This window comes from Dyella sp. OK004 (assembly GCF_900114495.1).
In the GTDB taxonomy this organism is placed as follows: Bacteria; Pseudomonadota; Gammaproteobacteria; order Xanthomonadales; family Rhodanobacteraceae; genus Dyella_D.
The window spans coordinates 201,140-258,810 of the sequence record NZ_FOZI01000001.1 but is presented as its reverse complement, the minus strand read 5'-3'; the positions used below and the strand labels follow the sequence as shown (position 1 = coordinate 258,810).

General features: G+C 64.5%; 48 protein-coding genes (2 of these 48 running past the window's edge). 20 read left to right on the top strand and 28 right to left on the bottom strand.

Annotation, left to right across the window (positions count from 1 at the left end; genetic code table 11):
* Positions 1-2,275, bottom strand: partial view of a GH92 family glycosyl hydrolase gene (locus tag BM338_RS01245; protein ID WP_090448970.1) — the 5' portion only. Its footprint begins 1,088 nt before the window's first position; only the first 2,275 of its 3,363 coding nucleotides appear in the window; its start codon is at positions 2,273-2,275; its stop codon lies beyond the left edge, outside the window.
* 317 nt (positions 2,276-2,592) lie between these two features.
* Between BM338_RS01245 and BM338_RS01240 the strand changes: the two genes are divergently transcribed.
* A complete protein-coding gene (locus BM338_RS01240) occupies positions 2,593-4,065 on the top strand; it encodes an MFS transporter (protein WP_090448969.1) in 1,473 nt (490 codons plus the stop codon).
* A gap of 476 nt (positions 4,066-4,541) precedes the next feature.
* Here the strand turns inward: BM338_RS01240 and BM338_RS01235 are convergent, their stop codons facing one another.
* The 4 genes from BM338_RS01235 to BM338_RS01220 all read right to left on the bottom strand — a co-directional run bounded on the left by BM338_RS01235 (position 4,542) and on the right by BM338_RS01220 (position 13,772).
* Positions 4,542-8,288: a translocation/assembly module TamB domain-containing protein gene (locus BM338_RS01235; protein ID WP_090450042.1), complete on the bottom strand. Its 3,747-nt coding sequence runs from the start codon at positions 8,286-8,288 to the stop codon at positions 4,542-4,544.
* A 26-nt stretch (positions 8,289-8,314) separates the two neighbouring features.
* Complete coding sequence (locus tag BM338_RS01230) at positions 8,315-10,099, bottom strand: autotransporter assembly complex protein TamA (protein WP_090448968.1); 1,785 nt, start codon at positions 10,097-10,099, stop codon at positions 8,315-8,317.
* 435 nt (positions 10,100-10,534) lie between these two features.
* A complete protein-coding gene (locus BM338_RS01225) occupies positions 10,535-13,081 on the bottom strand; it encodes a glycosyltransferase family 2 protein (protein WP_255367208.1) in 2,547 nt (848 codons plus the stop codon).
* 223 nt (positions 13,082-13,304) lie between these two features.
* Positions 13,305-13,772 carry a Dps family protein gene (locus tag BM338_RS01220; RefSeq protein WP_090448966.1) on the bottom strand — a complete coding sequence of 156 codons (468 nt, stop codon included), beginning with the start codon at positions 13,770-13,772 and terminating at the stop codon, positions 13,305-13,307.
* Positions 13,773-13,913: 141 nt separating this feature from the next.
* Between BM338_RS01220 and hrpA the strand changes: the two genes are divergently transcribed.
* From hrpA to BM338_RS01190, 6 genes are all read left to right on the top strand, one after another.
* Positions 13,914-17,963 (top strand): ATP-dependent RNA helicase HrpA, encoded by a 4,050-nt coding sequence (gene hrpA / locus BM338_RS01215; RefSeq protein WP_090450041.1) that lies wholly within the window; start codon positions 13,914-13,916, stop codon positions 17,961-17,963.
* Positions 17,964-18,130: 167 nt separating this feature from the next.
* Positions 18,131-20,266 carry a RelA/SpoT family protein gene (locus tag BM338_RS01210; RefSeq protein ID WP_255367150.1) on the top strand — a complete coding sequence of 712 codons (2,136 nt, stop codon included), beginning with the start codon at positions 18,131-18,133 and terminating at the stop codon, positions 20,264-20,266.
* Positions 20,267-20,340: 74 nt separating this feature from the next.
* Entirely contained in the window at positions 20,341-22,053 is a 1,713-nt protein-coding gene (locus tag BM338_RS01205; RefSeq protein WP_090448964.1) for a tetratricopeptide repeat protein, read from the top strand.
* Between the two features lie 13 nt (positions 22,054-22,066).
* Positions 22,067-22,909 (top strand): NAD(P)H-binding protein, encoded by an 843-nt coding sequence (locus BM338_RS01200; RefSeq protein ID WP_090448963.1) that lies wholly within the window; start codon positions 22,067-22,069, stop codon positions 22,907-22,909.
* A gap of 128 nt (positions 22,910-23,037) precedes the next feature.
* The gene (mrcB, locus tag BM338_RS01195) at positions 23,038-25,365 is read left to right on the top strand and encodes a penicillin-binding protein 1B (RefSeq protein WP_090448962.1); all 2,328 of its coding nucleotides are present in this window, start codon (positions 23,038-23,040) and stop codon (positions 25,363-25,365) included.
* A 2-nt stretch (positions 25,366-25,367) separates the two neighbouring features.
* Positions 25,368-25,898, top strand: a complete 531-nt coding sequence (locus tag BM338_RS01190; RefSeq protein WP_090448961.1) for a tetratricopeptide repeat protein — start codon at positions 25,368-25,370, stop codon at positions 25,896-25,898.
* A gap of 79 nt (positions 25,899-25,977) precedes the next feature.
* Here the strand turns inward: BM338_RS01190 and BM338_RS01185 are convergent, their stop codons facing one another.
* Both BM338_RS01185 and BM338_RS01180 read right to left on the bottom strand, forming a co-directional pair.
* Positions 25,978-26,337: a PepSY domain-containing protein gene (locus tag BM338_RS01185; RefSeq protein ID WP_177229188.1), complete on the bottom strand. Its 360-nt coding sequence runs from the start codon at positions 26,335-26,337 to the stop codon at positions 25,978-25,980.
* Positions 26,338-26,415: 78 nt separating this feature from the next.
* Positions 26,416-26,985, bottom strand: coding sequence for a DUF4166 domain-containing protein (locus BM338_RS01180; RefSeq protein WP_090448959.1), 570 nt, complete (start codon positions 26,983-26,985; stop codon positions 26,416-26,418).
* A gap of 74 nt (positions 26,986-27,059) precedes the next feature.
* On the opposite strand from BM338_RS01180, the gene BM338_RS01175 reads away from it, so the two are divergent.
* Both BM338_RS01175 and BM338_RS01170 read left to right on the top strand, forming a co-directional pair.
* The gene (locus BM338_RS01175; RefSeq protein WP_090448958.1) at positions 27,060-28,982 is read left to right on the top strand and encodes a DNA repair helicase YoaA; all 1,923 of its coding nucleotides are present in this window, start codon (positions 27,060-27,062) and stop codon (positions 28,980-28,982) included.
* Between the two features lie 62 nt (positions 28,983-29,044).
* Positions 29,045-29,416, top strand: a complete 372-nt coding sequence (locus tag BM338_RS01170) for a VOC family protein (RefSeq protein ID WP_090448957.1) — start codon at positions 29,045-29,047, stop codon at positions 29,414-29,416.
* A gap of 9 nt (positions 29,417-29,425) precedes the next feature.
* Here the strand turns inward: BM338_RS01170 and BM338_RS01165 are convergent, their stop codons facing one another.
* The 3 genes from BM338_RS01165 to BM338_RS01155 form a co-directional block, all read right to left on the bottom strand.
* Positions 29,426-30,712: an RNA polymerase sigma factor gene (locus BM338_RS01165; protein ID WP_090448956.1), complete on the bottom strand. Its 1,287-nt coding sequence runs from the start codon at positions 30,710-30,712 to the stop codon at positions 29,426-29,428.
* Positions 30,713-31,089: 377 nt separating this feature from the next.
* Entirely contained in the window at positions 31,090-31,521 is a 432-nt protein-coding gene (locus BM338_RS01160; protein ID WP_090448955.1) for a VOC family protein, read from the bottom strand.
* Between the two features lie 28 nt (positions 31,522-31,549).
* Positions 31,550-31,981, bottom strand: a complete 432-nt coding sequence (locus tag BM338_RS01155; protein WP_090448954.1) for a YciI family protein — start codon at positions 31,979-31,981, stop codon at positions 31,550-31,552.
* 280 nt (positions 31,982-32,261) lie between these two features.
* On the opposite strand from BM338_RS01155, the gene creD reads away from it, so the two are divergent.
* Both creD and tsaB read left to right on the top strand, forming a co-directional pair.
* Complete coding sequence (gene creD / locus BM338_RS01150; RefSeq protein ID WP_090448953.1) at positions 32,262-33,617, top strand: cell envelope integrity protein CreD; 1,356 nt, start codon at positions 32,262-32,264, stop codon at positions 33,615-33,617.
* Positions 33,614-34,300, top strand: a complete 687-nt coding sequence (gene tsaB / locus BM338_RS01145; RefSeq protein WP_090448952.1) for a tRNA (adenosine(37)-N6)-threonylcarbamoyltransferase complex dimerization subunit type 1 TsaB — start codon at positions 33,614-33,616, stop codon at positions 34,298-34,300. Before creD ends, tsaB begins: the two co-directional genes overlap by 4 nt.
* A 66-nt stretch (positions 34,301-34,366) precedes the next feature.
* Here the strand turns inward: tsaB and BM338_RS01140 are convergent, their stop codons facing one another.
* Positions 34,367-35,392, bottom strand: a complete 1,026-nt coding sequence (locus tag BM338_RS01140) for a YeiH family protein (protein ID WP_090448951.1) — start codon at positions 35,390-35,392, stop codon at positions 34,367-34,369.
* An 89-nt stretch (positions 35,393-35,481) separates the two neighbouring features.
* On the opposite strand from BM338_RS01140, the gene BM338_RS01135 reads away from it, so the two are divergent.
* Entirely contained in the window at positions 35,482-36,366 is an 885-nt protein-coding gene (locus BM338_RS01135) for a LysR substrate-binding domain-containing protein (protein WP_090448950.1), read from the top strand.
* Positions 36,367-36,429: 63 nt separating this feature from the next.
* Entirely contained in the window at positions 36,430-37,035 is a 606-nt protein-coding gene (locus BM338_RS01130; protein WP_090448949.1) for a hypothetical protein, read from the top strand.
* 12 nt (positions 37,036-37,047) lie between these two features.
* Here the strand turns inward: BM338_RS01130 and ptsP are convergent, their stop codons facing one another.
* The 12 genes from ptsP to BM338_RS01070 all read right to left on the bottom strand — a co-directional run bounded on the left by ptsP (position 37,048) and on the right by BM338_RS01070 (position 47,644).
* The gene (ptsP, locus tag BM338_RS01125) at positions 37,048-38,778 is read right to left on the bottom strand and encodes a phosphoenolpyruvate--protein phosphotransferase (RefSeq protein WP_090448948.1); all 1,731 of its coding nucleotides are present in this window, start codon (positions 38,776-38,778) and stop codon (positions 37,048-37,050) included.
* 443 nt (positions 38,779-39,221) lie between these two features.
* Positions 39,222-39,491 carry an HPr family phosphocarrier protein gene (locus tag BM338_RS01120; protein WP_090448947.1) on the bottom strand — a complete coding sequence of 90 codons (270 nt, stop codon included), beginning with the start codon at positions 39,489-39,491 and terminating at the stop codon, positions 39,222-39,224.
* A complete protein-coding gene (locus BM338_RS01115; protein WP_090448946.1) occupies positions 39,484-39,876 on the bottom strand; it encodes a PTS sugar transporter subunit IIA in 393 nt (130 codons plus the stop codon). Before BM338_RS01115 ends, BM338_RS01120 begins: the two co-directional genes overlap by 8 nt.
* A gap of 43 nt (positions 39,877-39,919) precedes the next feature.
* Complete coding sequence (gene rapZ / locus BM338_RS01110) at positions 39,920-40,822, bottom strand: RNase adapter RapZ (RefSeq protein WP_090448945.1); 903 nt, start codon at positions 40,820-40,822, stop codon at positions 39,920-39,922.
* 4 nt (positions 40,823-40,826) lie between these two features.
* Entirely contained in the window at positions 40,827-41,777 is a 951-nt protein-coding gene (gene hprK, locus BM338_RS01105; protein WP_090448944.1) for an HPr(Ser) kinase/phosphatase, read from the bottom strand.
* Between the two features lie 159 nt (positions 41,778-41,936).
* Positions 41,937-42,260: a ribosome hibernation-promoting factor, HPF/YfiA family gene (gene raiA, locus BM338_RS01100; RefSeq protein WP_090448943.1), complete on the bottom strand. Its 324-nt coding sequence runs from the start codon at positions 42,258-42,260 to the stop codon at positions 41,937-41,939.
* A 173-nt stretch (positions 42,261-42,433) separates the two neighbouring features.
* Entirely contained in the window at positions 42,434-43,888 is a 1,455-nt protein-coding gene (locus BM338_RS01095) for an RNA polymerase factor sigma-54 (protein ID WP_090448942.1), read from the bottom strand.
* A gap of 202 nt (positions 43,889-44,090) precedes the next feature.
* The gene (gene lptB, locus BM338_RS01090) at positions 44,091-44,810 is read right to left on the bottom strand and encodes an LPS export ABC transporter ATP-binding protein (protein ID WP_090448941.1); all 720 of its coding nucleotides are present in this window, start codon (positions 44,808-44,810) and stop codon (positions 44,091-44,093) included.
* A 3-nt stretch (positions 44,811-44,813) separates the two neighbouring features.
* Entirely contained in the window at positions 44,814-45,317 is a 504-nt protein-coding gene (gene lptA / locus BM338_RS01085; RefSeq protein WP_343124149.1) for a lipopolysaccharide transport periplasmic protein LptA, read from the bottom strand.
* Positions 45,318-45,354: 37 nt separating this feature from the next.
* A complete protein-coding gene (gene lptC / locus BM338_RS01080; RefSeq protein WP_090448939.1) occupies positions 45,355-45,957 on the bottom strand; it encodes an LPS export ABC transporter periplasmic protein LptC in 603 nt (200 codons plus the stop codon).
* Positions 45,954-46,505, bottom strand: coding sequence for a KdsC family phosphatase (locus tag BM338_RS01075; protein ID WP_090448938.1), 552 nt, complete (start codon positions 46,503-46,505; stop codon positions 45,954-45,956). The genes lptC and BM338_RS01075 overlap by 4 nt, the downstream gene beginning before the upstream one ends.
* A 125-nt stretch (positions 46,506-46,630) precedes the next feature.
* Positions 46,631-47,644, bottom strand: a complete 1,014-nt coding sequence (locus tag BM338_RS01070; protein WP_090448937.1) for a KpsF/GutQ family sugar-phosphate isomerase — start codon at positions 47,642-47,644, stop codon at positions 46,631-46,633.
* 256 nt (positions 47,645-47,900) lie between these two features.
* Here BM338_RS01070 and BM338_RS01065 point away from each other — a divergent pair, with 256 nt between their 5' ends.
* A complete protein-coding gene (locus BM338_RS01065) occupies positions 47,901-48,140 on the top strand; it encodes a BolA family protein (protein WP_090448936.1) in 240 nt (79 codons plus the stop codon).
* Between the two features lie 43 nt (positions 48,141-48,183).
* A complete protein-coding gene (gene murA / locus BM338_RS01060; protein ID WP_090448935.1) occupies positions 48,184-49,443 on the top strand; it encodes a UDP-N-acetylglucosamine 1-carboxyvinyltransferase in 1,260 nt (419 codons plus the stop codon).
* 73 nt (positions 49,444-49,516) lie between these two features.
* On the opposite strand, the gene BM338_RS01055 is transcribed toward murA, so the two are convergent.
* The 3 genes from BM338_RS01055 to purM form a co-directional block, all read right to left on the bottom strand.
* Positions 49,517-50,224 carry a DUF3108 domain-containing protein gene (locus tag BM338_RS01055; protein WP_090448934.1) on the bottom strand — a complete coding sequence of 236 codons (708 nt, stop codon included), beginning with the start codon at positions 50,222-50,224 and terminating at the stop codon, positions 49,517-49,519.
* Between the two features lie 95 nt (positions 50,225-50,319).
* The gene (gene purN, locus BM338_RS01050) at positions 50,320-50,985 is read right to left on the bottom strand and encodes a phosphoribosylglycinamide formyltransferase (protein ID WP_090448933.1); all 666 of its coding nucleotides are present in this window, start codon (positions 50,983-50,985) and stop codon (positions 50,320-50,322) included.
* A 117-nt stretch (positions 50,986-51,102) separates the two neighbouring features.
* Positions 51,103-52,131, bottom strand: a complete 1,029-nt coding sequence (gene purM / locus BM338_RS01045; protein ID WP_090448932.1) for a phosphoribosylformylglycinamidine cyclo-ligase — start codon at positions 52,129-52,131, stop codon at positions 51,103-51,105.
* Positions 52,132-52,224: 93 nt separating this feature from the next.
* On the opposite strand from purM, the gene BM338_RS01040 reads away from it, so the two are divergent.
* From BM338_RS01040 to hda, 4 genes are all read left to right on the top strand, one after another.
* A complete protein-coding gene (locus BM338_RS01040) occupies positions 52,225-53,208 on the top strand; it encodes a DUF2066 domain-containing protein (RefSeq protein WP_090448931.1) in 984 nt (327 codons plus the stop codon).
* A 27-nt stretch (positions 53,209-53,235) separates the two neighbouring features.
* The gene (locus tag BM338_RS01035; RefSeq protein WP_090448930.1) at positions 53,236-53,820 is read left to right on the top strand and encodes a CDP-alcohol phosphatidyltransferase family protein; all 585 of its coding nucleotides are present in this window, start codon (positions 53,236-53,238) and stop codon (positions 53,818-53,820) included.
* Positions 53,821-53,908: 88 nt separating this feature from the next.
* A complete protein-coding gene (locus BM338_RS01030) occupies positions 53,909-55,078 on the top strand; it encodes an AI-2E family transporter (protein WP_090448929.1) in 1,170 nt (389 codons plus the stop codon).
* The gene (gene hda, locus BM338_RS01025) at positions 55,075-55,785 is read left to right on the top strand and encodes a DnaA regulatory inactivator Hda (RefSeq protein WP_090448928.1); all 711 of its coding nucleotides are present in this window, start codon (positions 55,075-55,077) and stop codon (positions 55,783-55,785) included. The genes BM338_RS01030 and hda overlap by 4 nt, the downstream gene beginning before the upstream one ends.
* A gap of 58 nt (positions 55,786-55,843) precedes the next feature.
* On the opposite strand, the gene BM338_RS01020 is transcribed toward hda, so the two are convergent.
* Complete coding sequence (locus tag BM338_RS01020) at positions 55,844-56,647, bottom strand: inositol monophosphatase family protein (protein ID WP_090448927.1); 804 nt, start codon at positions 56,645-56,647, stop codon at positions 55,844-55,846.
* 144 nt (positions 56,648-56,791) lie between these two features.
* On the opposite strand from BM338_RS01020, the gene BM338_RS01015 reads away from it, so the two are divergent.
* A complete protein-coding gene (locus BM338_RS01015; protein ID WP_090450040.1) occupies positions 56,792-57,550 on the top strand; it encodes an RNA methyltransferase in 759 nt (252 codons plus the stop codon).
* Here BM338_RS01015 and BM338_RS01010 read toward each other — a convergent pair whose 3' ends face one another.
* On the bottom strand, positions 57,551-57,671 hold the final stretch of the coding sequence (locus tag BM338_RS01010) for a hemolysin family protein (protein ID WP_090448926.1). 1,199 nt of this gene lie beyond the right edge of the window; only the last 121 of its 1,320 coding nucleotides appear in the window; its start codon lies beyond the right edge, outside the window; it ends in the stop codon at positions 57,551-57,553.

Below are 57,671 nucleotides of genomic sequence, written 5' to 3'. Positions count from 1 at the left end.
TCTCGGTGTAGTCGTCGCCCCAGCGCAGCGGATCGAAGTTTTCCTTGGTATAGCGCCAGTGTCCTTGCGCGTCGCGGCCGACGAAGAAACCGACGTCGCGGTCGAACAGGTTGGTGTAGCCCTGCGCGCGGCCGTGGTAGTAGGCCGCGTCATCGGCGTAGTGCGCACGATACGGATCGCTGGCGTCGCCTTGTTTGGCCAATGCGGCGGCGAGGTTGCCGATGGCGAAGTCGTTGATATAGCCGTCCATCGACCAGGACAGGCCTTCAGTCACGGCAGTATCCACATAGCCATTGAACACGGAGCGCTGCAGGCCTTTGCGTCCCGCGCCAGCGATCGGGCTTGCCACCGAGGCATCCTTCAATGCGGCCTGATAGAAGCTCTTCACGTCGAAGTTATGCACGCCTTTGAGCCAGGCATCGGCGAAAGCGACATCGGCGCTGGTGCCGACCATCAGATCGGCGTAGCCCGGCGATGACCAGCGCGCGATCCAGCCGCCGTCGCGGTATTCCTGCACAAAGCCGTCGATCATCTCACCGGCCTGCTTCGGCACCAGCAGGCTGTAGGCCGGCCACGCGGTGCGGTAGGTATCCCAGAAGCCGTTGTTGACGTAGACCTTGCCATCTACGACGCGCGCGCCGGTATGGGTGGCCGTGTCGGTGCCGGTAGGAGCGGAGAAGGGACTGGCGTAGCGGTAGGTGGGCTGTTCTTTAGTGCCGGTGTTCTCGTATGCCGAGTTCGGGTACAGGAACAGGCGATAGAGGTTGGAATAAAGCGTGGTCAGTTCGCTGCGGTTGGCACCCTGCACGCTGACGATACCGAGCTGTTCGTCCCAGCGTTTTTGCGCACGTTCGTGCACGTCATCGAAGCTGTCGCTGGGGGCGATTTCCATTGCCAGGTTGCGTTGCGCCTGCTCCACGCTGATCAGCGAGGTGGCAATGCGCAGCGTGACGGTCTTGTTCTTCGAGGTGTCGAAACCAAGCCAGGCGGCGACATGGTCGCGGCCTTCGCCGCTCAGGCGTCCGCTCTCGCTGACCGGTTGATCCAGCATGGCGTAGAAGAACAGGCGCGTGGCGCCGGTGGAAAGGCGGCTCTTGACGTCGGAGTAGCCGCTGAAACTGCGTCCCGCAGGATCGAGCGTGATGCCGCCCTGGTCGTTGCGGTTGTCGAACACCAGCTGCGAGCGCGCATTGGGAAAGGTGAAGCGGAACATCGCGGCGTGATCGGTCGGCGCTATCTCACTGACGATGCCGTTGTCGAAGCGCAGCTTGTAGTAGTCCGCGCGGGCGGTTTCGTTGGCGTGGGTGAAGCTCAGCGCGCGCTTTGCCCGGTTGGCGCTAGGCGCGCCGCTGGCGATGCTGGCTGGCATCAGCTGGAAGGTCTGGCGGTCGCCCATCCATGGACTGGGTTCGTGCGAGAGCGTGAAGGCTTCGATGCGCGGCCGGTTATCGGCACCGTTGCGTTGCTGGTACTGGTACATCCAGTCGGAGCCCGCATCCGTCACTGGTGTCCAGAAGTTGAAGCCGTGTGGCAGGGCAGTGGCGGGGATGTTGTTGCCACGCGAGAACCTGGCGTTGGAGTTGGTGCCGCGGCGGGTGTCGACGTAGTCGCTGGGGCGTGCGTGTTCCGGCTCGGTCGCGACGTCACCGATACGCAGATCGTCCAGATAGCCTTCCACCGAGGCCGCCGGGCCATCCTGTACCAGCAGGATGCGCTTGATGGTGCGGCCTGCCGCGACACGGCCGAGATCGATGGCGAGGTAGTTCCATTGATCGGGATACAGCGTGCGGCTTTCGCCCAGGGCGCGTGCGCTGGCGGCGATGTGATGCTGGTCGGCTGCCTGGCGTGTGGAGAGGCGGCTGCCATCGTCGAAGAGCAGATCGATAGCGGCGTAGGTGGATGGATTGCGTAGATCGCTGGCGTTGGAGCTGGGGAACAGCACGTAGGAGAGCTGGGTGTGTTCGGTCACCGGGATGGTTACGTCGAACACCCCGGCCTCCTGCGGCTTGCCGGCGTTGCCGCGGTAGTGCAGCGCATGCAGGCCAGTGAAGCCAACGCCGGGTTTGGCGGTGAGCGCGGCGGCTTCGCCCGGGCCGCCGGCCACTTGCAGGGTCAGCGAGCCGTGGCTTGAAGCCAGCGGCGCCGGTTCGCCGGGTTCGAAGGAGCGGAAGAACGCGCTGTCCTGTGCGGCATGGGCGCCTGGCAGGGCAAGCAGCAAGGCCCAGAGCAGATGGCGCTTGCCTTGCGCCGCGATGGATCGAAGCCGGTAATGCATTCGCCACTCCCCTTGAATGAGCGCGCCCGCCGGCCGGCGGCGGGTGCGTAAGGGTCCGATTTAAATCGTTCTAAATTTGCAGTGTCAACCCGCAACGCAGCATGGCTGGCATGGTCAACAGGGCTATCTTCACGAGTAATGTCGATTCCGGTCCGGCCGATTCGACGCACCGATGTAGGAGCCCACCCTGTGGGCAAGACGGCCCGAAAGGGCTGCGCTCCGTAACGTTTTGGACGAAATCAGCCCTGCTTTGCAGGGCGTTCGCCCACAGGGTGGGCTCCTACAAAAGAGGGACTTACATCACTAGAGAGCGATCCATGACGAGCGATTCCATTCAAATTCCCGCGACCGCCAGCGAACCCCACCGCGACCGCCGCTGGGTAGCGTTGCTGGTGTTATGCATGGGCGTACTGATGATCGTGCTGGACACGACCATCGTGAACGTCGCGCTGCCTTCGATCAAAACCGATCTGAAGTTCTCCGACACGGCGCTGGCGTGGGTGGTGAACGCTTACATGCTGACCTATGGCGGCTTCCTGTTGCTGGGTGGGCGGCTGGGCGATCTGTATGGGCATCGCCGTTTCTTTTTGCTCGGCATTGCGCTGTTTACGCTAGCGTCGCTGGCGTGCGGTTTGTCGCAGACACAGGGTTTTCTGATTGCCGCGCGTGCGGTGCAGGGGCTGGGCGGTGCGGTGACCACGGCGGTGGCGCTGTCGCTGATCATGGATTTGTTCACCGAGGCGGCGGATCGCGCCAAGGCGATGGGTATCTACGGCTTTGTCTGTGCCGGCGGCGGCAGTCTCGGCGCGATGCTGGGTGGCGTGCTCACCAGCAGCCTGACCTGGCATTGGGTGTTTCTGGTCAATCTGCCGATTGGTATTGCGGTGATCATCTTCGCGCCGCGCCTGTTGCCGGCGTCGTCGGAATCCACGGCGACGAGGCATCTGGATGTGGCTGGCGCGATCACGGTGACGGCGGCGCTGATGCTGGCGGTGTATGCGATCGTCAACGGCAATGAGTACGGCTGGACCTCGACACGCACGTTGGGCGAACTCGTCGTGGCTGTGGTGTTGCTGGGGTCGTTCCTGTTGATCGAGTCACGTGTGCACAAGCCGCTGATGCCGCTGCGCATGTTCCGGCTGCGCAATGTGGCGGTGTCGAACGTTGTCGGTGTGTTGTGGGCGGCGGCGATGTTCGCGTGGTTCTTTCTTTCCGCGCTGTATATGCAATTGGTGCTGGGCTATGGGCCGCTGGAAGTGGGGCTGGCCTTTTTGCCGGCCAACCTGATCATGGCGGTGTTCTCGCTGGGTATCTCGGCCAAGATGGTGATGCGTTTCGGCATCCGCCGTCCGATGGCGGTGGGGTTGCTGCTAGCGGCACTGGGCCTGTTGTTGTTTGCGCGCGCGCCGCTGGATGGCCATTTCGTGATCGACATCATGCCCGGCATGATCTTGCTTGGACTCGGTGCGGGCGCGGCGCTCAACCCGGTGTTGCTGGCGGCGATGAGCGATGTGGGGCCGTCGGAGTCGGGGCTTGCTTCGGGGTTGGTCAATACGGCTTTCATGATGGGTGGCGCGCTGGGGCTGGCGATTCTTGCGAGTCTGGCGGCGTTGCGTACGGAGGGGATGGTGTTGGCTGGGCATGAGTTGAACGCTGCATTGCTTGCTGGTTATCGGGCGGCGTTTTTGGTGGGGGCTTGCTTTGCGGCGCTGGGGGCGGTGCTTGGGGCGGTGTTGTTGCGGACGCGTAGTCCGGAAGCGGATGTAGAAGCGGCGGCGTCCACTTCTTGATGACATGACATCGGTGAGGTGGGTGTTTTGCTCCCTCTCCCTCCGGGAGCGGGTTAGGTTCTTGCGATACCCCTACCTACTCGTCATCCCTGCGTAGGCAGGGATCCAGTGGCGTTGTCGCTCGGTTGCCGCGTCTGCGTGCCCTGGCTCGCTTGCCGCGGGCTTCCGAACCGCTGCCGCGGTCCGGGTCACTTTCTCTTTGCTGGCCCAAAGAGAAAGTAACCAAAGAGAAATGGCCTGAAGAGCAGGCGGTGGGCTCTGTAGCTATGCATCTTCCAGTGTCGGGCGTCGGGATAATTTTCTTCCGGCCCGTTCGTCTATCTCTCAGCGACACGCAACCAGCCCCCTCTCCCCTCCGGGGAGAGGGTTGGGGTGAGGGTGGGTGCTCGGGATAGCGTTGCTACTTCAGCGCTCCGCGCTGAGTGAGTTCGAAGCGCGCTGTATCTCGTTGCACGCGGCGCCGAGAGCAATACCGCTTATTTCTCGATGCGGTAGTTGAGACTCGCGCGGCTGAAGTCGGTGGCGTTTTGGGCTTCGAAGTGCCAGCGGTTGCTGAGGCGGTAGCGCAGGGTGATGACTTGGCCGGGCTCGAACAGGCCGACGCCGTAGCTGAGGTAGAGGCGCGGTGAGAGGAATTTGCCGACGGTGAAGGCGGAGGTGCCGCCGAGGGCTTCGTTGCTGGAGACGCCGACGTCGTCGAGGCCGATCTTGGAGCCGATGCTCTTGGCGAGGAAGTCGCCGGCGGCGGAGCCCAATGCCTGTGCGGCGGCACTGACGGCGCTGCCTTCGCCGCCTTTCGCTTGCGACAGCGGTTTGCCGGTGATCAGGTAGGAGAGTGCGTCGGATTGCTCCATTACCGGGTTGGAGTAGACGGTGAGCACGGGGCGCTGCGCGGTGCCGGAGACGTAGAGGCCGACTTTCTGGCCTTCGTCGATGGTGGCGTTGGGGTTGAGTTTGCGCGCGGCGCGGATGTCGAGGCCGGGGTTGTCGATGGGCGTGCTGGCGAACAGTAGGCGGCCTTGCTCGATCTGCAGGCTCTGGCCGTAAGCCTTGTAGATGCCGTCGACGGTGATCTGGCCCTGGCCGGTGGTGGTGCGGCCGGGGCGTTCGGTGACGGTGAGGATGCCGCTCAGGCGGCCGTCGAGGCCAAGGCCGACCAGATGTGTCTTGCGGCCGAGATCCACTTTCACTTGTGCGGTGATGGGCAGGCTCTTGGCCTGTTCCTGCGCCTGTGCCTGATCGACGATGACGACATCTGACGACGCTTTGGTGGCGCCGCCGCCGGGGAGTTTGGAGACATCCACATCGGCTCTGTCCAGCGTCACGCTACCGCCGACGTTGATGCCTTTGTCGTCCTGGGTGAGTTGCAGGTCGGGGGAGATGATGACCTTGGCGGCGGGAATATCCGCGGCGGTGAACTGGCTGCCTTTGAAGGTGAGCTCGCTGCGCGCGTCTTGGCCGATGCCGGCGTAGCCGCCGATCTGCAGCGTGCCCTTGCCGGACTGCACACTGCCACTGATCAGGAACTGTTGTGCGTTGGTGGTGCTGACCACCAGCTTGCCCTGGCTCAGCTTGAGGCCGGCGACGGGCACTTCCGCTGCGAAGCCGTTGACGTTGGCCTGGCCGGCGACCGACGGTTGCTTGAGCGTGCCGCCGAAACGGAATTGGCCATCGATGCCGCCTTTCACGTTGGCGATTTCGTTGGTGAACAACTCGATGAAGGCGAGGTTGTTGAGGCGCAGTTCCAGCTGGCCGTCCAGCGCCTGCTGTGCGCCAGTGATACCGATCTGGCCGTCCAGACGGCCGTTGTCGTTGAGGTTGGCGCGCAGGGTCGCGCGCTGGCTGCTGGGGCTCAGTTCGGCTTGCAGGGCCAGATCGTTGTAGGCGAGCAGGGGGCGGTCGGGGTGCTCGACATAGGTCACGGTGCCGCGGGGGGAGGTGATCGACGCGGTGCCGCTGAGTGCACCGGCGGCGTTGCGGCGGATCTGGCCGCTGCCGCCGAGCGTGCCATCGGCGCGCATCGGCAGGCCGGAGGAACTGGCGAGCGTCATCAGCAGCGCCAGCGGCAGGTCGCGCAGGCGATAGTTGGCGTCGAGATTGCCGGCCTTGTCCTGCTTGGCGGCCAGGCATAGTTGCGGCTCGCCAGCGCTCAGGCACAGCTCGGAAAGATTCATCGCGCCGTCGTTGTAGCCGAGCTGCGCCGGTTGCTGCAGCCGCCAGCGCGGCAGGCCTTGCGGTTCCAGATCGAGCGTGGAGAGCGTGCCGTTCCAGGCGGAACCCTTCAAAGCGCCGTTGAGCGCGAGTTGAGTAGACAGCTCGGTGCCCTTGGCCTGCAGGCTCAGGCTGTGGCGCGCCGCGGTGCCATCGCCGCGCAGATCGATGCGCTGGAAGGTGAGGCCGCCCAGGTTGGCGTGGCCGGTTTCGAGATCGAGCTTGCCGCCGGGGTTGCTGAGATCGGGCACGTCCGCGATGAGGTGCAGGCTATCGATCTTCTGGTCGGCGTAGACGACGCCCTGGCCCTGCAGGTTGCCGTTGAGCGAAAGCTTGGGCTGCTTGCCGCGCAGGCGGAACTCGCCATTGAGGCGGCCTTGCGCATCCGGCAACCAGTCGCCGAGCGAGGCGATGGCGAGGGTGAGGTCGATGTCGTTGGTGCTGCCCGGCTTCGCCGCGATCTTCACGGTGCTGCCGCCGGACGCAAGATCGAGCTTGCCGTCGATCACCTGCTGCGGGGTGAGATGCAGCTTGCCTTCGCCGCGTACCTGGCGATCGCGTAGGCGGCCGGCGAGCTTGCGGATCTCGATGGTGGCGTCCGGCTGGTCCTTGGGCAGGGTGCCGGCGGTGGTGATGTCGAAATCCAGCGCGCCGTTCCAGCCAGCGAGGAGCTGGCCGGGGTCGAGCTTGTTGGCGGTGGCGTTGAGCTGCCAGGCCAGCGCGGGTTGCAGGGTCAGTGTGCCCTTGGCCTGCACGTTGCCCTGCGCTTGCTTGAGTTCCAGCGTGTGCAGGGTAATCAGCTTCTGCGTGCCATCGAGGTTCAACGCGAGCTTGGCGAGTTTGCCGGGCGGCCCGACATCGACATCGCCTTCGGCATGGAAGGCCTCAGCGCTTCCGCGCGCTTTCAGGCTGCCGCGGCTGGCGAGGTCCTGGCCGACCAGCGAGGCGGGCAGGGCGAGATCCTTCCACTGGATCTGCAAATCGCCGCTGACCGGTTGCGCGCCGAGCTGCACGATACCGCTCGCTTCGACGGTGCCCTTGATCTGCGGCGAGCCGAGCGTGAGCTGTTCGAGATTCAGGGTTTTGAAGTCGTCGCTGAAATGCGCGCGCAACGGTTTGAGCTGGAGCTGATAGTCGTTGAGGTCGACTTGTCCGTTGAGCGTGCCGCCGCGGCGATCGCCACTGCCTTGCAGATCGAGGCCGAGCGCATGCAGCGAGCTGTCACCTAGCAAAGGCTTGGGATCGAAGCGCAGCGCATCGAGTTTCGCAGTCCACGCATAGTCGCCGCCTTGCGCCACGGTGAGCGTGAGCTGCGTGGCCATCGGTTGGGTGAGCTTGAGCTCGGTCTTTACGTGCTTTCCGTCACCGTGCGCTTCGAGGCTGCCGGCGTATTCCACACCGGCGACCTTCCAGCTGAAACCGGCGGCGCCGTCGCCTTGTTCGCCCGCTTCGATGGCGAGCGTGCCGGTAAGGTCGGCGTGGCCGTCGGGCGCGCGCAGCATCAGCTTGCGCAGCTCGATGCCCTTGCTGGTCCACTGGCCGGCGAGATCGAGGCTGTCGGAAGCGAACAAGGGCTGGCCAGCTTGGGCGATGCGCACGGTGCCGACGTGCGCCTGGTTGATCATGAAATCCAGCGGTGGCTTGAGCGAGAAGCTGCTCTGGGTGGCGGGCTCTTCCTTCGACTTGGGCAAGGCAACGTCGACGCCATCTATCTGCAGGTCGAGCACATGCAGGCGTTTGCGCAGGAGCGGCCACACGCGGAAATCGAGCCGCGCGCTGGCGACTTTCGCGTCGAGGCCCTCGCCATTCGCGTAACGCACGCCAGTGAGTTGCAGTGGGCCGATCAAGCGTCCCTGTGCCTGTTGAACGCTGAGCGCGCCGTGGGTGATCTGTTCGGCGCGGGCAAGGGCGAAGCGCAGGCCGCTGGCGCTGCCGAGCAGCCACCACAAGACAGCCACCGCGAGCAGCAGCAACACGCCAAGAACGATTGCGATGCGCTTGACCCACTTCAACATGACGGTTCCCGATGCTCCCTGCGTCATAGATCCGGCCCGATCACCAGATGCAGTTCCACGCCGTGCTTGTCCTTGTCATGGATCGGCGTGCCCACGTCCACCCGGATCATGCCCACCGGCGATAGCCAGCGTACGCCGAGGCCGGCGCCGACGCGCGGACGGTAATCCACGCCGCTGAATGCATTGCCTGCGTCGACGAAGGCAGCCATGCCCCAGTTCTTGGTGAAGTAGTGCTCCACCTCGGTGCTTGCGACCAGCAGGCTTTTGCCGCCGATCACGCGGCCAAAACTGTTCTTCGGGCCGATCGACTGGAAACTGTAGCCACGCACTGAGCGGTCGCCGCCGGCGAAGAAGCGCAGCTGCGGTGGCAGTGCGTCGAAATTGTCGGTCCAGGTATAGCCGGCACTGCCACGCAAAATCAGGCGGTCGCGACGTGTGAAGGCATGGATCCATTTTGCGTCGGCGGCGAGCTGGCTGAAGCTGGCGTCGGACAGCAGCGTGCCCACTGTGCTGCGCGCATAAATATCGATCGACCAGCCGTTGCGCACGAAGGTCGGGTTGTCGGCTTTTTTGCGCGACAGCGAGGCTTCCGGATAGAGCAGCGTGCTGCGGCCGTGTTCCAGGCCCTGGGCATTGTCCTTCTCGCCGCTTTGCTTGCCGACGGTAAATGTGCCGGAGAGCGCGTGCAGGCCGATGGTGCGGGTCCAGCCATGCCATAGCCGGGTTTCATTGGCGACCAGTTCCAGTGTGCGCGACTGCGAGGTGGTGGTGTTGGCGTCGCGGTAGTTGGCACCGAAGTTGAAGCTGCGCTGGTTGTCGCCGGGCATCGGAATCGAATACAGCGTGGACAGCGTTTTCAGGCGCTGCGCCAGCACGATCTCGTTCTTCCATTTGTGGCCGCGGCGGTTGATCCAGCGGCGCTCCATGCCAGCACGCAAGCCCACACCGGTGTCAGTGCCGATAAAGGGGCCGCCGGTGTAGATGGTGCGCTTGGCTGGTGCCAGCTGCACCGTCACGTCGATTACGCCCTCTTTCGCTTCATCGATATCAGGCAGCACATTGACCACCGAAAAATAGTCGGCGCCGTTGAGTGCCTGCTGCAGTTGGAGCAACTGATCCTGCGAAAAATAGTCGCCGGACTTGAAGGGCACGTAGCGATCGAGAAAGCCTTCGCGGAATTGCGAGCCTTCGAAATGGATCTGGCCGTAGCGGTAGCGCTGGCCGGCTTCCCACGCCAGTTTGATCGCGGCGCTGTGCTCCCCGCGATTCACTTCCACGCGGCGGGTGACCAGACGGGCATTGAGAAAACCGTTAGCGGTAAGCGCGGAACTCAGCGCGTCGCGCGCGGCATCGTAGGTGCCGTCGTTGAGCTGCTGATCCTTGAGCCGCTCGATCGCGCGCTTGGCGCGGCGAATGCCGGGAATGTCCGCGGCCTGCTTGTCCAGCGCGATATCGACCGAGGTGATCAGCACCGGCTCGCCGGGCGTGATGTGCAGCGTGACACGCCAATCCGTGCCGACCTGTTCGATGCGCCCGATCGCGCTCGCGTCGTAGAAACCGTAGGGCGCCAGCACGGCTTTGACCTGATCCGGCGCACGTTCGTACAGACGCTGCACCTGTGCTTCGCTGACCTCGCGTGTGGCGTATTGGGACAGCTCGAGGCCCGCGATTACCGGCCCTTTGAGCGTGTCGTCGACGCCATCCACCACCAGCTGCACACCGGCATGCGCGAGTGTGGTGAGCAACAGCAAGGGCAGGGCGAGCAAGCCCAGGCGTCGGCGAAGGCAACGCTGACTACGTATCGCCATCTTCACCCGCCCTGTCTGTTCGCAGGCCGCAGGACCGTCGGCGAAGGCAGACCGGTGGTCTGTCGAGACGGCGGGCCGAAGGTATGCGGACAGACAGGGCGGGCCCCGCGTATAAAATTTAAGGATGGGGTGATGCCTGGAAGGCTCGCAGGCGTTGCCGCGCGGCTTGCCAAGACAGCCAGTCTTCTCTGCGCCACGCAGCAACGCCTGCGAGCCTTCCAGGCATCATGACGATGGCGATACGTAGTCAGCGTTGCCTTAGGGCGCATGCACAGGTTCCATCCAATGAGGCGGCGGGCGAACGCATCACCCAGGTCCGAGCTTAACGGGTGAAAGCTGGACCGCAAATGGACGGAGGTAGTTCTCGGAATATGCCGAAGAGGTGTTTGGGGCTCTTTAGTTCGTCATTCCGGCGCGGGCCGGAATGACGAACACTCAGCCCGCCTTGTCACCGGCCTTATGCGCAATCCATGCGCCAATCACGGCCGATACATACGGAATCGCCTGCGCCGACAGGATGAACATCCACAACTTGCCTTCGATGTACTGCGTACCGAAGCTCATGGCCATGCCGGTAACACACAGCGTCAGCGCGCAGGCCATCAGCAGTTCCTCGCGCACCGGTGCGAAGGCGGCGAAATTGCTGCCGCCGAGGCGACGGCTCTTAGCGGTCACTACGAACGAGGTCTTCTCGCGCGTGAGGCCATGCAGGATGCCGCGCGCAATGGCGTGCGACAGGCCCATGCTGGCGAGCGAGGCCATCAGCGTGTCGTACCAACTGCAGGGAACGCGGGCGCGATACAGCACGATGCCGAAGATCGCCTTGGCGAAGAAGAAGCCAATCACCGGGATCAGGAACAGCTGCATCGGCAGGTTGAACAGATTCGGCGCCGCGATCATGCCGGCGGTCCAGAAGATCGCCATCAGGGTGAAGATCAAATGCAGCGCATCGGCGAACCAGCTGAACCAGCCGGTGAGGAAGTGGAAGCGCTGGCCGGCGGAGAGCGGGCCCTTCTTGGTCATCCAGTCCCAGCGACCCTTGAGGATCTGCATGGCACCGAAGGCCCAGCGGTAGCGCTGGCTCTTGTACGCCTTGAAGTCGGCCGGGGTGAGGCCCTTGCCCATCAGTTCGTCGACGTAGACCAGCTCGTAGCCGGCGTGCATCAGGCGCAGGCCGAGCTCGGCGTCTTCGCAAATGGTCCATTCTGACCAGCCGCCAGTGCCTTCCAGCGCCGAGCGGCGCACCATGGTCATGGTGCCGTGCTGGATGATGGCGTTGCGCTCGTTGCGGTGATGCATGCCGATGCGGAAGAAGCCGTCGTATTCCCACGCGGTCATGCGGCGGAAACGGTTGTGCTCGAATTCGCGATGCGCCTGCGGGCACTGCACCACGGCCACCTTCGGGTCGTGGAAGTGGCCGGTGAGGGTGGACAGCCAGTCGGAACGCACTTCGTAGTCGGCGTCGATCACCGCCACCACGTCCGCGCTCGGGTCGGTTTCCTGTAGGCCGAAGTTCAGCGCGCCGGCCTTGAAGCCAGGCCATGGTTCCAGATGGAAGAAGCGGAAGCGGCTGCCCAGCTTCTCGCAATACTCCTGCACCGGTTTCCAGACGGCCGGATCCTTGGTGTTGTTATCGATCACCAAGACTTCGTAGTTCTCATAGTCGAGCGCGGCAAGCGAGTCGAGCGTGACGATGACCATCTCCGGCGGCTCGTTGTAACAAGCCAGGTGGATGGACACGAACGGCTGCTTGGCCGGCGGGTCGGGGCGCAGCATGCCGGCCTGGCGCACCCAGCCGCGGCGCCACAGCACCTCGGTGAACTCGAAACCGTTGATCAGCAGGATGGCGAGGATCGCGATCTGGGCCGGGAACAGCAGCACCAGCATGGTCCAGTCGATCCAGCTCAGGTAGAAATTGAAGGGCAGCGTGGCCGACCACACGATCAGGCCGCAGGCCAGCTGGATCAGCGCGGCGAAGAAGAAGCGGCCCATCAGCTTGAAGCGCGCGTAGCGGCGCGCGAACCAGATCATCGGCAGCAGCGCCAGCAGGCTGGCGGCCAGTGCCTTCCACGGCCAGCCGGTGTCTTCGGTCACCGGGCCTTTGAACGGGAACTTCGGCTGGCGATCGGCATTGAACATGCCCCAGTAGGCTTCGGTGCGGCCGGAAAGCTTCTCTTTCCACGGCTGGTCGAAGGCCTCCATCACGTAGTAGTCGATCTTGCGTTTCTTAGCTTCGTTGAACCATGTGCGCAGGAAGATCGCTTCGTTCGACACCGACGGGTCGGCGTATTTGAAGCGGTCGCCGTTGGATGGCCAGCCGATTTCGCCGATCACGATGTGCTTGTTGGGGAACATCTTCTGCAGCGTTTCGTAGCTGCCCATCGCGTCGTCCAGCGCCGGAAACGCTTGTCGCCCCCGGCCGGGACCGGTCACGGGAATACCGTTCCAATAGGGGAACAGATGGACGGTAATGAAATCGACATGGTCGGCCAGTTCCGGGTACTTGGCCCAGATGTGCCAGGGCTCGGCGATCGACACCGGTTGTTTCAGCGCCGCGCGGGCGCGGTCGGCATAGGCCATCAGCTGTTCCGGCGGGATGTCGTTGCGGAACAGCACCTCGTTGCCCACGATCACGCGGGTGATCGAGTTGGGGTAGCGGCGCGCCTGGGCGATCAGCGCCTGCAGTTCCAGCTCGTTATTGTCCAGGCGCCTGTCGATCCAGGCGCCGGCCAGGACGTCCAGGTCTTCCTTTTCCGCCAGGCGATAGGCCTGTGCGTTCTGCAGCATTGAATAGGTGCGGATACGCGGGGTGTAGCGGCTGATCAGCTTGAGGTCGCCCTCGATCTCATCTTCGCTGGGGAAATCGTTCTTCAGCGGGTTCTGGTAGCGCTGGAAGGCGGAGAGCGCGAAGCCGCCGATCGGGCCTTTCCAGTCTTCCGGGCCGTGCGGCAGGTTGCTCCACCACCACAGGCCAATGTTCATCGCGGCCACGATCAGCGCGAGCAGGATGGCTGCAAGCAGCGGGTGCCGGCTGTGGTGGGTGGCTGCTGCTGTGTCGCTCAAGAACGATCCCCGTGGTTGCCTCTCAATACGAGGCCCTAAAGCTCGAGGAGCTTACCGATGCACAGCGGCCGGCTCAACAAAAGCCGGCCGCTGTGGTCAGCGCGAGGTCAGGCCGGAAGCGTGTTCCGGCGCTGGTTGACGGTCACTTGAGCAGCGAGCGGAGCATCCAGGCAGTCTTCTCGTGTTCCTTGAGGCGGCCGGTGACCATGTCTGCGGTGCCTTCGTCGCCGGCGCCATCGGCGACTTTGATGGTCTCGCGGGCGGTGTGAGCGGCAATCTCATGGCCCTCGACCAGCTGCCCGACCATGTCTTTCCAGTCCGGCACGCCGACTTCTTCCTTGATGGTGGTGAGTTTGCCGAATTGGCTGTAGGAGCCGGGGGCGAACACATCGAGGGTGCGGATGCGCTCGGCAATCTCGTCAGCGGCCAGCCACAGCTCGTTGTACTGGGTCTCGAACATGGTATGCAGGCTGTTGAACTGCGGGCCGGTGATGTTCCAGTGGAAGCTGTGGGTCTTCAGGTACAGGGAATAGGTATCGGCCAGCAGCTTGGACAGGTGCTTGGCGACCTGTTCGCGATCCTTTTTGGCGATGCCGATGGAAATGGCCATGCGAGTTCTCCTTAATCCTGAGCTTGTGGGGGCTGTCGACGAGCTTAGCGGCCTGTGATGTTAGGAAGAAATGAATCCTTCCGATGTCGCCGATAGTCACAAGCTATCGGCCCGCCGGCAGCGGTTATCATGTGCGGTCCGATGAGCGACACACCTGCCACCCGCCCCCTCAGACCCGATGCCCGCCTGCGCACCCTGCGCCAGGCGCTGGACGGGGTTGCCAGCCGTGATTTCGGCCGCCTGCTGGGCCGCTGGCGCGGTCTGTCGCGTCGTCCCGACGATAAAAAGCTGGAGGCGCTGGCTGCCGATATCGAGCGCTCTGCGGCTATCCGTCGCGCCCGCGCCGCCGCCAAGCCGGCGATCCGGCTGGACGAATCGCTGCCGATCACCGCGCGCGCCGACGACATCATCAAGCTGATCCGCGACAACCAGGTGGTGGTGATCGCCGGTGAGACCGGTTCGGGCAAGACCACCCAGTTGCCCAAACTGTGTCTGGCGGCCGGGCGCGGCGAGGCGGGCATGATCGGCTGCACTCAGCCGCGTCGTCTGGCCGCGCGTTCGGTGGCACGCCGCGTGGCGGAGGAGCTGGGTACGCAGCTGGGCGACCAGGTCGGCTTCCAGGTGCGCTTTACCGACCAGGTATCCGAGCGCAGCCTGATCAAGTTCATGACCGACGGCATCCTGCTCGCCGAGACGCAGGGTGATCCGTGGTTGTCGGCTTACGACACCATCATCATCGACGAGGCGCACGAGCGCAGCCTCAACATCGACTTTTTGTTGGGCTATCTGAAGCGGCTGGCGGTGAAGCGGCCCGAGCTGAAGATCATCGTGACCTCGGCGACGATCGACACCGAACGCTTCGCCGAGCATTTCGAGAGCGCGCCGGTGGTGTCGGTGGAAGGGCGCGCCTATCCGGTGGAAGTGCGCTGGCGTTCGCTGGACGAAATGGGCGCGCGCCGCGGTGGACGCGAGATGCAGCAGGGCAGTGCGGATCACATCGCCGCCGTGCTGGACGAGATCACCCATGACGATCCGCGCGGCGACGTGCTGGTGTTCCTGCCCGGCGAGCGCGAGATCCGCGATGCGCATCTGCTGCTCTCACGCCGGCAATACCGCGAGACCGAGATCCTGCCGTTGTACGCGCGGCTGTCAGCCGGCGACCAGGATCGCGTGTTCAAGCCCGGGACGAAGCGGCGTGTGGTGCTTGCCACCAACGTGGCCGAGACCTCGCTCACCGTGCCGCGCATCCGCTACGTGATCGACACCGGCAGCGCGCGCGTGAAGCGTTACAGCCAGCGCAGCCAGCTGGAGCGCCTGCATGTGGAGCCGGTCTCGCAGGCCGCCGCTGACCAGCGCAAGGGCCGCTGTGGTCGTGTGGGACCAGGCATCTGTTATCGCCTGTATGACGAGGCCGATTTCACCAGCCGCGTCGCGTATACCGATCCGGAATTGCTGCGCTCCTCACTGGCCAACGTGATTCTGCGCATGCTCTCGCTGCAACTGGGCGAGGTGGATGAGTTCCCGTTCCTGGAAGCGCCTGATCCGCGTGTGGTGGCCGATGGCTACCGCCGGCTGGCTGAAATCTCCGCCATCGATGAGCAGCGCCGGCTGACGCCGGTCGGTCGCACGCTGGCGCGTTTGCCCATTGATGTGCAGCTGGCGCGCATGCTGGTGGAGGCCGAGCGGCTGCATAGCCTGCGCGAGCTGCTGGTGATCGTGTCCTTCCTCAGCATCCAGGATCCACGCGAACGCCCGTCCGATGCGCGGCAGCAGGCGGATGCGGCACACGCGGCGTTTACCGATCCGAAATCGGATTTTGTTGGCGTGCTGAATTTGTGGCGGGAATACCACAAGGTGCACGAGGAGCTGACGCAGTCGAAGTTGCGCGACTGGTGTTCGCGCAGTTTTCTCAGCTTTATGCGCATGCGTGAGTGGCGCGAGTTGCATCGGCAGTTGTTGCTGGTGGTGCAGGAGTTGGGATGGACTCTCACTTCTCCTTCTCCCCTCGGGGGAGAAGGCCGGGAAGAGGGGGCAACCTCGCGACAACCTTCCCGCAGCGCGTCGGCGCCGGCAAAGAAGGGCCGGGATAGGCGAGGTTCTCGCGAGCACCCGCCCCTCACCCCAGCCCTCTCCCCGGAGGGGCGAGGGGGCGATGATGCTGAGCGCTTGTATGAGTCCGTACACCGCAGTTTGCTTGCGGGTTTGCCTACGCAAATTGGGCATAAGGACGAGAAAGGCGTTTATCGCAGCACGCGCGAGCGTCGTTTCCAGGTGTTCCCTGGCTCGGCCTTGGCCAAGGTGCCGCCGAACTGGGTCTTCGCCGCGCAGATCCTGGATGTGGGTGGCAAGGTGTGGGGCATGATGTGCGCCCGCATCGAGCCGCTATGGGTCGAACAGCAGGCGGCGCATCTGTTGCGCTCCACGTGCCGCGATGCGCATTGGTCGCGCAAGCGCGGCACGGTGGTGGCTTACGAGCAGGTCAGTCTGTTTGGCCTCACTCTGGTCGAGCGGCGGCCGGTGACGTTCCAGCAGCAGGACCCAGTGCTGGCGCACGAGATCTTTTTGCGCGAAGCCTTGGCGCGGTGCGATATCGATACGCGTGCGGATTTTGTGCGTGCCAACCAGCGGGTGCTGGAGGACGCGCACGGTATCGAGGCCAAGCAGCGCCGCGAGGGGTTGATTCGTCACGAGGACGAGCTGGTCGGTTTCTTCGAAGGCAAGCTGCCGCAGGACATCGCTAGCAGCCGCGCACTGGATGCATGGTATCGCCATGCGCGCCCCGCCGAGCAGGCGGCGTTGCGCTGGTCGATTGACGATGTGATGGCGGGCGGGGCGGGACTCGATCCGAAGGCCTTTCCCACAGCGATGGATACTCCGCCGCAGCGTTACCGCCTGGAATATCGCTTTGTGCCCGGCGACGAAGCGGATGGCGTGACCCTGCATCTGCCGTTGGCGATGTTGAACGCGTTGCCGTCGGCGCGTTGCGAATGGCTGGTGCCGGGGCTGCTGGGCGAAAAGGTGGCCGAGCTGATCCGTGGTTTGCCAAAGGCGCTGCGCCGCAACTTTGTGCCCGCACCGGATTTTGCGCGCGCCTTTGTAGAGGCAGAAGCGCCGCGTGATGAATCGTTGACCAAGGCACTCGCCGCATTCCTCAAGCGCGCTACTGGCGTAGAGATTGGCGCTGGCGAGTTCGACGCAGCGGCTTTGTCCGTCCATTTCGCCATGCGTTATCGCCTGCATGACGAGAATGGCCGCACCCTGGCGACAGGACGCGATCTCACCGCGCTGCGCGGCCAGTGGGAAGGGCAGGCGCGCGAAGCGTTCTCGCGCAAGACCGATATTGAGCTCACCCGCGAGGACGTCACCAGTTGGGACTTCGAGGACATCCCCGCTCAGGTGCGGTCCGAGGGCGGGCTGATGGCTTTCCCGGCGCTGGTCGATCTGGGCGAGGCCGTCGCGCTTCGTGTGTTCGAGCGCAGCGACGAGGCGCGCGAAGCGCATCGCCTGGGCGTGATTCGTCTGTTGCGCAATGCCATCGCCACCGACATGAAGCAGGCGCGGCGCCGTTTGCCCATCGCCAATCCGCTGGCGCTGAAGTACGCGCCGCTCGGCAGTGTGGACGGCTTGCGCGAAGACTTGGTGGAAGGCGGCTTCGCCGACCTGCTGGAGCGCTACGAACTCAACGTACGTACGGCCGGCGCTTTCGAGGCATTGCGCACGCAGGCCGCGCGCGAGTTGTTCGCGGCGGCGGTGGAGCGCCTGAAGCTGGCCGAACCCACGATCGAGGCGCAGGCGGAATTGAAGCCGTGGCTGGAACCGCCGCTGATCGGTTTCGCGCGTGCCAGCTACGACGATTTGCGCGAGCAGCTGGACGGCCTGCTCACGCCAGGCTTCCTGCGCGAGTTGTCGACGTCTCGCCTGGCGCACTTCCCGCGCTACCTTAAGGCGATGCGTCTGCGCGCGGAGCGCCTGCGCCAGGACCCGGCCAAGGATCAGCAGCGCATGCTGCAAGTGCTGCCGTATTGGCGCGAGTACCTCAAGCATCGCGCCGCCGGCACCGAGCCGGAGGCGCTGGCCGAGCTGCGCTGGCTGATCGAGGAATGGCGCGTGTCGCTGTTCGCGCAGGAGCTGAAGACAGCCGAGCCGGTATCGGCCAAGCGACTGGCACGCGCCCTGGAAGCGTTGTTGTAGGAGCGCACCCTGTGCGCGAAAGCGGTCCGCCAGGACCACGCTCTTGCTGTTTGTAAAGCAGCGGCCCGTCAGGGCCGCTTTCGCGCACAGGGTGCGCTCCTACAGCGAGCGCAAGCACGGTGCCTCGCAGTACTAGAATGGCTGCACCGCCGAGGATGGAACGCTTCGTGGTTCAGGCCGCTCCCACCGCACAATCCAGTCTGGCCCTGTGGCTCAGCCGCTCGGGCTCCGTGTCGCCGTTGCTTGTGCAGGCGCTGGACGCCTGTGCCGGACGCCCGGTGCATCAGGCCGAGTGCGTGGACGTGCTCGACCTGCTCGGCATGCTGGGTTGCGATGCGCAGACACAGGCCGCGGCGCTGTGGTTCGAACTGGCGCGGGTCGATCCGGCGTTCTGGGCAGAGCGTGAAAGTGCGTCGCCCGCTGAGCTGCAACGACTGGTTGCGGGCCAGCTGGCGGCGGAGAAGGTGTGGGCGCTGCACGCGCAGCAGGCGCCGGAGAGCGGTGCGGAAGGTCTGCGCCGTCTGTTGCTGGCGATCATCCGCGACCTGCGCGTGGTGTTCATCCTGCTGGCACGTCAGCTGGCGCGCATGCGCGCGGCTGGTGCCTTGCCGGAATCTGAGCGGCAGGCGGTGGCGCGGCTGACCCGCGACATCCATGCGCCACTCGCCAATCGCCTTGGTATCTGGCAATTGAAGTGGGAGCTGGAGGATCTGGCGTTCCGCTACCTGCAGCCGGATACCTATCGCCGCATCGCGCGCCTGCTCGACGAGCGGCGCACCGATCGCGAGGAGTTCATCCGCGATTCGCTGGCGGAGCTGAAGCGCTCGCTGGACGCAGCGGGCATTCGCGCTGACCTGGCCGGACGCCCCAAGCACATCTACTCCATCTGGAAAAAGATGCAGCGCAAGGAGCTCGAGTTCTCCGATCTCTATGACATCCGCGCGATACGTGTGCTGGTGGACAGCGTGGCCGACTGCTACGGCGCACTGGGCGTGGTGCATTCGCTGTGGCCGCATCTGCCGGGTGAGTTCGACGACTACATTGCGCGCCCCAAGGGCAACGACTACCGCTCGCTGCATACGGCGGTGATCGGGCCGCACGGCAAAACGCTTGAAGTACAGATTCGCACGCACGAGATGCATCGCATCAACGAGCTGGGCGTGGCTGCGCACTGGCGCTACAAGGAAGGCGGCAGCGGCGATAGCGAGTTCGAGGCCAAGATCGCCTGGATGCGTCGCCTGCTCGAACCGAAGACGGACGGCGAGAGCGACCTGGCCGCCGAGCTGCATACCGAGTTGATGGAAGATCGCGTCTACGTGCTCACCCCTCGGGGCGAGGTGGTGGACATGCCGCGTGGCGCCACCGTGCTGGACTTCGCCTACCACGTGCATACCGAAGTAGGGCATCGCTGCCGCGGTGCCAAGGTCAACGGGCGCATTGTGCCGCTGACGTTCCAGCCGCACAGTGGCGACCGCATCGAGATTCTTACCGCCAAGACGGCGGAGCCGAGCCGCGACTGGCTGTCAGCGCATCACGGTTACCTCCATACCTCTCGCGCCCGGGAAAAGGTGCGTACCTGGTTCCGACGTAGTGCGCACGACGCCAATCTCGCCGCGGGGCGTGCGATGTTCGAGCGCGAGCTCAAGCGCCTGGCGCTGCCGGCGGCGGATACGGGCAAGCTGCCCGCGCACTTCCACCTCAAGCAGTTGGACGACGTGTTGGTGGCGCTGGCGCTTGGGGAAATTACGCCCGGCCAGATCGCACGTGCGCTGCAGGAAACCGAAACGCCATCGGCGGAGATGACCCAGTCATCCTTCCCGGTGGCGTCGCGGCATAGCACGCTGGATCACAGCGCGCTGCGGATCGAAGGCGTGGGCAACCTGCTCACCACCCTGGCGCGTTGCTGCCAGCCGTTACCCGGCGACACAGTTCGCGGCTTTGTGACGCGCGGTCGCGGCGTGTCGGTGCATCGTGCCGACTGCGTCAGCCTGGCGCGGCTGGCCAAGCGCGACCCGGATCGCGTGATCGAGGTGGAGTGGGGCAAGGCCAATGCGCAGGCCTATGAGGTAGATGTCGAACTGCACGGCTACGACCGCAAGGGCCTGCAGAAGGACGTCACCAGCGTGATCAGCAACTCCGGCACCCACATCATCGCCTCGTCCAGCCGGGTGTTTACCCGTACTGGCGAAGTGGAGATGCGCTTCACCCTGCGCGTACGCGACTACGAACAGCTTTCCACCCTGTTGGGGCGCCTGGTGGCGCTGCCGAACGTGGTGGAGGCGCGTCGCGTCAGTGGCGGCTGAACGCAGGAGCTTTCGACCCCAGGCTATACATGGCGCGATGCTAAGCTGGCTTGATTGATCTCAATGTGTGGACTATGAACGGACGCAAAGACCAGCACGAACACGGCCCGCACGGGCGCACGGAACCGACCCTGGGTGATATCGATCATCTGGATGCGCCGGCGCCATCGTCGTCGGGTCCAGATGACGGCCTGCCCAAGGTCACGCTGGATCCGGAGCGCCGCCGCCCGTTGGGGTCGTCCGCTTCGCGCACATCGCGCACATCGTCTGGCAAGCGCGGCTGGCTGTGGCCGCTGCTGTTGCTGGTGGTCATCGGGCTGGGCGTGACGTTCTGGCTGCAACAGGATCGCCTGCGCGGGCTGATACCCAACACAGAACTCAATGACGTACTCGGCCGTGCCGAACAGTCGCTGCAGGATGGACGTCTGGACGGCACTGACGGCAGCAGCGCGCGCGAATTGTTCGAGGCCGCACGTGCGCTGGAACCGGACAACGACCGTGCCCGCGACGGCCTGCGCAAGGTCGGCCTGGCCGAAGTGGCGCGTGCCGATGCCGCGCTCAATGCCGGCCAGGTCGATCAGGCCGAGCAGGCCACCAACAGCGCACGCGAGCTGCTTGGAGGCGGCAGTGACGTTGACCGTCTCACCCAGGCGATCGCGAAGGCACGCGGCGCCAGTGTGGAAACGGGTGCGTTGGTCGACCAGGCCCAGCAGGCCATGACCGACGGCAAGCCCGAAGAAGCCGGCAATCTCTATAAGCGCGTACTCGCCGCCGATCCGGGCAACGCGGTGGCGCAGCATGGCCTGGACAAAGTCGGTGATGCACTCGCCGTGCAGGCACGCAAAGCCATCGAAAGCGGCGACCGGGCCGCGGCCAGCACCAGCGTCGACCGACTGGGCGCCTTGTTGCCGAACTACGGCGAGCTGCCTTCGCTGCGTGCCGCCCTGGTGCAGGACCAGAAAGCCGACAACGGCGAACTCGCCGATGCGCTCAAGCAAGGCCAGGAAGCGTTGCGCGCCGGCCATATCACCGGTGCCGGTGACGATACCGCGCTGGCGCGTTTCAAGGTGGCGCTCGCGATCGATCACGATAACGCCGACGCCAAGGCCGGGTTGGGCCAGGTCGCGCAGGCGCTGATCGTGCAGGCGAGTGCGGCGATGGACAGTGGCGATAACGCCCAGGCCAGCAAGTTGCTCGACCAGGCCGCCGAGTTGGCGCCCAAGTCGGCAGAGCTGCTGGCTGCTCGCGCACACCTCGCCGACTCGGCCAAGCGCGCCAACACAGCGCCGCGGAATGTGTCAGGTGAGGCGCCGGTGGCCGAAGAAGCTCCCGCTGCAATCACGCCACAACAGAGTGCTGACCTGGCGCGCATGATCCAGCGCGCGGACGCCGCGGCACGGCATGGCGACATCATGTTGCCGCCCGGCGAGAGTGCCTATGACCTGTATCGCGGCGCGCTGGCCATCGACGGCAACAGCGAAGCCGCACGGCGTGGTTTGCAGGCCCTGCCTGGGTTGGTCACCAGCCAGTTCAATCAGGCGCTGGCCAACGGCAATCTCGCGCAGGCCGGCGAGCGCTTGTCGGATCTGGGCGATCTCGCGCCGGGTGAAGCGGGGCAGGCGGAATTGCGCCAGCGTCTGGCGGGTGCATGGATGGATCAGGCGGAACAACAGCTGGCCCGTGGCGATCGCGCCAATGCGACGCAGGCGTTGAATCGCGCACGCAAACTGGCACCGGACAATCCGCGCCTTTCCGTGATCGCCGCGCATCTCCAGGCCGGCGGCTGAGTCGGGTTGTTGCATGAGTGTTCTTGTCTTTGGTGCCAGTAGCCAGATCGGCCATTTCCTGCTGCCGCGATTGCATGCGCGCGGTGACACGGTATTCGCCGTCAGCCGACAGATACGGTCGCCGCAAGACGGCGTGACCTGGCTGCAGGGTGATTTGCCGCATGTCGTTCCGCCGTCGCAGCCGCTCACCTCGATCATCAGTTTTGGCCCGTTGCAAGGGCTGGCGGATTGGCTGGGACAGGCTGCGATCCAGGGCCGTCCGCATGTGATCGCTACCAGCTCGATGAGCGCTGAGAGCAAACGGCAGTCTGAAGTGCCGGCCGAACGTGCGCTGTCACAGCACCTGCGTGATGCGGAAGCGGCACTGGCGGTGGCCTGCGAACGACGCGGCTACACCTGGACGGTGTTCCGTCCCACGTTGGTGTACGGCGCCGGCCTCGACAAAAATCTGTCGCCGATTGCGCGGCGTGCCAGTCGTACCAAGGTCTTTCCACTCCCAGCTGGGCGTGGTCTGCGTCAGCCGGTGCACGCGGACGATATCGCCCAGGCTGCCGTCGCAGCGCTGGTGACTCCCGATGCCATGGGCAGAATTCTTTCCATCGGCGGCGGTGAACGTCTGACGGCGGGTGAGATGTTCGCCCGTGTGCGTCGCAGCCTGCCGATGGCGACTTTGCCGGTGCCGCTGCCGGCTTGGCTATTGAAGCTGGGACGTCATGCGGCGCCGCATCTGCGTGGTCCGCTCAGCCGGCTGGAGGGTGATCTGATCGCCGACAACAGCGAGTTGCAGCGCATCCTGGGTGTGTCGCCACGTCCGTTCCGGCCCGATATGGCGAGCTGGGGTATGGACCGCCGTTGAGCGGGTGCTGTCTCTATTTCGCTCGATGACGGCCTCATTTCCGCCCCAAACCGTGGCCAGCGTTCATATGCCCGCCGGGCGGCAGGCCCTATGATCCCCGCCACACTGTTGTTCAGGATTCCTTCCCGTTGGCCTTTCTGACCCGACTCCGCTCGCTGGCAAGCGCCGCCTGGCCCTGGCTGCGCATTCCGTTCTGGATCTGCATGGGCCTGCTGTTCGGGTTCGTGCTGCCGTACACGCTGGTGCTGAACAAGCGTGTGCAGGATCGCTTCAACGATCTGGTGTTTGCAGTGCCCACGCGCATCTATGCGCGTCCGCTGCCGCTGGAGCAGGGTGCGCCGATGACGCCGGCCGCGCTGGAACTGGAGCTGACCTTTTCCGGCTATAGCAATGACGGTCATGGCCAGGTCGCTGGCAGCTGGGCCAAGGATGGTTCGACCTACATCATCTCTTCGCGCGGCTATGCCGGCCCGGACGGCGGCGAGTTGCCCAAGCGCGTTCGCGTGGCGCTGGGCAAGGGGCAGGTGAGCAGCCTGAAGGATGCGGCCACCGGCAAGGCGATCGAGCTGGCGCATGTGGACCCGGCGCGTATCGCCACCTTGTATGGCGCGCAGCAGGAAGAGCGCCGCATTGTGCGCCTCGCCGACGTGCCGCCGCTGCTGATCGGGGGCCTGCAAGCGGTGGAAGACCGTGACTTCAAGCATCACATCGGTATCGATTTCTCGGCGATCCTGCGCGCATCTTTTGCGAACCTGCGCGCCGGGCACACCGTGCAGGGCGGTTCCACGCTGACCCAGCAGCTGGTGCGCAACCTGTTTCTGGATCGCGATCAGAACTTCACGCGTAAATTCAACGAAGCGCTGATGTCGATCCTGATCGAGGCGCACTACGACAAGGGCCGCATCCTGGAGGCTTACGTCAACCAGGTGTTCCTCGGCCAGCAGGGCAGTCAGGCGGTACATGGTTTCGCCGCAGCGGCGGAGTTCTATTTCGGCCGACGCATGGAAGACCTGCGTCCGCAGGAGATGGCGCTGCTGATCGGCATGGTGAAGGGGCCAAGCTATTACGACCCGCGCCGCTATCCGGACCGCGCACTGTCGCGCCGCAATCTGGTGCTGGAGCAGTTCGCTACCACCGGGCTGCTGCCGCCGGAGCAGGCCAAGGCGGCCGAAGCGACGCCGCTGGGCATCGTCAGCAACGGTCAGTTGCCGCATAACCGCTTCCCGGCTTTCATGGAACTGGTGCGCGCGCAGATCATCAGCGACTTTGACGACGCCACGCTCAGCGCTGGCAACCTCAGCGTGTTCACCACGCTCGATCCGGCCGCGCAGCTATATACCGAGCAGGCCATCACCACCACCATGAAGAGCCTCGGCAAACGTGGCGAAGCCGCGCAGGCGGCTGGCGTGGTGACCGATGCGCAGACCGGCAGCGTGTTGGCCATCGTGGGTAGCAAGGATCCGGGCGATCAGGGCTTCAATCGCGCGATGGACGCGCGTCGCGCGATCGGCTCCACCATCAAGCCGCTGGTCTATTTGGTGGCGCTGGCGCAGCCGGAACGCTGGAACTTGGGCTCACTGATCGACGATGTGCCGGTGAGCATGCGCCAGCCTGACGGTACGCAATGGACGCCGAAGAACGACGAAGGCGATGTGCACGGCCAGGTGCCGATGGTCGATGCGCTGGTGCATTCCTGGAATCTGGCGACTATCCATCTCGGTCTCGAAGTCGGTGTGCCGCGAATCAAGGCGTTCCTGGAATCCTTCGGCCTGACCAATGTGAATCCCAGCCCGTCGCTGCTGCTTGGTGCGCAGGATCTGGCGCCGCTGCAGGTGGCCCAGCTGTACCAGTACATCGCGGCCGACGGCCATGCGCTTCCCCTGGTGGCGGTGCGCGGCGTGGTGGACAACAAAGGTCAGACCATCAAGCGTTATGAAGTGAAGACCGGCAACGGCGAGTACCAGCCGGCGGTGCGTCTGGTGACTTGGGCCATGCAGCAGGTGACGCGCTCGGGTACCGCGGCTTCAATAGGCAAATCCGGTCTCGCTTACCTCAATGCCGCCGGCAAGACCGGCACCAGCAACGACATGCGCGACAGCTGGTTCGCCGGCTTTACCGGCGATCACCTGGCGGTGTTCTGGATGGGCCGCGACGACAACAAGCCGAGCGGCCTGTATGGCGCCACCGGTAGCCTGCGCGCCTGGCAGGAGTTGTTCCGCAAACTGCCTACGCGTCCGCTGTCTGCCGCGCCGGGTGAAGGCCTGGAGATGGCGTGGATCAACCCTGCTACCGGCAAGCGCTCCGATCCGCAGTGCGAAGGCGCGCGCCAGTTGCCGGTGGTTGCCGGCTCGCTCGCGCAGGATGCGGAAGGCTGTTTCTGGCAGCGCGTACAGAATTGGTTCGGAGGCGGCGATAATGCGCCGGCTCCCACGTCCTCCTCCGCTATTCGAGATTGATCATGTCGTACCGTCGTCTTGCCTGCCGCCCTGTTCTTTTCGCTGCGCTCGCCGCTCTGATGCTCGCCGCCTGCACTCAGCCCAGCGCGCCGCAGGCTACCCGCCCGACACGTTCGGACAACGACATGCTGGCCTCGATCCGCGCGGCCGGCGAAAAAGAGAAATCGGTGATCGACGTGAACCCGCTGCGCGATCCCGGCGTGGCGTCGCTGCAGGATGCAGCGCAGGCCGATATCCGCGGCGCTCAGTTCGATGCGGCTGCGGCCAAGCTCGATCAGGCGCTGAAGTTGAGTCCGACCTCGCCCGATCTGCTGCAGGAGCGTGCCGAGGTGGCGATCCGCCTCAAGGACTATGCGCAAGCCGAGCAGTTGGCCAAGAAATCCTGGGAGCTCGGTCCGCGCTTGGGCCCGCTGTGCGCACGCAACTGGCAGACCATCGCCGAACTGCGTCAGCACGCCGGTGACGATGCGGCAGCCACCACGGCCGACAAGTGGGTGAAGCAGTGCCACGTGGAAGGCGTGCCGCGCTACTGATTCCTTGCGCGAGTGCACGGCCCTGCCGGTAGGTCAGGGCCATGCACTTCCTATTCCCACCATGGTTTTGAACGACGCGTCAGTGAACGTGCTTGCGGTCAGCGGCTGCTTCCTTGGCCTGATCAGCGGGTGACTCCTTTTCGTTCGAGACGATCTTGCCGTCGATGGCATCTACCTGGATTTCGGTGATGTCTTTCGATCCGGCGGTCTTGATGTCGAACGACCACACCAGCTTGCCATGCTCGCGCTCAAGCTCCGAACTGGCGATGCTGCCGCCGGGTGCGGCAGTCAGCGCGGTGTCGCGGGCCTGCTGCTCGGTGACTTTGGCTTGCGCCATAAGCTTGGCCTGACTCGCACTGCCAGCCATGGCGGCGCCGGTGCCGAGTACGGACACAGCTAGAAGCGAACAGATGAAAACGTTGCGGAAACGCATACGCATACCTCTCATTGGAATGAGCTGCCTCATACAGTGACGGGCAGTGTGCTGGCAGTGTTTCGCGTCTGCGTTTGGCTTCCCTTAGCTTTGGTGCGCGCTTGTTGTGTCCGCGTCCAGCAGGCCTTCGTAGGCCAGCAGCACGCCCAGTACCGGCAGGGCAAAGCTCACGGAAAAACGATAACGGCCTTGTTCGATGCGCTTGTAAGCGTTGCTGCGCGGCAACAGCCATGCCGGAAGACGCAAGGATCCCCGCTGGGCGCCGATGCAGCGCCAGTACCAGCCGCCATCGATGACGTCGACCTGCAGCAACAAGGCCACGACGCTGGTGTCTTCGATCCAGTAGCCGGCGGGCCATTGCCCTGACGGCCGGAACGTCGATGGGAAGCGGTGCGCTTCATCGAAACGGCGATCCCAGTGGAGTTGCCCGTCCGCGTGATGGATGGTGACTTCCAGCGTATGCGTACGGTGATCGTCGACCGGCACACCGAGCTTGCGGGCGAGCCGGCGTCCTATCCATCCGCCAATGCCCCGGCCCATGCGGATCTGCACGGGGCCGTGCAATCGTCCGCCATGCCGATGCAGGTCTTGCAGCAGCGGGTGTAGTTGCGCGAAGTCTGGGCCGAACCATGTACTGACTGCGGTTTCTGTCACGGCACTACTCCCCCAATAGGCCGGCGCAGTCTAGGGCATCGCCCCTGCCGGCAGAGTCGGCGATACTTGTCCGCATGACTGATACCGACGTATCCGCGCTGCTCGGCGCGGATGGCCCCTTCGCCCGTGAATTGCCCAACTTTGCGCCGCGCGCTGCCCAGCAAGCAATGGCGCAGGCCGTGCAGCACGCTATCGCCGAGCGTGAAACATTAATCGCCGAAGCAGGTACGGGTACCGGCAAAACCTACGCGTATCTCGTCCCGGCCTTGCTGTCGGGCGATCGAGTGATTGTGTCCACCGGTACCAAGGCGCTGCAGGATCAGTTGTTCTTTCGCGACCTGCCCAAGGTACGTTCGGTGCTTGGTGCGCGCTTGAAGACCGCGTTGCTGAAAGGGCGCGCTAACTATCTGTGTTTGTATCGCCTCGATCAGACGGTGCGCGAGGGCGCCAGTTTCGATCGCACGCAGGCGTCGCAGCTGGCTGCGATCCGCTCCTGGTCGGCGCGCACACGCCACGGCGATCGCATGGAGCTGGCGGAAGTGCCGGAAGAGTCGCCGATGTGGCCGCGAGTCACCTCCACACCGGAAAACTGCCTGGGGGTGGAGTGTCCGTTCTACGACGATTGCCATGTGGTGAAGGCGCGGCGCGAAGCACAGGAAGCCGACCTCGTGGTGGTCAACCATCACCTGTTATTCGCCGACCTCGCGTTGAAGCAAGAAGGCTTCGGCGAAATCCTGCCGGGTGCGCAGGCTTTCATTCTGGATGAGGCGCACCAGATTCCCGAGCTGGCCGGCCAGTTCTTTTCGCAGAGCATCAGCGCGCGCCAGCTGAGCGAACTGGCGCAGGATGCTCTGGGCGAATGCAATGGCATTACAGGCGCGATCGGTCTGGTGCTGGAACCGGTTGAGGCTTTGCAGGAGGCGATCCGCAAGCTGCGCCTGGCGATGGATGTGTTGCCCGAGCGCGGGCCGTTCCATGCGCTGGAAAGCGCATCCGCGATCCGCGATGCCTTGCACGATGTGCGCGAACTGCTTGCCGCGCTGACCGATGTGCTGGCCTCGCAGGCAGAGCGCTCGCGTGGTTTCACCAATGCGCACGAGCGTGCGGCCAACTTCAGCGAGCGGCTGGACCGCATCGTGGAGCAGGCCAACGAGCAGGATGTGCGCTGGTACGAAACCTTTCCGCGCGGCTTCGCCTTGCATGCCACTCCGCTCGATCTTGCCGCGCCGCTGCGTACCTTGCGCGAACGTACTCAAGCCGCATGGATCCACACTTCGGCCACTTTGTCGGTGGCGGGCAATTTCGATCACTTCGCGCGGCAGCTCGGTCTGGATGATCCGCAGACGCTCACCCTGGAGAGTCCGTTCGACTATGCGCGGCAGGCGCTGTGCTATCTGCCGCCCGGTCTGCCTGATCCGGCGATGCGCGACTACACCGAACGCGTGATCGATGCCGTGTTGCCGGTGTTGCACACCTCGAACGGTCGTGCGTTTCTGTTGTTCACCTCGCATCGCGCCTTGCGCCGTGCGGCGGATCTGTTGCGCGAGCGCGTGCCATGGCCGTTGTTCGTGCAAGGCACCGCGCCACGGCATCGCCTGCTCGAAGAATTCCGTGCCAGCGGCCATGGCGTGCTGCTCGGCGCCGCCAGTTTCTGGGAAGGCGTGGACGTGGCTGGCGAGGCACTCAGCGTTGTAGTGATCGACAAGCTGCCGTTCGCCGCGCCGGACGATCCGGTGTTGCAGGCGCGGCTGGATGCGCTGGAGCAATCGGGCATCAATCCCTTCATGGGCTGGCAGGTGCCCAGCGCGGTGATCGCACTCAAGCAGGGCGCGGGGCGATTGATACGCGATGTGCATGACCGTGGCGTGCTGGTGTTGTGTGACCCACGGTTGCTCGGCAAGGGCTACGGCAAGTTGTTCCTCGCCAGCCTGCCGGCGATGCCGCGCACGCGTGAGCTTGCTGACGTCCAGGTGTTCTTCGAGGCGGCCGAAGCCTAGGCAGAACTTACACAGTGCGGTTCGTTATGCTCTCCCCCATCTTGGCGGCGGGAGGGCAGGTCATGGCAAAGGCGATCGGGCTGGGCGGTATCTTCTTCAAATCTCGCGATCCGGCAGCATTGGCTGCCTGGTATGCGCAGTATCTGGGATTGCCGGTGGAGGAGTGGGGCGGAGCGCGCTTTGTGGAGGATGCAAAGCATCCGGGCTATCTGCTGTGGTCGCCGTTCGCGGCGGACACTTCGTACTTTGCGCCGAGCACGCAGCCTTACATGATCAACTTCCGCGTCGATGATCTTGATGCGCTGTTGGCGCAGTTGCGTGCTTCGGGTATCGAGGTGGATGAACGCGTCGAGGAAAGCGAATACGGCCGTTTCGGCTGGCTCATGGATCCCGATGGCACCCGCATCGAGCTGTGGCAACCGCCGGCGGCCTGAAGCCGGACATCAAGGGCCGGCCGGGTCGTCCGTCGTCTTCGCGCAGTCCGCGGCGCGGTCCAGCAGCAGTTCGCGCTCGCGCGCGTTGCGGGTGAGCGAGGCGGCGCGTTCGAACTCGATTTTCGCTTCGCTGGTCCGTCCCAGTTTGCGCAAGAGATCGCCGCGCACGCTGGGTAGCAGGTGGTAGTTGGCCAATGACGGCTCCGTCGTCAACGCGTCGACGATGGCCAACGCGGGCACCGGCCCGAATGCCATCGATACGGCGACGGCGCGATTGAGATCCACCACCGGCGACGGCGCGATCTGCGCCAGTTCGCCATACAGCGTCACGATGCGCCGCCAGTCGGTGGCCTCCGCGGTTCGCGCACGCGCATGGCAGGCGGCGATGGCGGCCTGGCTGGTGTAGATGCTGCGCTGCTCGCCGAGTTTTTCGGCGCGTTCCAGCGATGCCAGACCACGCCGGATCAGCAAGCGATCCCAGCGCGCGCGATTCTGTTCCAGCAGCAGGATTGGTTCGCCGGAGGGGCCGGTGCGCGCACCGGCGCGCGAAGCCTGGATTTCCATCAGGGCGACCAGGCCGTGCACTTCGGCTTCCTGTGGCGCCAGCTCGGCGAGAATGCGGCCGAGGCGCAGCGCTTCCTCGCACAGTGCCGGACGCATCCAGTCGTCGCCGGCGGTGGCGGAATAGCCTTCGTTGAAGATCAGATAGATCACGCCGAGCACGGAAGTCAGGCGCGACTGCAATTCCTCGCCGCGCGGCACTTCGAACGGCACCTTCGCCTCGCTCAGGGTGCGCTTGGCGCGCACGATGCGTTGGGCGATGGTGGGTTCGGGGACCAGGAAGGCGCGCGCGATCTCGTCGGTGGTCAGGCCGCCGAGCAGGCGCAGGGTGAGTGCGACGCGCGCCTCCATCGACAGCAGTGGATGGCAGGCGGTAAACACCAAGCGCAGCATGTCGTCGCCGATGTGGTCGTCGGCGGCCAGTTCGACTTCGGAGAATGCGAACGCTGGTTCGTCCTCCATCTCCCGCACGATCTCTTCGTGCTTGCGCTCGATCAGCTTGCTGCGGCGCAGGCGGTCGATGGCACGATGCTTGGCGGTGGTCATCAGCCAGGCGCCGGGGTTGTCCGGCACGCCTGATTGGGGCCATTGTTCCAGCGCAACTACCAGGGCGTCCTGCGCCAGTTCTTCGGCCAGGCCCACGTCGCGCACCATGCGTGCGAGGCCGGCAATCAGCCTGGCCGATTCAATGCGCCATACGGCGTCGATGGCACGATGGATATCGGTCGCAGTCATAGCGGCCGATCACACCATCACCACCGCCCGGGCGCAACCGCCGGAAGGCATCGTTCCACTAGGGACCCTCTGATCTATTCCGCGTAGGCGGCATGATCTCCCGAAGGCGCGCTGCGGCTACCGCGTGGCGAAACGCCTGACTGGCCGTCAGGTCAAGCCGCGCGGTAGCCGCAGCGCGCCTTCGGGAGATCACCCCGTCATTTGAAAACAAGAAGTTGGGGCCGTTGTTGTTTGCGCGCAGCTCACCGTCACGCTGTCTCGACAGACGTCCAGTCTGCCTTCGCCAGCGCAACGGCAATCTGCGCGCAAACAACAACGGTGACGCCTGCGTGGAATAGATCAGAGGGTCCCTTGGGCGGAACGATGCCCGCGTCGATTTATTGCGGCGATGCCAGGATCATCCAGGACACGCCGAAGCGGTCGGTGACCATGCCGAAGCTGGAGGCAAAGAAGGTCTTGGCCGGGGGCATCGTCGCCTGTCCGCCGTCGGCCAACGCATCGAAGCAACGCTTGACCTCGGCATCGCTGTTCACCGTGAGCGAGAGCGAGAAGCCGCTGAATTTCGTTTCGCCGGTGTTGTAGCCGTCCGTGGCCATGACCATGGTTTCGCCAATGCGGAGGGCGGAGTGCATCACTTTCTCGGCGGCGTCAGCGGCGGCGGCCGGGTCATGCGGGCAATCCGCGGACAGTGGCTCCGGATTGTCCTTGAAGCGCATGAGCATGGTGACTTCGGCGCCGAGGGTTTTCTGATAGAAGTCGATGGCTTCCTGACAGCGGCCGTCGAAGTTGAGGTAGGGCTGGGCCAACATAGGTCTCTCCTTAGGGGGTGGGGCTGAATCAATGATTGGTGCGGGCGGCTATTTCAGCGCGCAGGCGCTCCTCCTGTTCGCGCAGCTCGGGAGTGAATTCGGCGCCGAAGTCCTCGGCTTCGAAAACGCGACGGATCTCGATGTCCGATTCGCCTTCGAACGGGCAGGGGCAGCGCTTGACCCATTCGATGGCTTCCTCCAGCGACTTCACCTGGATCAGCCAGAAACCGGCGATCAACTCCTTGGTCTCGGTGAAGGGGCCGTCGATCACGGTGCGTTTCTTGCTGGAAAAATGGACCCGCGCGCCTTTGGAGCTGGGGTGGAGGCCTTCGCCGGCCAGCAGCACACCGGCCTTGACCAGCTCTTCGTTGTACTTGCCCATCTCGGCCAGCAGCTGCTCGCTCGGCATCACACCGGCTTCGGATTCTGCGGTGGCCTTGATTATCAGCATGAATCGCATGGTCGTATCTCCTGAAGGTGGAATGGGGAGCCCAGCCACCGGATCGGGTGGGTCTCTTGCTTAGGTGACGAACGGTGCGGCCAGGAATCGACAGGCGTCCGCAGAAATTTTTCACCGGGCCGGGAGCGGGGGATGTGAAGGCGGCGCGGAGATATGACACGGGCTTTTGAACCGGGCCGGTTGGCGCCCTTCCTTCGCCTGTAAATGGGCTCAGTCCGCCCGGTCATTTCCCGCCTGGCGTGTTGCCATGCAGGCTCCCACGACTATGGAGCCGACTGAAATGGGCAAATGGATGCAGAGCCCGACCGGAAAAGTACTGGGCATAGGCCTGCTGGCCTTGCTGATGCTGATCCCCCTGATGCAGGTGCGCTGGCTGGTGCAGGAACGTCAGGGCATGCGCGAGACCGCGATTGCGCAGATTGCGCAGGGCTGGGGCGGGCGTCAGGTGATCGGTGGCCTGGTGCTTGCGGTACCGACGCGCGAACTGATCGCTGCCGACGAGAAGGAAAAGCCAAGGGTACGGCTGGCCTCGGAAACTGTGCTGGCGGACGAGGTGCAGGTATCGGCGGCGATGCATGTGCAGATGCGCCGCTACGGCATCTACGGTGCGCCGGTGTTTACGTCGACCGTGCAGTTGAGCGGGCGTTTCCTGCCGGAAGACCTGGCCGGCTACCAGCGTTCGAGCAGTGCCGAGTGGCTGGCCGACAAAGCAGAACTGCGTTTGCTGCTCAGCGATCTGCGCGGGCTGCAGGAGGTGACGGCGCTGAAGATCAATGGCCGTCCTGCGCGTTTCGTTTCATCGACCGATCGCATCGGCGATCTGGCGAGCGTTGCTGTACCCATCGATCTGAAGGCGCTGGGCGGAGAGTCCATCACCTTCGAGGTCAGCCTGAAGGTGGCCGGCACCGAGTCCTTGCAGGTGCTGCCGCTGGCGCGTGCGACGTCGGTGGAAATCAGTGCGCCATGGAGTGATCCCAGTTTTATCGGTGCCGCCTTGCCGGGCGAGCGCAAGCTGGATGCGGACGGCTTCAGCGCGCACTGGCGCATGCTCGATCTCAATCGCAGTTATGGCCAGCATTGGGTCAACGGGGATAGGCGCATCGAAGCCTTGCTTGGGGCTTCCGCGTTCGGTGTGCAGCTGTATCAGCCGGTGGATGTTTATCAGCGCAACGAGCGCGCGGGTAAATATGGCTTGCTGTTTATCGCTATGACCTTTGTGGCGTTCTTTCTGTTCGAGGTACTCAAGCGCCTGCGCGTGCATCCGGTGCAATACCTGCTGGTGGGCGCCGCGCTGGCGACGTTCTATGTGGTGTTGCTGGCCTTGTCGGAGCAGATCGGCTTCGGTCCGGCGTACGCCCTGGCTGCGGCGGCCGTGGTGCTGATCGTGGGTGGGTATGCCGCTGCCGTGCTGCATGCGCGCCGGGCCGGTCTGTTGCTCGGTGGCGTGCTGGCGCTGGTATATGCCTTGCTCTATGGCTTGATCGCCGCCGAACAATACGCGCTGTTGATGGGCGCGGGTGTATTGCTGATCACCGTGGCCTTGCTGATGTATCTCACCCGTCGCATCGACTGGTATGGATGGTCGGCTGCGACTGAGCCACCGCGCGGCGAAGCCGCTACCATGGAGCGATCATGAATCTGCTCGCCATCGAAACCTCTACCGAAGCCTGCTCCGTCGCCCTGGTCCATGGCGACGAAGTGATTGTCCGCAGTGAAATCGCCCCGCGCCGTCATGCCGAGCTGGTGCTGCCCATGGCCGACGCGTTGCTCGCCGAAGCTGGTCTGGGACGCCATGCACTTGATGCGATTGCGGTCGGGCGCGGGCCGGGTGCGTTTACCGGTGTGCGGCTGGGCATCTCGCTGGCGCAGGGCATGGCGCTGGCGCTGGATCGGCCGGTGGTTACGGTGTCTTCGCTCGCTGCGCTGGCGCTGGAGGCGCCGGAGGACGAGGCCGTCATTCTCGCGGTGATCGATGCACGCATGGGCGAGATCTATGCGGCGAGCTATCGCCGCGATGACAACGGCGGGCTAGTGGCGCTGGACGAGGAACGCGTCTGTACCGCCGAATCACTAGTGTTGCCGAAAGCAGCGGCATGGCATGTAGTTGGTACCGGCTGGGCCACCTATGGCGCCGTTCTGGGAGCGCGACTGACCGGTGCGCTGCTTACTTCCGACGGCGCGTGTTTCCCGCAGGCTGAACATGTGGCCGAGCTGGCGGTGCGTGAGTTCAAGGCGGGCCATGCACAAGCGCCGGAGCTGGCGCTGCCGGTTTACCTGCGTGACAAGGTGGCGCTGACGCTGGCGGAGCAGGGGCGCTAAGCAGCGGGACCAGAAAAAAGGAAAGGCGCATCACGTGCGCCTTTCCGGTTTCTCATTTTCTGCATTTCAGAGCTGTCCAATCACTAGCTGCACCAGCAGGCTGCTCACCGATACCGCTATCCATACGCCTAGCCCCAGCAGGATCGGACGTGCGCCGGTCGCGGCCATCTTGCGCAGGTTGGCCGAGAGGCCGATGGCGGTGAGTGCCACGATGATCATGAATTCCGCCGCCATGTGAATCATCGGCTGGATCGCTGCCGGTATCAGGCCTGCCGTACGCACGCCAGAGGCGACCAGGAACCACAGAATGAACCAGGGGAAGATTTTGCGCAGGCTGAAATCGCTGGCGCCCTGCTTCTTTTCTTTCCATGCCACGGCGAAGGCCAGCGCCAGACAGACCGGGATGATCAGCGTGGCGCGTGTGAGCTTGACGATGGTGGCGTAGTCGCCGGCTTCCTTGCTGAAGCTGTAGCCCGCGGCCACCACCGACGAGGTGTCGTTGATCGCCGTGCCGGCCCATAGGCCGAAACCGAGGTCGGACAGATGCAGCAAGTGGCCCAGCAAGGGAAACAGCAGCACCGCGACCAGGTTGAACAGGAAAATGGTGGAGATGGCGAACGCGGTGTCGTGTTCGTCGGGCTTGACGATCGGGGTGACCGCCGCGATGGCCGAGCCGCCGCAAATGGCGGTGCCCACCCCGATCAGGATCTTCAGCTTGTCATGCACCTTCAGTGCGCGGCCCAGGCCCCAGGCGGCCAGGAAGGCTACGGTCATGGTCACCAGGGTCACCGACAACGATTCCAGGCCGGTCTTGGCTACTTGGTCGAGGCTCAGGCCAAAGCCGAGCGCGATGATCGACCACTGCAGCACCTGCTTGCCGGCGAACTGGATGCCCGGCGTGAATTGCCCGCCCGGTGCCATGACGTTGCGTACCAGGATGCCGAGCACGATGCCGAACACCGGCCCACCTATCAAGGGAGCCGCCCTGCCGAGGCCGAGCGCTAGCAAGGCGATGCCCGTGGCCAGCAGTAGGCCGGGAAGGCGCTGGCCGAAGGTTGGGCCGGCAGGGGTGGAAAGGGTGGTGGCGCTCATGGATGGACTCCTTAAATCTCCGGTCATTGTCCCGGCGGCCATCCATAAATAAAATTTTAAATATCTGATTCGATGTATAAGATTGACTGATGATAAATATCAGCCCGCGTCAGCTTGAAGTGTTCGTGCAAGTGGCACGCCTGGGTAGCGTGCGTGCGGCAGCGGAAGCGCTGCACCTGACCCAGCCCGCCGCCAGCATGGCGCTGGCCGAGATGGAGCGACAGCTGGAAGCGCCCGTGTTTGCGCGCGAACGAGGGCGGTTACGCCTGAATGCGCGCGGCCGCGAATTGCTGCCGCTCGCCCAGGAGTTGCTGGAGCGGTACGCCGAATTCGGTCGCCTCGGGCGTGGCGGTGCGGCATCTCTTGCCGGCGAGTTGCGTATCGGTGCGAGCAATACCGTGGGCAACTATCGCGTGGGTGAGTTGCTTGGGCGTTTTGTGCGGGCGCATCCACAGGTGGCGATCCGGTTGCGCGTCGCCAATACGGATGCCATTGCCACCGCGTTGCTGGCGCACGAACTGGATGTGGGTTGTGTGGAAGGCCCGGTGGCACATCCGGCGCTGGCGATGGAACCCTGGCGTGATGACGCCTTGGTGGTTTGTGCGCCGCCCGATCATCCACTGGCGCGTAAGCGCCGCTTGCAGCCGGAGGATTTCGCCGGTGCGCGCTGGGTATTGCGCGAGCCGGGTTCGGCGACCCGTACGACCAGCGAGCGCGTGCTGGCGCAACTGCCGCCGGGCGAGATGGCGCTGGAGCTCGATCAGATCGAGGCGATCAAGCAGGCGGTGGTTGCGGGTCTCGGTATCGCATGCTTGCCTGAGGTGGCGGTGATCGACGCATTGGCAGCGGATCGCCTGAAGGCATTGAAGACGCCCTTTCTCGACTTGCGGCGCAAGTTGTTCCTGCTGATGCATCGGGAAAAATATCGAGGTGCCTTGCTTGACGCCTTCCTCGCCGACGCCCGAGGCGACTGAGCCCCGGAATCTTTTTCTTGCGCCACGGTCCACAGGATTCCGCCGCAATGGGGATGGCCGGTGATGGCGAAGGTGCAGGGAGGCCCGGCTAGTCAGCGCTTTCGGCGACGGATTGTCGCCGCGTGGGCGGTGGCGCTGGGACTGCATGCCGCGCTGTTGCTGGTGATGCTACGTCCGGGGCAGGGTGGTCTTGTTGCCTCACCGCGTGCCTTGAATGGCGAAGACCGTTTGCGGGTCCGCATGCTGGCGGCGAATCCGCTGGTGCAGGCGCCACCGGCGATCGTCATGCCTGCGCCAGCTCGCATTGGGATTCGTTCGACTACGCCATCGACAGCGAAGGTTGCTACCTCGGCACCCAGTGGTGTCACGGCAAATCAAAGTGAAGGGAGTGCGAGTCCTGCGCTTCAGCTACGCAATGTGGATGGTTCGATCCACCTGCCAGCGAAGTCTGCGCAAACACGCGATACCGGCATCGCCGACATGCGCCATTTTCAGGGCCAGCCCTGCCGTGGCACGCGATTCGCGCGCAGTTATAGCCGGGCTCAGGACGAAACGCTTGGCGCCGAGGTGGCGCGTAAGTATCTGTCGTGGATCGGTCTGTACAACCCGCTCAAGGAGCAGCAATACCGCGAGCGCCGCGAGTGGCATGACCGGGCTTGTGCACCGTAACGGGTGAAACGCTTAGCAACTGATCTGCGACAACAACAGCTCTGCTTCCTCATGCGTGCGTGTGCGCAGAATGGCGGGCGCCAGCTTGCGTAGCTCGAGATAGTCGAGCGCCGCAATGCGGTCACGTACATGCAGCAGCTGGCTGGAGTGCATGCTGAATTCGCACAGGCCCAAGGCCAGCAACAGGGCGGTGAAGCGGATATCGCCACCGATCTCACCGCACAGACTCACCGGCTTCTTCGCACGGCGTCCGGCGGAAATGACGTACGAGATCAGGCGCAGCAGGGCCGGCTGCAAAGGGTTGTAAATGTTGTCGAGCGCGTCGTTGCCGCGGTCAGCCGCGAGCACGTACTGCGCGAGATCGTTGGTGCCGATGGCGAGGAAGTCGGCGTGGTCAAGCAATGAGCGCACGTTGATGGCGGCGGCCGGCACTTCGATCATCGCGCCCAGCGGGAGTTTCTCCGGCAGGTCGACGTTCTCGCGTTTGAGATCCTGGCGCGCCAGCTTGAACAGCGTGCGCACAGCGATCAGTTCGTCCGGCTGGGTCACCATCGGTACCAGCACACGCACCGGGCCGTAGCAGGCGGCGCGCAGGATGGCGCGGATCTGCGTGGTGAAGACGGCGGGGTAGCGCAGTGACAGGCGCACGCCGCGCACGCCGAGTGCGGGATTTTCTTCGCCGCGCAGCGCGAGGCCGGCGGCGTCGGCTTTGTCCGCGCCAAGATCCAGCGTGCGGATAGTGACGGGTAGGCCGCCCATGCCCAGCACCAGATCGCGGTAGGCGATGAACTGCTCGTCTTCCGACGGCAGATCCTTGTGGCGTAGGAACAGGAATTCGGTGCGATACAGGCCCACGCCATCAGCACCACGGGTGCGTGCCATGGCGATATCGGTAGGCGTTTCGGCATTCGCCAGCAGGCGGATGTCGGTGCCGTCGCGGGTGCGCGTCGGTGCGTTGGCGAGTGCCGCGAGACGCCTGCCTTCCAGCTGAGCCTCGCGCTGCCAGGCGCGATAACGGGCCAGGTCCTGCGCGGTGGGATGCACCACCGCTTCACCGCGCTCGGCATCGAGCAGGATCAGGTCGTCGTCATGAATGGTCGATAGCGCATCGCGCGCGCCCACCAGCATCGGCAGGTCCAGGCTGCGCGCAAGGATCGCGCTGTGCGAATACGCACTGCCGGAACTGGCGACCACGCCAAGCAGGCCGTTGCCGGCGAGGTGCGCCATATCTGCTGGCGCGATGGTGTCCGCGATAAGGATCTCGCCCACGCGTGCGGCCAGTTTGCGTTCTTCGCGGCTGGTCTGCCGTTGCAAGGCGGAGATGACGCGACTGATGACCTGGTCGACGTCTTCCTTGCGGCTGCGCAGGTAAGGGTCGTCCATCGCCTCGAACACGGCGGCCAGCCGATCGCGCTGTTTCTTCAGCGCGGCGCCGGGGCGGTAGTGGCCGATGCGTACCAGATCGTCGAGGCCACGCAGTAGTTCCGGATCGTCCAGCAGCAGGCTGTGCGCGTCGATGAACTCGTTTACTTCACGGGCCAGTGCGCCGTGCAGCTTGCCGCGCAATTCGCGCAGCTCTTGTCGTGCGGTGTCGAGCGCGCGATGCAGACGCTCCAGTTCGACCTCGACCTCTTCTTCGGCCAGGGGGCGCGTGTCGACCAGGTAGCGGCTGGGCTGCACCAGACGCGCACGGCCCAGGGCCATGCCGCGGGAAGCATTGGTGCCGGAAAGAACGTGTCTCATGTACGCCCTCCGTGGCGTGGCACGGTGTGAAGAGAGCGGTGGAAGTGGGGCTGCTCAGTCGCGATGGCAACGGTGATGCCGGACGTCGCACGGCGATTTGCGCCGGACGTCACATTTAGCTGCGGCGATGGACTGGCGAATGCTTTCCCCACCTAAGGACCCTCTGGTCTATGCCACGTAGGCGACATGATATCCAGAAAGCGCGCTGCCGCTGCCGCGTGGCGAAGCGCCTGACTGGCTGTCAGGTCGAGCCGCGCGGCAGCGGCAGCGCGCTTTCTGGATATCACCCTGTCATTTAAAAACATAAGTTTGGGCCGTTGCTGTTTGCGCGCAGCTCACCGCCGCGCTACCTCGACAGACATCCAGTCTGCTGTCGGCAGCACAGCGGCGATCTGCGCGCAAACAGCAACGGTGACGCCTGCGTGGCATAGACCAGAGGGTCCTTAAGCTCCTTCGTCGAATTTGCGATCGAACAAGGCGACCACTGCACTCAGGGCTGTGTCCTCATCCGGTCCTTCGGCGCGCACCGTCAGCGGAGTGCCGATGCCGGCGGCCAGCATCATGACGCCCATGATGCTCTGGGCGTTGACCTCGCGCCCCTTGCTGACCAGCCACACGGTGGATTTGAAACCCTGCACGAGCTGCACCAGTTTGGCCGATGCGCGGGCATGCAGGCCCAGCTTGTTGGATACGACAATCTCTTTTTCAAGCATGATCGATGAAAATTCCTCCGCGGCCGCCGCTGGCGGCAACTTCCGCCAGTTCGTCGAGCGGTTTTTCCGCATAGTTAAGTACGCGCAGCAGCATCGGGAGATTGAGTCCCGACACGCAGCGCAGGCGAACGCCCAGCGCGCTGAGCGACAGGCCGATATTGCAGGGGGTGGCGCCGTACAGGTCAGCCAGCACCAGCACGCCGTCGCCGTGGTCAAGCTCGCGCGCGTGCTTGGCGGTGAGTGTGCGCATCACGTCCGGGTCGGCGGAGGGCGGCACTTCCACCGCTTCCACCGTCAGCGGCAGCTTCGGCAGCACGTGGTGGGCGGCTGAAATCAGCGCCTGGCCAACGGCTTCGTGGGTCATCAATAACACGCCAACGCTCATGGCCGGGTGCCTCGCGGATGTGACGGGAACGCTTGCATCGGAATCACTCGAGTTCGCGATGAAATGTAAGCGCCCCTTCGTGACGGGCGCGGTAGTGAGCGGCTAGCCGCTCCACCAGATAAACGGAGCGATGCCGGCCGCCGGTGCAGCCGATGGCGATGGTCACGTAGCTGCGATCGTCGGCTTCGAAGCGCGGCAGCCAGGCGTCCAGCCAGCGCACGGTGTCGTTGAAATACTCTTCCACTAGCGGCTGCGACTCGAGGTACTCGCGCACCGGACCATCTTTGCCGGACAGCGGGCGCAGGCGCGGCTCCCAATGCGGGTTCGGCAGGCAGCGCGCATCGAACACAAAATCCGCGTCCAGCGGCAGGCCGCGGCGGAACGCGAAGGACTGGAACATCAGGGTCAGGCCCTCGGTGGCCTCCGCGTAATCCGTGGCTACCAGACGGCGCAACTGATGCACGTTGAGCTCACTGGAGTCGATCACTTTCTCGGCGATGGCGATCAGCGGGCGCAGCAGCTTGCGTTCTTCCATGATCGCGTCGGCCAGCGACAGGCCGAGCGCGGAGAGCGGATGGCGGCGGCGCGTTTCCGAGTAGCGCTTGATCAGCACTTCGTCGCGGCAGTCGAGGAAGATCAGGTGCACCTGCACGCCCACGGCTGCCAGTTCGGACAGTACCGTCGGCATGCGCAGGAAATCTTCGCCGCGGTTGCGCACGTCAACGCCCACCGCGATGTTGCGTCGCTTGCCGGGAGCGCTGCCGTGACTGACCGCAGCAACCAGTTCCGGCAGCAGTGCGGTGGGCAAGTTGTCGACGCAGTAGAACTCCAGGTCTTCCAGCGCGCGCAAGGCCACGGTCTTGCCGCCGCCGGACATGCCGGTCAACACGACCAGATGGATGGCGTCGGGTTGGTGGATTTCGGTAGGCGGAACGGGTTGATTCATGAGGTCACCACGGCGGCAGCCGGCGCATCTGGTGCGCCTGGCGGTCGATGAACGTCTGCGCAGGGTCGATGCCCTTGCTCTTCAACATATGGTTGCGCACCGCGGCTTCCACCAGTACCGCAAGGTTGCGGCCGGGTGCAACGGGAATGGTGATCATTGGCACCTGCACCTCGAAGATTTCGCGGTGGCCGACGTCGCCGGTGAGGCGGGTGAGGCCATCGGTGTCTTCGCCGTCGCGCATCGGCTTGAGGTGGATCACCAGGCGCAGGTACTTGGATGGTTTCACCGCGGTATGGCCGAACATTTCACGCACATTGAGCACACCCAGGCCGCGCACTTCCAGCAGATCCTGTAGCAGTTCGGGGCAGTTGCCGTCGATCACGTCCGGAGCGATCAGCGTGAATTCGGTAGCGTCGTCGGCCACCAGACGGTGGCCGCGGCTGATCAGTTCCAGGGCTAGCTCGCTTTTGCCTGAGCCGGATTCGCCAGTAATCAGCACGCCGATGGAAAACACTTCCAGAAATACGCCGTGCAAGGTGACCTTGGGGGCCAGCATGCGCGCCAGGTGATATTGCATCCAGGTCAGCAGTTCGTGGCCGCGCTTGGAGCTGATCCACAGCGGCGTATTGGTTTCTTCGGCAACTTCCCGCAGGTCGGCCGGGATGGTCTGATCCTTGGTGACGATCATCGCCACCGGCTGATAAGCGGCAATCTTGTTGATCGCCTCCCAGCGCTGGCGCGAATCCAGGCCGTCGAGGAAGTTCAGCTCCTCGGTGCCGATGATCTGGATCTTGTTCGGATAGATGACGTTGAGGTAGCCGATCAGCGAAGGGCGGCGCGAAGTGGTGACGCCGCGTTCGAGCACGCGCGACTCGCCGCGCATGCCGGAGACCCAGCGCAACGCCATGCGCTCGTGAACACCATCGTAGAGTTGTCTTGCGGTGAGCCGATCCAAGCCTTGTCCTTTGCGCCGCAGGTTGGCCGGGTAGGGCGAGCGGCGGCGGCAGGGGACATTGTGCCAGTTCGGGAGGGGGTGTGCCCCGGCGGGTGGGGCGGACGCTTCGGGGGAATCGTCTGACTGGGCCCGCCCCGGATCGGGGCGGGCCGGAAAGCATCAGCCGTATTGCCGCTCCTGGCGGACTTCACGCTGATGCTTGTCACAGATTTTGTCGCGATGTTTGCGCAGTTGGGTCACCAGCTTATCGAACAGCATTTCAATGGAGGCGTACAGATCCGACGTAAGTGCTTCGGCGTGCAGCGTGGTGCCGGTGACATTGAGCGTACCTTCCGCTCGTTGTTGAAGCTTGTCGACCGAGAGCACGACACTGAGGCTGATGGCTTTTTCGTCGAGGCGGGTAAGGCGATCGATCTGGCTGTTCACTCGCTCGCGAAGGGCGGGGGTGATCTCGATCTGCTGGCCGCTGAGCTGGACTTGCATGTTGCGCCTCCTCTGGTACTGCCGCCGCTGGCGGCGTGGGTCGATGTGCCAGTCACGTGAGGGTTCACGTTGTCATAGCATCGGCACACCACTGTCATCTCTTGGTATGGGGACGCTTTCCATCCCGCCAAGTTCCCGAGATCGGTGAAATCCGCACAGCGGGCTGAGCTAAATCAGCCGGCGCGCTGACGTTCGCTGGAACTCGGAATTCTCAATGCCTCCCGATATTTGGCGACGGTACGACGGGCCACCTGGATGCCCTTGCGGTGCAGTTCCTCGGCGATGGCTTGGTCGGAGAGCGGTTTGCGCGAATCTTCCGCGTCGACGAGCTTGCGCAGCATGGCCTGGATGGCCGTGGCCGAAGCACTGCCGCCATCTTCAGTGGATACACCGCTGGAAAAGAAGTGCTTCAGTTCGAAGGTGCCGCGCGGCGTATGGATGTACTTGCGCGTGGTCACGCGGGAAATGGTGGATTCGTGCATGCCCACTTCCTCGGCGACCTCGCGCAGCACCAGCGGGTGCATGGCTTCGGGACCGTAGTCGAGGAAGGCGCTCTGGCGGCGCACTATGGCATCGGCCACCTTGAGCAAGGTTTCGGCGCGCGATTCCAGGCTCTTGATCAGCCAGCGCGCTTCCTGCAGCTGGCCGCGCATCCAACTGGCGTCGTCGCCGCGGGCCTGTGCGATCAGGTTGCAGTAGTGCTGATTGAGGCCCAGGCGCGGCTGGCAATCGGGATTGAGGCTGACACGCCAGCGGCCGCCGTCCTTGCGCGCGTAAACGTCCGGCGCGACGTATTCCACCGGAGTCACGTCCAGCGCGGCGCCGGGGCGCGGATCCAGGCTGCGGATCAGTACGGCGGCAGCGTGAGTCTCGTCTTCGGTAGCCCGCAGGCGGCGTGCGAGGCGCGCGATGTCATTGCGCGCCAACAGCTCAAGCTCGCCGTCGACAATGCGCAGCGCCAGTTCACGCTGTGGTAGCTCGGGATCGAACTGTTCCAGCTGTACGCGCAGGCAATCGCGCAGGTCCAGGCTGGCGACGCCGGTGGGATCGAAGCGCTGCAGCAGGCGGCGCACTGCATCCACTTCCTCCATACTGGCCTTGAGGTCGGTGGGCACGGCGGCGGTGACGGCATCCAGACCTTCGGTGAGATAGCCGTCCGCGTTCAGTGAATCGATCAGGATCGCGGCGATGGTGCGCTCGCGCAGGCTCAGGTGCGTCAGGTTGAGCTGCCACAGCAGATGTTCCTGCAGCGTTTCGGGTGCGGCGTTCTGTGGTTCGAAGTTGTCGTCGTCTCCGGAGCCATTGGTGCGGCTGCCGCCGGCGCCATTGCCGCCAGAGAAGTCGATGGGTTCTTCTGCGGGGCCGGTGGATTCGCTCCAGTCGGCCGCTTCGTCGACATCCACATCGCTGCTGGTAGAGGTTTCGGCGGGTGCTTCGAACTCGCTGCTGTCGCCGTCGGTCTCGGCGGCGCTGTCTTCAGAGAACTCGAGCAACGGGTTGCTCTCGGCGATCTGCCGCAATTCAGCCTCCAGCTCCAGCTGCGACAACTGCAAGAGGCGAATGGCCTGCTGCAACTGTGGCGTCAGGGTGAGCTGTTGATTGAGGCGAAACTGCAGTCCGGGTTTCATGCCAGCCGGTTAGGAGGAACTCGGCTTCATCCTAACCCCTAGCCGGGAGGGCGGCCATAGGTCCGAGCGTTTAGGCGCGTAGGCCGGATGGCCGAATGTGACGGAGTAGAAAAGTAAGGCGGCGAAAGACTGTCGCTCCACGGCGTCAAGCCGCCTGCGCGGGTGGTCGGCCACCTGCCGCACACCCTTGCCTGACTTGCGGTTACAGCCTGAACTCGCGGCCCAGGTAGACCTCGCGCACTTTCTCGTCCGCGAGAATATGCGCAGGTGTACCGCGCGACAGCACTTCACCGTCGTTGAGGATGTAGGCGCGGTCGCAGATGCCGAGCGTCTCACGTACGTTGTGATCGGTGATCAGCACGCCGATGCCGCGCTCTTTCAGGTGGCGCACGATGCGCTGGATTTCGCCCACCGAAATCGGGTCGACGCCAGCGAACGGTTCGTCCAGCAGCATGTAGCGCGGTTCCGCAGCTAGTGCGCGGGCGATTTCCACGCGGCGGCGCTCGCCGCCTGAAAGGCTGATGCCTTTCTGATCGGCGATGTGCGAGATCTTCAGTTCGTCGAGCAGGCTTTCCAGTTCGGTAGCGCGCTGCTTGGCGTCGAGGTTCTCGCGCAATTCCAGCACGGCCATGATGTTGTCGGCCACGCTGAGGCGACGGAACACCGAAGGCTCCTGCGGCAGATAGCCAATGCCCAGCTTGGCGCGGGCATGCATCGGCAACCCGGTGATGTCGTATTTGTCGAGCTTGATCGTGCCGGCATCGGCTTCGATCAGGCCCACCACCATGTAGAAACAGGTGGTTTTGCCGGCACCGTTGGGGCCGAGCAGGCCGACCACTTCGCCTTCACGAATCGAGAAGGCGAAATCGCGCACAACCTGGCGCGTGCGGAAGCGTTTTTGCAGACCCTCGGCAGACAGCATCGATTACTTGCCCTCGGCCGGCGCAGCGGCGGGTTTGGGAGCGGCGGCAGCAGGCTTCGGCTTCGGCAGGAACGTGCCGTGCACCAGGCCGTCGCCGCCGGCTTCGCCGGTGATCAGGCTGGTGTCGGTGTTGTAGGTGAGCTTGTCGCCGTGGAATTCGCCGCGGCCCTGCTGGACAACCTTGGCGTTGCCGGTGAGCACCGCGATGCCATTGATGTTGTCGTAATCCAACGTGGCGGCGTCGCCCTGCATCAAGTTGTTGTTCTCGTCCAGCTGCTGGATATGCGCCGGGTTGCCGGTGACGACCACGCGGGCAATCTGCGTATCGGCGTCTAGATGCACCTTGGCTTCACCGCCGGTGATCAGCAGTGTGCCCTGAGTGAGCTTCACGTTGCCGCTCAGGGTGGTGATCGTGTTGGGTGCGTTATAGGCGTTGGTCGTCTTGGACGTGAAATCCATCGGCTTGGTGCGATCGTCCTTCTTGGCGAAGGCGATGGCTGGCAGCAAGCAAAGCGCAGCCAGCGAAAGCAGGCCGATCGCAGTCTTACGACTTCCGTTTGCGCGGCGGGAACGAGCCGTGGCTGTCATTGAGCAGCTCCAGATGATTGTCGTTGAGGTTGGCACGCATGCCGATCCCTCGCATTGTAGTGGCGCCTTGGTTCATCTGCGCTGCCTCCGCAGTTTCCATGCGGTTTTCCTTCGGCCAGGCGGTCACCTCGGAGGTGTGCAGCTCGGCCTGGGGGGTGTCTTCAAACGCCGCGCGGTGCATATAGACCGGACCCTGCAGCTTGAGCAAGGTACCGCTCTTGTCGACCCAGCCGTACTCCGACTCGCCCAGCCACGGCGGTATGCCCGGCGTATTGGAAGGCATCTCGAACCTAGGGGCGTCGATATAAAGCGATTCGTCACCCTCGCGCCGGTCCAGGCGCGGACCGGTGACACGGAAGCTTGGCAGCCCGTCCTCGCCGTAGACGTATCCCTTGAACTGGGTGAGGGTGTAGCCGGAGCGCGGCGGACCGACAAAATCGTTGGTCTTGGCCGCGGGAGCGATCCACCACAGCAGCAACTGGCTGACGCCGGCGGCCAGGCCGACCAGGACGATCGCCGTGGTCAGGCGGCGATCGCGCAAGTACTCGCGGATGCTCACTGCCAACGCTCCCGTTCGGCGTCGAGCTTGCCTTGGGCCAGCAGTAGCAGGTCGCACACTTCGCGCGCCGCACCCATGCCGCCGCTTTTGCGGGTCTGCCAGTGCGCCTGCTCGGCCACCCAGGGGTGCGCGTTGGCGACGGCCACGGCGAGACCGGCAATGTGCATTGGCGGCAGGTCGGGCAGGTCGTCGCCGACGAACGCGGCCTGTTCGGGAGTCAGGTTCAGCGCTTCCAGTAGTTGTTGAAGGCAGCCACGCTTGTCGCTCTGACCCTGATAGACGTGTGCGATATCCAGCTCCTCCGCGCGCAGCGCGACCGGGTGGCTGATGCGTGCAGTGATGATGGCTACCTGGATGCCGTTGGCCTGCAAACGCTTCAGGCCCAGGCCGTCATGGACGTGGAACACCTTGGTCTCGTGCCCGTCCTCGGCGTACCACAAGCGGCCGTCAGTGAGAGTGCCGTCCACGTCGAATACCGCCAGGCGGATTTTCGCGGCGCGGGCGAGCAGGTCGGCGGGGAGATCGGCGAGGTAGCTGGAGGGCGGCACAGGGGCAATCTGGATAGGGAAGGGGAGATAGCTGGAAGCTTGGGAAACGGATGAGACCGGAGAAGGCTGACCTTGGCCTTATCGGTGACGGCCTTGTTCCCGTAGCTTCGCTGGATGACGCGCCATCAGACCACGCGGGCACGGAGCAGATCGTGAATGTTCAGAGCGCCAACCACGCGCTGCTGCTCGTCCACCACCAGCAGGGCATGGATCTGATGCTTCTCCATCATCTGCGCGGCCTCGATGGCCAGTTTGTCGGCACCGATGGTCTTGGGGCCGCGGGTCATCAGTTCGGCCACGGTGGCGCCGCGCAGGTCCACACCATCATCGTCCAGGGCGCGGCGCAGGTCACCGTCGGTGAACACGCCGAGCAGGTGGCGGTTGGCGTCGATCACTGCGGTCATGCCTAGATGCTTGCGGGTCATCTCCATCAACGCCTCGGTCAGGCTGGCATCCGGAGCCACCGCCGGAATGCCATCGCCGGTATGCATGACATCGCTGATGTGCAGCAGCAGGCGACGGCCGAGGCTGCCGGCAGGATGCGAGCGGGCGAAATCCTCGGAGGTGAAGCCGCGCGCTTCCAGCAGGGCGATGGCGAGCGCGTCGCCCATCACCAGGGCCGCCGTGGTGCTCGCCGTCGGAGCCAGGCCCAACGGGCACGCCTCGGCGGAGATGCTGGCATCCAGGTGCAGGTCGGCCTGGTCGGCCAACGAGGAACGCTCGTTGCCGGTAATCGCGATCAGCGGGATGCCCTGGCGCTTGATCACCGGCAGGATGAACAGCACCTCGTCGGTTTCGCCGGAGTTGGACAGGGCAAGCACCACATCCTGCGGCAGGATCATGCCCAGGTCGCCATGGCTGGCTTCACCCGGGTGCACGAAGAACGCCGGCGTGCCGGTGGATGCGAGGGTGGCGGCGATCTTGCGTGCCACATGCCCGGATTTGCCCATGCCGATTACCACCACGCGGCCGGCACAGCCAAGGATCAGGCGGCAGGCCTCGACGAACTCCGGTCCGATACGCGGTTCCAGTGCGCGGATGGCGGCCGCTTCGGTGGCGATCACCGTGCGGGCGCTGCGTACGATGGCCTCGGCGTCGAGCGCAGCGGGTTTGGTGGGGTGGGCGACGTGGGCGTTCATGCGTCCTCGGGAGTGATCGGGCCGGGCTGTCCTGGGCATCGTTGCCTCGCCCGGCCTCATTTTATCTTTTTGCTCAATGTCTTGGGTTGATTCCCAAGGCTGGTGCCAACGGCCGGAGCCGGGCTGTGTCGTTTCTGCGACAGGAGATTTCCATTAACATGGCATATTCGCATTTTACCGTCACGGTCGGCGCCATTGGATCCCGCAGGGAGTCCGTTCACGGCGTCGCCGCCCAGTCGCAAGTGGAAACTCAAAAATGGACGCTGCCACCATCCAGGCAATGATCGAAAACGGCCTGCCGGGTGCGCGGGCGCAAGTCAGCGGCGACGACGGTGTGCATTTCGAGGCGGAAGTCGTAGCAACCCAGTTCGCTGGCAAGTTGCCGCTGGCCCGCCACCGTCTGGTGTACGCCACCCTGGGTGATCTGATGGGCGGCGCGATCCACGCGCTGGCGCTCAAGACCCTTACCCCCGAGGAAGTCGCGGCGCGCCGTTGATGGCAGCGACCCGGCCCTCATCTCACTTTTTGCAAGGACAACCATGGCCAAGATCCTGATCAGCGGCGGCGAGCCGCTCCACGGCGAGGTCGGTATTTCCGGCGCCAAGAACGCTGTGCTGCCGATTCTCGCTTCCTGCCTGCTGGCCGATGAGCCGGTGGCGATCAGCAACGTGCCGCACCTGCACGACGTCACCACCTTCATTGAGCTGCTCGGCCAGATGGGCGTGCAGCTGGTGCTGGACGACCGCATGAAGATGCACGTCGATCCGCGCTCGATCGAACATTGCGTGGCGCCTTACGACCTGGTGCGCACCATGCGCGCCTCGATCCTGGTACTGGGCCCGCTGGTGGCGCGCTTCGGCCAGGCAGAAGTCTCGCTGCCGGGCGGTTGCGCGATCGGTTCGCGTCCGGTTGACCAGCACATCCGCGGCCTGCAGGCGCTGGGTGCCGAGGTCACGGTGGAGAACGGCTACATCAAGGCCAAGGCCAATCGCCTGAAGGGCGCGCGCATCGCGATGGACATGGTTACCGTCACCGGTACCGAGAACATCATGATGGCGGCGGCCCTGGCCAAGGGCACCAGCATCATTGAGAACGCCGCGCAGGAACCCGAGGTGGTCGATCTGGCCAACTGCCTGATCGCCATGGGCGCGCAGATCGAAGGCGCCGGTACCTCGACGATGATCATCCACGGTGTCGAGCGTCTGCACGGCGCCGAGTACGAAGTGCTGCCGGATCGCATCGAGACCGGCACCTTCCTGGTTGGCGCTGCGATGACCGGCGGTAAAGTGCGCGCCCGCAACGCGCGCGCCAACACGCTGGACTCGGTGCTGGCCAAACTGGAAGAGGCGGGAGCGCATATCTCCACCGGTCCGGACTGGATCGAGCTGGACATGCAGGGCAGGCGGCCGAAGGCGGTGAACATCACCACCGCGCCGTATCCGGCATTTCCCACCGACATGCAGGCGCAGTTCACTGCGCTGAACTGTGTGGCCGAAGGCGTGGGCATCATCACCGAGACAGTGTTCGAAAACCGCTTCATGCACGCGCATGAGCTGCAGCGCCTGGGTGCGGATATCCGTCTTGAAGGCAACACCGCCATCATCCAGGGCGTGGCGAAGATGAGTGGCGCCCCGATCATGGCGACCGACCTGCGCGCATCGGCGTGCCTGGTCTTGGCCGGCCTGGTGGCGGAAGGCGACACCACGGTGGATCGCGTGTATCACATCGACCGCGGCTACGAGAACATTGAAGAGAAGCTGGGCGTGCTGGGCGCGAAGATCCGTCGCCTGCCGTCGTAAGAGAAAACAGTGAAGGGGCGTGGGAAACAGGTGGGATCAGCCACCACTTGTTTCCCACGCCCCTTCATCGTTTTTAGGGTTGCTTGTAGCTCACCAACTGCAAGGTGAGATTGCCGCCCTCGCTCTGCGAAAGCTTCACCGGCACCGGGTACTTCTGCGGCACATACCAGGCGTTGAACGCCTTGTCGGAATCGCTGCGCTCCACGCGTTGCGCCTTGAAGCGGCCCGCCGGAATTTGTACATCGTCGCTGCCGGCTACCTTGAACTGCTGGTTCTCTACGTTGCGCCTCACAGCGACCGGTAGCGTGATGGCCTGCTTGCCGCTGCGCAGCGCGAGGCCGATTGCGTAAGGCGCTGTGTTCCGGTCGACCAGGCCGGGTGTTGCGGCGTAGGTATCCGCGCCTTTGCCCTCATCCACCGAGACCTGGTTGGTCGACCAGTTCACTTCAGTACGCCGCTGCTTCACTTTGAAGGCGTTCACGCGGGAATCGTAGGCGATGGTTTCCGGCGCATTGTTGTTCCAGCGAAAGCGGGTGGTCTCGCTGGAGTTGGCGCCGAGCGCGGCAGCCAGTCCGGAGGTGCCATGCGTCTGGTTGCTGTATTCCCATTGGCCGCTGCCGGCAGCCTTGAGGCTGACCACGGCCTCGCCAATCACCTGGCCGCCTTGCAATACCTGATAGGTCGCCGTGAACGGCGAGGGTGTGGCGGCGATAGCCGCAGAGGTCGAGACGGCCAGTGCGAGACCGGCGATGAATTTGCGCGCGGGAGTGAAGGTAGCCATGGCGCCGGAGTCTACCCGGCTCGGCTGAACGTGGGGAGGACACATGGATGTGCCCAGCTTTGAGGAGCGAAGAACGTCTCGTTGGGTGCGTGAAATCAGCCGGTCAACGCGTCGCCGGCAAGGCGTAGCGGCGTCGCCAGCCGCTCGCCATCCAGCTCGACGCCGTCTGGCGCAGCGAGGGCCAGGCGGCCTTCGGCGATAAGCCGGGTTACGGCCGTAAGCAGGCGATGCTCTTTGGCGAGCAAGCGCTGCGCGAGGCTGTGCTCATCATCGCCCGCGTGGATGTCGATCAGCGCCTGCGCGATCACCGGCCCGCCATCCAGTTCCGCAGTCACGTAATGGACGCTGGCGCCATGCTCGGTATCGCCGGCTTCGAGCGCGCGACGATGCGTGTGCAGGCCGCGGTACTTCGGTAGCAGCGAAGGGTGGATGTTGATCATCCGCCCGACCCATGGCTTCAGTGCATCGCCATCGATAATGCGCATGAAGCCGGCGAGTACCAGCAGGTCGGCGCCGATGGCATCGAGGCGTGCAAAAAGCTCGAAGTCGTAATCGCGGCGCGTGGCAAAGTCGCGCGGGTTCAGCACGAAAGAGGGAATGCCCGCCGTTTTCGCCAGGTCGAGTGCGCCAGCGCCGGCCTTGTCGCTGCCGACCGCGACGAACTCCACCGGGAGTTCGCCCGCATCGCGTGCGGCGATCAGCGCTTGCAGGTTACTGCCGCGTCCAGAAGCGAGTACGGCGATGCGAAAAGGTGAGGGCATGCTAGGCAGCAGTCGTCTTCGATGCAGCCATCCCGACATGCCGTTGAGGTGGGCCGGGATGACGCGATGGGATCATGCAAGATGGAATCGGGCAGGTGATCGAAACGCTTGTGCGCCTCAACCGATATGCACACGCTCGTCGCCCTGGGCCGGCACCACTTCGCCGATCACCGAGCTTGCCAGGCCATGCTTCGCCAGCAGCGCGGACGCCGCCGGCACCGCTTCGCGCGACAGGATCACGGTAAAGCCAACGCCACAATTGAAGGTGCGCCACATTTCTTCGCGCGCCACATTGCCTTCGCGCATCAGCCACTCAAACACCGGCGGCAGCACGATGGCGGAGGCGTCGAGAGCCAGGCCCAGCCCATCTGGCACAACGCGGATGATGTTTTCCTTCAGACCGCCGCCAGTGATGTGGGCCATGCCGTGCACGGGTGCCGACTTCAACAGTTCCAGCATCGACTTCACGTAGATGGTGGTGGGCGCCATCAGCGCGTCGGCCAGCGTCACGCCGCCCAGATCCAGGTCCAGCGGACGGCCGGCGCGATCCACGATCTTGCGGATCAGCGAGTAACCGTTGGAGTGCGGGCCGGAGGAGGCCACGCCGAGGATCACGTCACCCGCCTTGATCGCCTCGCCACTCAGCAGCTGCGATTTCTCGACAGCGCCAACGGTGAAGCCGGCCAGGTCATATTCGCCCGGCGGATACATGTCGGGCATTTCCGCCGTCTCGCCGCCGATCAGCGCGCAGCCCGCCAGTTCGCAGCCCTTGGCGATGCCACCGACCACGGCGACAGTGGTGTCCACGTCGAGCTTGCCGGTGGCGAAATAGTCGAGGAAGAACAGCGGCTCGGCGCCTTGCACCAGCACATCATTGACGCACATGCCGACCAGGTCGATGCCGATGGTGTCGTGGCGCCCCAGCTGCTGCGCGAGCTTGAGCTTGGTGCCCACGCCGTCGGTGCCCGAAACCAGCACCGGTTCCTTATAGCGGCCGGCCAGATCGAACAGGCCGCCGAAACCGCCCAGACCGCCCATCACTTCCGGACGGAAGGTGCGCTTGACCAGGGGCTTGATGCGTTCGACCACGGCATTGCCCGCGTCGATATCGACACCGGCGGCGCGGTAGGTAAGAGCGTCGGACATGGCAGGAACCGGCGTGGAGAAACGCGTAATGATAGACGCTGAGGGCCGGATTGGGCAGACTTCAGACCGTTTTCCCTTGAGCCATCCGAGCTTATGCGCCTCTCACGCCTGCTGATCGTCGGTCTTCTGCTGGCCCTTCTGCTCCCCACGGTCCATGCGCAGGGCCAGGTTTCGCCCTATACCGTGACAGTGCCGGTGAATGACACCAGCGAAGCCCAGCGTGATGAGGCTTTCGGCGTGGCGCTGAGCCAGGTGCTGGCGCGTACCGCCGGCGGCCAGGACCTGCGCAGCAAGCCGGGCTACACCGATGTGCTTAAGGGCGCGCCGGGCATCGTGCAGCAATACCAGTATCAGCGCGGCGCCGCTGGTGCCGGCATGAGCCTGCAAGTCACTTTCGACCAGGGTGCGGTCCAGCGCGCCATCGCCCAGATGGGCGTAGCAGGCACGACGGGCAAACCGCCGGTATTGCTGCTGGTGCGCGATGAGGACGGCAGTGTGCTGACCAAGGATGTGCTGGCACCGCTGGCCCAGGCCATGGTGTCGCGCGGCTACAACGCCGTACTGGCCGACCCGGGCAAGACCGCTGAGTCGCCCACTGTGGCATCGGCCGATCCCGAGCAGATTTTCAATCTGGCGCGCCAGTACAAGACCGGCCTGGTGCTGCTGGGCCAGGTGCATGGTGACAGCGCGGACTGGAATCTGGTTTCCGGTGGTCCGCAGCAGCGCTGGAGCGGCACCGGCACCAGCAGCGCGGCGTTGTTCACCGACGCAGGCAATGCCTTGGCCGATCGTCTCGGCAAGCAGCTCAACGTGATCGGCTCGGGCAATATCGACGGCAAGCTGTGGGTGAGTGGCGTCAATTCCGCCATGGATTACGCCAATCTGCTCGCCACCTTGCGTGCGGACCCGATGGTCCGCCAGGTGGTGACGCTCAGCGCGCAGGGCGACGGCATGATGCTCGCCATGAAGACCGGCCTTCCCTTGAGCGCGCTGGCTAACAATCTCGCGGCCGGTGGCCGGCTCTTGCAGGCCGACGCCCATACTGGCGCCGATGCCAGCCTGCGCTGGGTGCACTGAGCAGGTGATCCAACGGAGCCTGCGGTGATGTCCGACACGCGGCTCTCTCCCTGGCGCCATCTGCCCAATGCTATCTCGCTGCTGCGCATGGCGCTGGTGCTGCCGGTGGCCTGGGCCATCCTGGTTGAGCAGCCGCGCATGGCCCTGGGGCTGATCGCCATCGCGGGTGTTTCCGATGGCCTAGATGGTTTTGTCGCGCGGCGTTACGGGTGGCAGAGCCGGCTCGGCGGCATCCTGGATGCGCTCGCTGACAAGCTGTTGCTGGTCGCCTGTTTTCTGCTGCTGGCCTGGGTGGGTTTGACGCCGTGGTGGCTGGCCCTGCTGGTGTGCGGGCGCGATGTGGTGATCGTGGCCGGTGCGCTGGCTTGGCGGCTGTTGATCGGACCGATCCGCCCCGAGCCCAGCCTGCTTTCCAAGGCCTGCACTCTGGTGCAGATCGTGTATCTGCTCGATGTACTGGTGGCCGCTAGCGCGTGGTCGGCGTTGCCGCAGCCGCCGCTCGAAATCGTTGTCGCGCTGCTCTGTGTCGCCAGCGGTATCCATTACGTGCTGCACTGGTCGCTAAGGGCTTGGGCCATCAAGCATCCCTCTGGCGAGGGCGGCGCGCGCTGACAGCGGCCCCCCGCATGGGTCACACTTGCGCATGCCTACGCCCGCTCCGGCCAGGCAGTACTCGCCCCCGCCCCGACGAGCCGAGACGATGACCCAAGACAGTTCCCGCCGCTGGCAGATGCTGGCGATCACCGCAGGCTTGCTCTATGTGCTGTGGCTATTGGCCCCGGTGCTGATGCCGTTCGCCTTCGCCGCGATGATGGCTTACCTCGGCGACCCGCTAGCCGATCGCCTGGAGCGCTTGGGCATGGGGCGCACCTTGGCGGTGAGCGTGGTGTTCATCCTGTTGGTGCTGGTAACAGTCGGCGCGCTGTTGCTGTTGATCCCGCTGATTTCGCGCCAGGTCGATAGCTTGGTGCAGAGCCTGCCGCATTACGTGGACTGGGTGCGCAACACGGCGTTGCCCTGGTTGCAGGCCAAGCTGCGACTGGATCCGGCCTTCTTCGATACCGATCGCCTGATGACCGAACTCAAGGACAATATCGGCTCCGTTGGCAGCGTTGCGTCGTCGGTGCTGGGCAAGCTCACCCGCTCCGGTCTCGGCGTCGTGGCGTGGCTGACCAATCTGGTCCTAATCCCAGTGGTGGCGTTCTATCTGTTACGCGACTGGGACCGGCTGGTGGCCTGGATCGACGACATGCTGCCGCGCTCGATCGAACCGACCATTGCCCATCTCGCACACGAATCGGATCTGGTGCTTGGCGCCTTCGTGCGTGGTCAGCTGCTGGTGATGCTGGCGCTGGGCATTTTCTACGGCGCTGGCCTGACGCTCGTCGGGCTTTCGGTCGGGCCGTTGATCGGCATGGTGGCTGGTCTGCTCAGCTTTGTGCCCTACCTCGGTTTTATCGTCGGCTTCGGCTCGGCCATCATCGCAGTGCTGGTGCAGTACGGTGACTGGAGCCATCTGTTGATGGTGGTGGGCGTGTTCACCATCGGCCAGCTGCTGGAAGGCTATGTGCTGGTACCGCGGCTGGTCGGCGAGAAGATCGGCCTGCATCCAGTGGCGGTGATCTTCGCTGTGCTGGCGGGTGGTTATCTGTTCGGTTTCCTTGGCATCCTGCTGGCATTGCCGGCGGCCTCGGTCATCCTGGTAGTGCTGCGCTACCTGACCCAGCGCTATCGCCACAGCCTGCTGTATACCGAAGAGGGCAGCGAGGATCCGGTGGTCGCTGAAGCGAATAGCGCCGCAGCGGCCGAGGCCGAAGCCGAGGCGCTGATGTCCGCCTCGGCCGCTGAGCACAACAAACCACAGCCATGATTCCGCAGCTCCCGCTTGCCCTGCGCTGGCCGCGCCGCCAGCGCTTCGAACATTTTCATGCCGGAGCGAATGCCGTTGCGGTTGCCGCGCTACATGAGTTGGCCACGATGCCTCAGGCGCCATGGCTCTATCTCAGCGGACCCGCTGGCAGTGGCAAAAGCCATCTGCTGATGGCGACTTGCCAGGCTGCCAGCGATGCGGGCCGCGCTGTGCAGTACCTGCCGCTGGCCAGTATCGGCAACCGTGCCGCGGCGATCCGTGGCGTGGCGGGCAGCGAGTTGCTGGCCCTGGACGATCTTGGCGCCATTGCCGGTGACCGCGACGCCGAGCATGCGCTGTTCGACGTCTACAACAGCGCCAGGGCCGAAGGCAGTGCACTGCTGTTTGCGGCCGAAGCGGTTCCTGCTCAACTGGGTCTCGGCTTGCCAGACCTGCGCTCGCGCCTCAGCGCCTGCCAGCAAGCGGTGTTGAAACCGCTGGATGATGCCGAGCGGCGTGAAGTGCTCAAGGGACAAGCCGCGGCGCGTGGCATTGAACTCGACGATACCGTGCTCGACTGGCTGTTTGCCCGCTATGTGCGCGATCTTGGCGCCTTGCTCGATCTGCTCGACAAACTGGACAAGGCGTCGCTGGCGGCGCAGCGGCGCATCACCGTGCCCTTCCTGCGCGGCTTCCTGCGCGAAGCTGGCGAAACGCCGCCGGGTTGAACGGCTGAAACAAAAGAAGGCGCCCGAGGGCGCCTTCTTTTCATCATCGATGTGTGGCTCAGGCTTTCAGTAGCGCGGGCGTCGCCTGGGCACCGATGGCGTCCACCATAGCCTGCGTCACATGCAGGTTGCCGGCGACGATGTTGCCGCTGGCCGGGATGCCTTCGCGGCCGGCGAAGTCGCAATAGTGGCCACCCGCCTCGCGCACCAGTAGCACGCCAGCAGCCATGTCCCACGGTTTCAGGCCGATCTCGAAATAACCGTCATAGCGCGCGGCCGCCACATAGGCGAGGTCGAGCGCGGCCGAACCGGAGCGGCGGATGTCCTCGGCCTGGCCGAGCATCGCGCGGGTCATGTTGAGCTGCGATTCCAGATGGTCGCGCTGGCGGTACGGGAAACCGGTGGCGATCATCGCGCCACCCAGGTTTTCGCGCTTGCCGACGCGGATACGGCGGTCGTTGAGGTAGGCGCCGTCGCCCTTGCTGGCAGTGAACAGCTCGTCGCGCAGCGGATCGAACACCACGGCGTATACCGGCTCACCCTTGTCGAGCAGGGCGATGGACACGGAGAAATGCGGGATGCCGCGCAGGTAATTGTGGGTGCCGTCGAGCGGGTCGATCACCCATTGCAGCGGGCCCTTGCCGGTGGCGCCACTTTCCTCGGCGAGGATGGCGTGGGTCGGATAGGCGCGGCGGAGCTCCTTGACGATCTCGGCCTCGGCCAGCTTGTCGACCTCGGAGGCGAAGTCCATGCGTTGTTTTTCGACGACGTTGAGTCCGTCGATGCGGTTCATATAGCGCAGGATCACGTTTCCAGCGGCGCGCGCGGCGCGCACCGCGACGTTAACGGCGGGTCTTGGCATGGCTTCGGCTTTCAAAAGAACGGGATACGGCCGGCGATTCTAGCAGGGGTGGGGAAGGCGGAACAGAGAATCGCGAACGGGAGCGCCGCGATGCGGCTGCCGTTCCCCGTTATCCTTTCGCCCCCGCTCTTTCTTTGCGATCCCATGCCCATCCCCGAACTGGCCCAATTGATCCGCTTCGTCCTGGTCCGCACCTCGCACCCAGGCAACATCGGCAGCGCGGCGCGAGCCATGCGCACCATGGGGTTTGCGCGGATGGAGCTGGTGGCCCCGCATCGCTTTCCCGACCGCGAGGCCTCGGCTCTGGCGGCGGGCGCCGACGATGTGTTGGAGGGGGCGGGCGTGCATGAGGGGCTGATCGACGGTCTGGCCGGCAGCAGCCTGGCGCTGGGCCTGTCGGCGCGCCGCCGCGGGGTGGACCTGCCGGAGATATCCCCGCGCGAGGCAGCCAGCCGTGCCTTGGCGGCGGCCGCCCGCGGTGAGCAGGTTGCCCTGGTGTTCGGCAACGAGCGCACCGGTCTGGAGAACGAGGAACTGGCGCGCTGCCACGCCATGGTGCGCATTCCCAGCGTGGATGATTTCAGTTCGCTGAACCTGTCGCAGGCGGTCCAGGTGATGGCTTACGAGTTACGTGTGGCCTTGCTCGGCGGCGAGATACCGGAGGTGCCTGCGCGGGTTGATGTGGAACCGCCAGCCGATGCGGCACAGATGGAGCGCTTCTACGAACACCTGGCGCAGACGCTGGACGATATCGACTTCCACAAGGGGCGCGCGCCGACCACCATCATGCTGCGCCTGCGCAAGCTGTTTCAGCGCGCGCAGATGGATGAGCGGGAGTTGCGCATGCTGCATGGCATCCTCGCGGATGCACAGCGCATGGCATCGCTGGCGCGTAAGGAATAGTTATTGCTCGTCGTCGGCCAATTCGATCGACCGCGCCGGCGTAATCAACAGCTTGTCGATACGCGCGCCATCGAGGTCCACCACCTCGAAGCGGATGCCCTGCCAGGCGAACACCTCGCCA

Bases quoted from the DNA above. Each gene is read 5' to 3' on its own strand.
- BM338_RS01170 (WP_090448957.1), top strand. From the start codon at position 29,045: ATGGCAAAGGCGATCGGGCTGGGCGGTATCTTCTTCAAATCTCGCGAT.
- BM338_RS01020 (WP_090448927.1), bottom strand. From the start codon at position 56,647: ATGCCAAGACCCGCCGTTAACGTCGCGGTGCGCGCCGCGCGCGCCGCT.
- BM338_RS01070 (WP_090448937.1), bottom strand. From the start codon at position 47,644: ATGAACGCCCACGTCGCCCACCCCACCAAACCCGCTGCGCTCGACGCC.
- creD (WP_090448953.1), top strand. From the start codon at position 32,262: ATGGGCAAATGGATGCAGAGCCCGACCGGAAAAGTACTGGGCATAGGC.
- BM338_RS01220 (WP_090448966.1), bottom strand. From the start codon at position 13,772: ATGGCCATTTCCATCGGCATCGCCAAAAAGGATCGCGAACAGGTCGCC.
- ptsP (WP_090448948.1), bottom strand. From the start codon at position 38,778: ATGAGACACGTTCTTTCCGGCACCAATGCTTCCCGCGGCATGGCCCTG.
- BM338_RS01240 (WP_090448969.1), top strand. From the start codon at position 2,593: ATGACGAGCGATTCCATTCAAATTCCCGCGACCGCCAGCGAACCCCAC.
- rapZ (WP_090448945.1), bottom strand. From the start codon at position 40,822: ATGAATCAACCCGTTCCGCCTACCGAAATCCACCAACCCGACGCCATC.
- murA (WP_090448935.1), top strand. From the start codon at position 48,184: ATGGCCAAGATCCTGATCAGCGGCGGCGAGCCGCTCCACGGCGAGGTC.
- BM338_RS01095 (WP_090448942.1), bottom strand. From the start codon at position 43,888: ATGAAACCCGGACTGCAGTTTCGCCTCAATCAACAGCTCACCCTGACG.
- BM338_RS01130 (WP_090448949.1), top strand. From the start codon at position 36,430: ATGGCGAAGGTGCAGGGAGGCCCGGCTAGTCAGCGCTTTCGGCGACGG.
- BM338_RS01230 (WP_090448968.1), bottom strand. From the start codon at position 10,099: ATGGCGATACGTAGTCAGCGTTGCCTTCGCCGACGCCTGGGCTTGCTC.
- BM338_RS01055 (WP_090448934.1), bottom strand. From the start codon at position 50,224: ATGGCTACCTTCACTCCCGCGCGCAAATTCATCGCCGGTCTCGCACTG.
- BM338_RS01225 (WP_255367208.1), bottom strand. From the start codon at position 13,081: ATGAACATTGGCCTGTGGTGGTGGAGCAACCTGCCGCACGGCCCGGAA.
- BM338_RS01040 (WP_090448931.1), top strand. From the start codon at position 52,225: ATGCGCCTCTCACGCCTGCTGATCGTCGGTCTTCTGCTGGCCCTTCTG.
- BM338_RS01200 (WP_090448963.1), top strand. From the start codon at position 22,067: ATGAGTGTTCTTGTCTTTGGTGCCAGTAGCCAGATCGGCCATTTCCTG.
- BM338_RS01160 (WP_090448955.1), bottom strand. From the start codon at position 31,521: ATGTTGGCCCAGCCCTACCTCAACTTCGACGGCCGCTGTCAGGAAGCC.
- BM338_RS01155 (WP_090448954.1), bottom strand. From the start codon at position 31,981: ATGCGATTCATGCTGATAATCAAGGCCACCGCAGAATCCGAAGCCGGT.
- BM338_RS01190 (WP_090448961.1), top strand. From the start codon at position 25,368: ATGTCGTACCGTCGTCTTGCCTGCCGCCCTGTTCTTTTCGCTGCGCTC.
- BM338_RS01035 (WP_090448930.1), top strand. From the start codon at position 53,236: ATGTCCGACACGCGGCTCTCTCCCTGGCGCCATCTGCCCAATGCTATC.
- BM338_RS01135 (WP_090448950.1), top strand. From the start codon at position 35,482: ATGATAAATATCAGCCCGCGTCAGCTTGAAGTGTTCGTGCAAGTGGCA.
- BM338_RS01115 (WP_090448946.1), bottom strand. From the start codon at position 39,876: ATGAGCGTTGGCGTGTTATTGATGACCCACGAAGCCGTTGGCCAGGCG.
- purM (WP_090448932.1), bottom strand. From the start codon at position 52,131: ATGTCCGACGCTCTTACCTACCGCGCCGCCGGTGTCGATATCGACGCG.
- BM338_RS01140 (WP_090448951.1), bottom strand. From the start codon at position 35,392: ATGAGCGCCACCACCCTTTCCACCCCTGCCGGCCCAACCTTCGGCCAG.
- hda (WP_090448928.1), top strand. From the start codon at position 55,075: ATGATTCCGCAGCTCCCGCTTGCCCTGCGCTGGCCGCGCCGCCAGCGC.
- BM338_RS01015 (WP_090450040.1), top strand. From the start codon at position 56,792: ATGCCCATCCCCGAACTGGCCCAATTGATCCGCTTCGTCCTGGTCCGC.
- tsaB (WP_090448952.1), top strand. From the start codon at position 33,614: ATGAATCTGCTCGCCATCGAAACCTCTACCGAAGCCTGCTCCGTCGCC.
- purN (WP_090448933.1), bottom strand. From the start codon at position 50,985: ATGCCCTCACCTTTTCGCATCGCCGTACTCGCTTCTGGACGCGGCAGT.
- BM338_RS01065 (WP_090448936.1), top strand. From the start codon at position 47,901: ATGGACGCTGCCACCATCCAGGCAATGATCGAAAACGGCCTGCCGGGT.
- BM338_RS01120 (WP_090448947.1), bottom strand. From the start codon at position 39,491: ATGCTTGAAAAAGAGATTGTCGTATCCAACAAGCTGGGCCTGCATGCC.
- BM338_RS01175 (WP_090448958.1), top strand. From the start codon at position 27,060: ATGACTGATACCGACGTATCCGCGCTGCTCGGCGCGGATGGCCCCTTC.
- BM338_RS01185 (WP_177229188.1), bottom strand. From the start codon at position 26,337: ATGCGTATGCGTTTCCGCAACGTTTTCATCTGTTCGCTTCTAGCTGTG.
- hrpA (WP_090450041.1), top strand. From the start codon at position 13,914: ATGAGCGACACACCTGCCACCCGCCCCCTCAGACCCGATGCCCGCCTG.
- raiA (WP_090448943.1), bottom strand. From the start codon at position 42,260: ATGCAAGTCCAGCTCAGCGGCCAGCAGATCGAGATCACCCCCGCCCTT.
- BM338_RS01030 (WP_090448929.1), top strand. From the start codon at position 53,909: ATGACCCAAGACAGTTCCCGCCGCTGGCAGATGCTGGCGATCACCGCA.
- lptB (WP_090448941.1), bottom strand. From the start codon at position 44,810: ATGCTGTCTGCCGAGGGTCTGCAAAAACGCTTCCGCACGCGCCAGGTT.
- BM338_RS01165 (WP_090448956.1), bottom strand. From the start codon at position 30,712: ATGACTGCGACCGATATCCATCGTGCCATCGACGCCGTATGGCGCATT.
- BM338_RS01205 (WP_090448964.1), top strand. From the start codon at position 20,341: ATGAACGGACGCAAAGACCAGCACGAACACGGCCCGCACGGGCGCACG.